Annotated in this window: 40 protein-coding genes and 1 pseudogene (2 of these 41 cut by a window edge); 12 read left to right on the top strand and 29 right to left on the bottom strand. The window is 71.2% G+C overall.

What is annotated here, in order from left to right:
* Nucleotides 1-749 carry the 5' portion of a dihydrolipoyl dehydrogenase gene (gene lpdA, locus QF032_RS32750; protein ID WP_307047443.1) on the bottom strand. It extends 664 nt beyond the left edge of the window, so the window shows 749 of its 1413 coding nt (coding positions 1-749); the start codon lies at nt 747-749; its stop codon lies off the left edge, out of view.
* A gap of 92 nt (nt 750-841) precedes the next feature.
* Here lpdA and QF032_RS32745 point away from each other — a divergent pair, with 92 nt between their 5' ends.
* Entirely contained in the window at nt 842-1165 is a 324-nt protein-coding gene (locus QF032_RS32745; protein ID WP_306947677.1) for a DUF6980 family protein, read from the top strand.
* Nucleotides 1166-1269: 104 nt separating this feature from the next.
* On the opposite strand, the gene QF032_RS32740 is transcribed toward QF032_RS32745, so the two are convergent.
* Nucleotides 1270-5214, bottom strand: a complete 3945-nt coding sequence (locus QF032_RS32740) for a glycoside hydrolase family 2 TIM barrel-domain containing protein (protein WP_307058860.1) — start codon at nt 5212-5214, stop codon at nt 1270-1272.
* Nucleotides 5215-5392: 178 nt separating this feature from the next.
* Nucleotides 5393-9589 carry a molybdopterin-dependent oxidoreductase gene (locus tag QF032_RS32735; protein ID WP_373430504.1) on the bottom strand — a complete coding sequence of 1399 codons (4197 nt, stop codon included), beginning with the start codon at nt 9587-9589 and terminating at the stop codon, nt 5393-5395.
* A 561-nt stretch (nt 9590-10150) separates the two neighbouring features.
* On the opposite strand from QF032_RS32735, the gene QF032_RS32730 reads away from it, so the two are divergent.
* Entirely contained in the window at nt 10151-12046 is a 1896-nt protein-coding gene (locus QF032_RS32730; RefSeq protein WP_307058856.1) for a M1 family aminopeptidase, read from the top strand.
* 165 nt (nt 12047-12211) lie between these two features.
* Here the strand turns inward: QF032_RS32730 and QF032_RS32725 are convergent, their stop codons facing one another.
* The 3 genes from QF032_RS32725 to QF032_RS32715 all read right to left on the bottom strand — a co-directional run bounded on the left by QF032_RS32725 (nt 12212) and on the right by QF032_RS32715 (nt 15407).
* A complete protein-coding gene (locus QF032_RS32725; RefSeq protein WP_307058854.1) occupies nt 12212-12721 on the bottom strand; it encodes an O-acetyl-ADP-ribose deacetylase in 510 nt (169 codons plus the stop codon).
* Nucleotides 12722-12755: 34 nt separating this feature from the next.
* On the bottom strand, nt 12756-14168 hold the full coding sequence (locus QF032_RS32720) for a phytoene desaturase family protein (protein ID WP_307047435.1): 1413 nt from the start codon (nt 14166-14168) through the stop codon (nt 12756-12758).
* 369 nt (nt 14169-14537) lie between these two features.
* Nucleotides 14538-15407 carry an IS5 family transposase gene (locus QF032_RS32715; protein ID WP_307038950.1) on the bottom strand — a complete coding sequence of 290 codons (870 nt, stop codon included), beginning with the start codon at nt 15405-15407 and terminating at the stop codon, nt 14538-14540.
* 359 nt (nt 15408-15766) lie between these two features.
* On the opposite strand from QF032_RS32715, the gene QF032_RS32710 reads away from it, so the two are divergent.
* Both QF032_RS32710 and QF032_RS32705 read left to right on the top strand, forming a co-directional pair.
* Nucleotides 15767-16183, top strand: a complete 417-nt coding sequence (locus QF032_RS32710; RefSeq protein WP_307058853.1) for a hypothetical protein — start codon at nt 15767-15769, stop codon at nt 16181-16183.
* A gap of 183 nt (nt 16184-16366) precedes the next feature.
* On the top strand, nt 16367-16918 hold the full coding sequence (locus QF032_RS32705) for a GNAT family N-acetyltransferase (RefSeq protein ID WP_307058852.1): 552 nt from the start codon (nt 16367-16369) through the stop codon (nt 16916-16918).
* A 307-nt stretch (nt 16919-17225) separates the two neighbouring features.
* Here QF032_RS32705 and QF032_RS32700 read toward each other — a convergent pair.
* The 3 genes and pseudogenes from QF032_RS32700 to QF032_RS32690 form a co-directional block, all read right to left on the bottom strand.
* Nucleotides 17226-18037: pseudogene (locus QF032_RS32700) on the bottom strand (IS5 family transposase); the annotation flags it as partial.
* Nucleotides 18038-18097: 60 nt separating this feature from the next.
* A complete protein-coding gene (locus QF032_RS32695; protein WP_307058849.1) occupies nt 18098-18526 on the bottom strand; it encodes a RacP protein in 429 nt (142 codons plus the stop codon).
* Nucleotides 18527-18529: 3 nt separating this feature from the next.
* The gene (locus QF032_RS32690) at nt 18530-19648 is read right to left on the bottom strand and encodes a DUF6192 family protein (protein ID WP_307058847.1); all 1119 of its coding nucleotides are present in this window, start codon (nt 19646-19648) and stop codon (nt 18530-18532) included.
* 766 nt (nt 19649-20414) lie between these two features.
* Between QF032_RS32690 and QF032_RS32685 the strand changes: the two genes are divergently transcribed.
* Nucleotides 20415-21284, top strand: coding sequence for an IS5 family transposase (locus QF032_RS32685; protein WP_307038950.1), 870 nt, complete (start codon nt 20415-20417; stop codon nt 21282-21284).
* Nucleotides 21285-21392: 108 nt separating this feature from the next.
* Here QF032_RS32685 and QF032_RS32680 read toward each other — a convergent pair whose 3' ends face one another.
* From QF032_RS32680 to QF032_RS32665, 4 genes are all read right to left on the bottom strand, one after another.
* Entirely contained in the window at nt 21393-22280 is an 888-nt protein-coding gene (locus tag QF032_RS32680; protein WP_307047433.1) for an inositol monophosphatase family protein, read from the bottom strand.
* A gap of 169 nt (nt 22281-22449) precedes the next feature.
* Nucleotides 22450-24279 carry a gamma-glutamyltransferase family protein gene (locus QF032_RS32675; RefSeq protein WP_307058845.1) on the bottom strand — a complete coding sequence of 610 codons (1830 nt, stop codon included), beginning with the start codon at nt 24277-24279 and terminating at the stop codon, nt 22450-22452.
* Between the two features lie 209 nt (nt 24280-24488).
* Nucleotides 24489-25496 carry a LacI family DNA-binding transcriptional regulator gene (locus QF032_RS32670; protein ID WP_307058843.1) on the bottom strand — a complete coding sequence of 336 codons (1008 nt, stop codon included), beginning with the start codon at nt 25494-25496 and terminating at the stop codon, nt 24489-24491.
* Between the two features lie 191 nt (nt 25497-25687).
* Nucleotides 25688-26731, bottom strand: a complete 1044-nt coding sequence (locus QF032_RS32665; RefSeq protein ID WP_307047426.1) for a LacI family DNA-binding transcriptional regulator — start codon at nt 26729-26731, stop codon at nt 25688-25690.
* A gap of 379 nt (nt 26732-27110) precedes the next feature.
* Here QF032_RS32665 and QF032_RS32660 point away from each other — a divergent pair, with 379 nt between their 5' ends.
* Nucleotides 27111-29663 (top strand): glycoside hydrolase family 32 protein, encoded by a 2553-nt coding sequence (locus tag QF032_RS32660; RefSeq protein ID WP_307058841.1) that lies wholly within the window; start codon nt 27111-27113, stop codon nt 29661-29663.
* A 242-nt stretch (nt 29664-29905) separates the two neighbouring features.
* Nucleotides 29906-30574, top strand: a complete 669-nt coding sequence (locus QF032_RS32655; protein WP_307058840.1) for a hypothetical protein — start codon at nt 29906-29908, stop codon at nt 30572-30574.
* 284 nt (nt 30575-30858) lie between these two features.
* Here the strand turns inward: QF032_RS32655 and QF032_RS32650 are convergent, their stop codons facing one another.
* The 9 genes from QF032_RS32650 to QF032_RS32610 form a co-directional block, all read right to left on the bottom strand.
* Nucleotides 30859-32388, bottom strand: a complete 1530-nt coding sequence (locus tag QF032_RS32650) for an NCS1 family nucleobase:cation symporter-1 (protein ID WP_307058838.1) — start codon at nt 32386-32388, stop codon at nt 30859-30861.
* Nucleotides 32389-32621: 233 nt separating this feature from the next.
* Nucleotides 32622-33641 carry a TIGR03842 family LLM class F420-dependent oxidoreductase gene (locus tag QF032_RS32645; RefSeq protein WP_307058836.1) on the bottom strand — a complete coding sequence of 340 codons (1020 nt, stop codon included), beginning with the start codon at nt 33639-33641 and terminating at the stop codon, nt 32622-32624.
* Between the two features lie 11 nt (nt 33642-33652).
* Entirely contained in the window at nt 33653-35056 is a 1404-nt protein-coding gene (hydA, locus tag QF032_RS32640; RefSeq protein WP_307058835.1) for a dihydropyrimidinase, read from the bottom strand.
* Nucleotides 35057-35167: 111 nt separating this feature from the next.
* The gene (locus QF032_RS32635; protein ID WP_306947697.1) at nt 35168-36010 is read right to left on the bottom strand and encodes a nitrilase-related carbon-nitrogen hydrolase; all 843 of its coding nucleotides are present in this window, start codon (nt 36008-36010) and stop codon (nt 35168-35170) included.
* 190 nt (nt 36011-36200) lie between these two features.
* Nucleotides 36201-37784 carry a PucR family transcriptional regulator gene (locus tag QF032_RS32630; RefSeq protein WP_307058833.1) on the bottom strand — a complete coding sequence of 528 codons (1584 nt, stop codon included), beginning with the start codon at nt 37782-37784 and terminating at the stop codon, nt 36201-36203.
* Nucleotides 37785-37814: 30 nt separating this feature from the next.
* Nucleotides 37815-39098, bottom strand: coding sequence for an aspartate aminotransferase family protein (locus QF032_RS32625; protein ID WP_307058832.1), 1284 nt, complete (start codon nt 39096-39098; stop codon nt 37815-37817).
* Nucleotides 39095-39937: a nitrilase-related carbon-nitrogen hydrolase gene (locus QF032_RS32620; protein ID WP_307047412.1), complete on the bottom strand. Its 843-nt coding sequence runs from the start codon at nt 39935-39937 to the stop codon at nt 39095-39097. Before QF032_RS32620 ends, QF032_RS32625 begins: the two co-directional genes overlap by 4 nt.
* A 181-nt stretch (nt 39938-40118) precedes the next feature.
* Nucleotides 40119-41708 carry a hypothetical protein gene (locus QF032_RS32615; RefSeq protein WP_307058830.1) on the bottom strand — a complete coding sequence of 530 codons (1590 nt, stop codon included), beginning with the start codon at nt 41706-41708 and terminating at the stop codon, nt 40119-40121.
* Between the two features lie 214 nt (nt 41709-41922).
* Nucleotides 41923-42183: a helix-turn-helix domain-containing protein gene (locus QF032_RS32610; protein WP_306947702.1), complete on the bottom strand. Its 261-nt coding sequence runs from the start codon at nt 42181-42183 to the stop codon at nt 41923-41925.
* Nucleotides 42184-42215: 32 nt separating this feature from the next.
* Between QF032_RS32610 and map the strand changes: the two genes are divergently transcribed.
* Together map and QF032_RS32600 are read left to right on the top strand one after the other, a co-directional pair.
* Complete coding sequence (gene map, locus QF032_RS32605) at nt 42216-42986, top strand: type I methionyl aminopeptidase (protein WP_306947703.1); 771 nt, start codon at nt 42216-42218, stop codon at nt 42984-42986.
* Nucleotides 42987-43332: 346 nt separating this feature from the next.
* Nucleotides 43333-45882, top strand: coding sequence for an ATP-dependent Clp protease ATP-binding subunit (locus tag QF032_RS32600; RefSeq protein WP_307047409.1), 2550 nt, complete (start codon nt 43333-43335; stop codon nt 45880-45882).
* 3 nt (nt 45883-45885) lie between these two features.
* On the opposite strand, the gene ggt is transcribed toward QF032_RS32600, so the two are convergent.
* Entirely contained in the window at nt 45886-47697 is a 1812-nt protein-coding gene (gene ggt, locus QF032_RS32595) for a gamma-glutamyltransferase (protein ID WP_307047407.1), read from the bottom strand.
* Nucleotides 47698-47840: 143 nt separating this feature from the next.
* Here ggt and QF032_RS32590 point away from each other — a divergent pair, with 143 nt between their 5' ends.
* Together QF032_RS32590 and QF032_RS32585 are read left to right on the top strand one after the other, a co-directional pair.
* The gene (locus tag QF032_RS32590; protein ID WP_307047404.1) at nt 47841-48587 is read left to right on the top strand and encodes a hypothetical protein; all 747 of its coding nucleotides are present in this window, start codon (nt 47841-47843) and stop codon (nt 48585-48587) included.
* Nucleotides 48588-48666: 79 nt separating this feature from the next.
* Nucleotides 48667-50235 (top strand): alpha/beta fold hydrolase, encoded by a 1569-nt coding sequence (locus QF032_RS32585; protein WP_307058829.1) that lies wholly within the window; start codon nt 48667-48669, stop codon nt 50233-50235.
* A gap of 51 nt (nt 50236-50286) precedes the next feature.
* On the opposite strand, the gene QF032_RS32580 is transcribed toward QF032_RS32585, so the two are convergent.
* The 6 genes from QF032_RS32580 to QF032_RS32555 form a co-directional block, all read right to left on the bottom strand.
* On the bottom strand, nt 50287-51030 hold the full coding sequence (locus QF032_RS32580; protein WP_306947708.1) for an amino acid ABC transporter ATP-binding protein: 744 nt from the start codon (nt 51028-51030) through the stop codon (nt 50287-50289).
* A gap of 140 nt (nt 51031-51170) precedes the next feature.
* On the bottom strand, nt 51171-51590 hold the full coding sequence (locus tag QF032_RS32575) for a DUF6278 family protein (RefSeq protein WP_306947709.1): 420 nt from the start codon (nt 51588-51590) through the stop codon (nt 51171-51173).
* Between the two features lie 77 nt (nt 51591-51667).
* Entirely contained in the window at nt 51668-52447 is a 780-nt protein-coding gene (locus tag QF032_RS32570; RefSeq protein ID WP_307047401.1) for an exodeoxyribonuclease III, read from the bottom strand.
* Between the two features lie 30 nt (nt 52448-52477).
* Nucleotides 52478-53113 carry an MBL fold metallo-hydrolase gene (locus QF032_RS32565; protein ID WP_306955863.1) on the bottom strand — a complete coding sequence of 212 codons (636 nt, stop codon included), beginning with the start codon at nt 53111-53113 and terminating at the stop codon, nt 52478-52480.
* A gap of 43 nt (nt 53114-53156) precedes the next feature.
* Nucleotides 53157-54476, bottom strand: coding sequence for a bifunctional 3-oxoadipate enol-lactonase/4-carboxymuconolactone decarboxylase PcaDC (gene pcaDC, locus QF032_RS32560; RefSeq protein WP_307058828.1), 1320 nt, complete (start codon nt 54474-54476; stop codon nt 53157-53159).
* Nucleotides 54477-54572: 96 nt separating this feature from the next.
* Nucleotides 54573-55790, bottom strand: coding sequence for a tyrosine-type recombinase/integrase (locus QF032_RS32555; RefSeq protein WP_307058826.1), 1218 nt, complete (start codon nt 55788-55790; stop codon nt 54573-54575).
* A gap of 939 nt (nt 55791-56729) precedes the next feature.
* Here QF032_RS32555 and QF032_RS32550 point away from each other — a divergent pair.
* Nucleotides 56730-57671, top strand: the 5' portion of a protein-coding gene (locus QF032_RS32550; protein ID WP_307058824.1) for an NAD(P)H-dependent glycerol-3-phosphate dehydrogenase. The gene runs 42 nt beyond the window's last position; the window shows 942 of its 984 coding nt (coding positions 1-942); the start codon lies at nt 56730-56732; the stop codon falls past the right edge of the window.

Here is a 57671-nt window from a genome sequence, read left to right as displayed (position 1 = left end):
CGGGGGCCGGACTCGTCGATGGAGTCGACACGGGTGGAGGTGAGCACGTCGATGCCCAGCTTGCGGTACTGGCGGGCGAGTTCGGCGGAGATCTCGGCGTCCTCCAGGGGCGCCATACGGTCCAGGAACTCGACGATCGTGACCTTCACGCCGTAGTTGTGCAGGACGTACGCGAACTCGATGCCGATCGCCCCGGCGCCCGCGACGACGATCGACCGCGGGAGGTCGTCGGCGAGGATCTGCTCCTCGTACGTGACCACGCGGGCGGTGCGCCTGGTGCCGGGGAGCAGTCTGGGCGTGGCTCCGGTGGCGATGATGCACGTGTCGAAACCGATGGTGCGGGTCTCGCCGTCGCCGCCGGTCACCGTGAGGGTGTGGTCGTCCACGAACGTGCCGCGGCCGTCGAACTCGGTGATCTTGTTCTTCTTCATCAGGTAGTGGACGCCCTTGACCCTGCCGTCGGCGACCTTGCGGCTGCGGCGGTAGGCCTCGCCGTAGTCGAAGGAGACCTGTCCGTCGACCTTGATGCCGAAGGTCTTCGCCTCGCGGGTGAAGATGTGGGCGAGTTCGGCGTTGCGCAGGAGGGCCTTGGTGGGGATGCAGCCCACGTTGAGACAGACGCCGCCCCAGTACTTCTCCTCGACTACGGCGACGCGCTTGCCCAGTTGGGCGGCGCGGACCGCGGCGACGTAGCCGCCGGGGCCGGCGCCGAGGACCACGACGTCGAAGCGTTCGTCCTGCTCGGCCATGGGAGGTTTCCTTTTCAATAAAGTGCGTGACGGGTGGTGCGTGGTGCGTCGTTCCGGTCCGATTCTTCCGTGTCGCCGGGGAGAATGCGTGAGTGATCGAACACTGTTGTGACGCGATGAACAGTCAGGTGAATCACCGGTGCGAGGTGCACCCCGACCCTTTCGCGTGTCCCGACGCGCTGGTGCGGTTCGTGCCCAGGTTCCGGGAGTACGGACTGATCATCCATGACGGGGGCACCGCGACCAGCGGGATCGCCCACTGCCCGTGGTGCGGGGCTCGGCTGCCCGCCTCGCAGCGGGACCGGTGGTTCGACGAGCTGGAGGCGCGGGGGATCGACCCGTGGGAGGACGAGGTTCCTCCGGAGTTCGAGGACGAACGGTGGCTGCGGGCGGGCGGCGGTGCCGCGGCAGGGTGAGCGGACGGGTGGGGGCACGGTCACCGCCGGGTGTGCGGTGACCGTGCCCCCACTGCCGCTCTGTCCGGCGGTGCTGAAAGCGCCGGTGGTGCTGAAACCGATGGCTACGACGTTGCCGTGGGCCGTCGCGAGGCCTTCGTCGCCTCGGTGACGTCCGTCAGCGGCCGCAGCCGGTAGGTGTACGCGTAGTCGCGGTCGGCGAACAGCTTGTACTCGTCGTGGGTGTGCGCACCCCAGCTGTTGTCCCCTCCGACGCCCATCTGCCGGTGCGCCAGGCGCAGGACGACCTCCTCGCGCGGGGTGAGCTGGTAGTCGTGCCGCGCCCCGACCGACAGGTCCTCGGGGGTGAAGTGCGAGGCGTTGACCTCCAGGAGCGGCTCGGCGGAGACGAGCAGGCCGTTGCCGTCGTCGTCGGTGAGGGCGATCCAGCGGACGTCCGTCCTGTTGCCGTTCTCCTGCGGTCGCAGATAGGAGGTCCCCTGCCCGGTGACGGTGCCGGAGTACAGGCCGACGTCGGTGGCGTCGTTGCGGTCCCAGTGGTTCTCCTCGGGACCGCGGCCGTAGTAGTGCAGGTTCTCCAGGCTGCCGGGCAGCAGGAGCAGCGTGCCGACCTCCGGGATGTAGGGCAGCGAGGCCGCGCCCGGGTGCAGGGTGTTGTCGACCTTGATCTCACCGTTTCCGAAAACGGTGTAGGTGGTGGTGTACGTCGACTCCGTCGTGGTGGGCAGGGTGCCGGCGACCTTGATCTCGACGGCCCGGTCGCGCAGTGCCCGCACGGTCACACCGGTCACCCGGCGGCGGGCGCCGGCGTCGCGCCAGGTCTGGTTGCGGGTGTGCTGGCCGTTGCCGCGGTCGTTGTCGGTGGGCGCCCGCCAGAAGTTGGGGGCCGGCCCGGAGGTCAGCAGCCGGACCCCGCCGGCCCGGTAGGAGCTGATCAGACCGGTCTTCTTGTCCACGACCACCGAGAAGCCGCGGCCCGTGACGGTGACCGACCCCGCGCCGTCCTGGTGGACCAGTGCCGGGACGGAGCCCAGCGGCACGGGGGTGACCGCGGGGCTGCCCGCGTCCACGGCGATCTGCGCGCGGGCCGCCTCGAACCCGGCCTTCGCCCACTTCGTGCTCCGGCTGGTGGTGAAAGACAGTTGCAGGAAGTACTCCGCGCCCGCCGCCGGCCGGGCCGGCAGCCGGAACGGCACGGTGATCTCCTTGCTCGACAGCGGCGCCACGTCCAGCTGGGCGCGGCTGAGCCGACCGTGCTGCACCACCTTGCCGTCCGCCACCAGCTCCCACCGGCCGTCGTACTCACGGAGGTTGGTGAAGAGGTTCTCATTGGTGAGGGTGACCGCCGCGCCCGGGGCGAGCCGGTCGCCGGTGGCGGGGGCCGCGCCGATCGTCTGGTAGATCCGCTTGACCTCGGCGGACTTGCCGGTGAGCCCGCGGTCGGCGGTGACGATCCCGTCGCCGGAGAACGCGCCGTCGTTGGGGTTGTCGCCCCAGTCGCCGCCGTAGGCGTAGAACGTCTTGTCGCGGGGTCGCCGCTCACCGAAGCCTACGGTGGCGGCGTCGAACCAGAACCGCACCCCGTCGTCGCCGGGCCCGCGGCTGTCGGAGGCCAGCTCGGCGGCGCTCAGCGCCCGGGCGTACACCCGGGCCCGCCGCACGGTGCCGCTGAACTCCCGGGTGGGGTTGTCGACGTCGGTGGCCAGGGAGAGCGGCGCGGTGTTGACGGCGGGGCGCACCGACGTGGTCCGGGTGGCCCGGACCGAGCCGTCGACGTACAGGGTCAGGGTGCCCGCCGCCGCGTCGAAGACGCCCGCGACGTGGTGTTCGACGCCCGTCCAGCCGGCCGGCAGCGCCCAGCTCGCGGCGGCCCACTGGCCGCTGCCGTAGATGAAGAACTCCAGCGTCCTGTCGGTCTGTTTCAGTGCGTAGTGGGTGTCGCCCTTGGCGAGGATCGGCTGGTGGTATCCGGTCACCTGCGGGGTCGCCCAGGCTTCCAGGGTGAGGGAGCCGGTGAGGTCGAGCCCTGTGTCGCGGGCGAAGACGGTGCCGCCGAAGACGCCCTTGTCGCGGCTGAAGCCCCCGCTGGGGGCGACGACCTCACCGTGCAGCGCGGCGGGGCCGGACTCGGTGAACAGCTTGCGGGCGGGGGTGGGCCAGGTCAGGGCCTGGTCGACGAAGTCCCAGATCCAGCCGCCCTGCAGCACGTCGTGGCGGCGCACGAGGTCCCAGTATTTCTTGAAGTTTCCGCTGGAGTTTCCCATCGCGTGGGAGTACTCGATCATCACGTACGGCCGGGTGTCGGCGGTGTCCTTCGCCCTCGCCTCGACGCGCGAGGGGCTGTCGTACATCTCGGAGCGGATGTCGCTGATCCCCGGCCGGTCGTCGCCCTCGTACTGGATGACGCGCGTGGTGTCGTAAGAGCGGATCCAGTCGTGCATGGCGTTGAACGTGGAGCCGCCGCCGGCCTCGTTGCCGAGCGACCAGATGACGACCGAGGCGTGGTTCTTGTCCCGGTGGACCATGTTCTGCGCGCGGGCCACACAGGCCGTCGTCCACTCGGCGTGGTTGCCGGGGTACTGGCCGCGGATGCCGTGGGTCTCGAGGTTGGTCTCGTCGACGAGGTACAGGCCGTACTCGTCGGCGAGTTCGAGCCACTGCGGGTTGTTGGGGTAGTGCGAGGTGCGGACGCTGTTGATGTTCAGCCGCTTGATGATCCGGATGTCCTCGACCATGTCGGCGCGGGTGAGAGCCGAGCCGTGCCGGGGGTGCATCTCGTGCCGGTTGGTGCCCCGGAACGAGACGGGCCGGCCGTTGATGCGCATGAGGCCGTCCCGGAGCTCGAACTCGCGGAAGCCGACACGGTGGGAAAGGGTTTCGGTCACCTTTCCGGCCGGGTCCCGCAGGCGGAGCACGGCCGTGTAGAGGTTCGGCTGTTCGGCCGACCACAGGCGCGGCGCGGGCACGGCCTTCGCGGCCCGGACGGTGCTCTCCTCCCCGGCGGCGAGGACGACGGCCTGGACCAGCGGTCTGGGCCACACCGGGTGGCCCTTCGCGTCGTACAGCTGGGTCTCGACGGCGTACCGGCCGGCGCCCTCGCCGCCGTAGTCCCGCACGCTCGCGGTGACCGACAGCTCGGCCGCCCGGTAGTCGTCGCTCAGCGGGGTGTCCAGCCGGAAGTCGCGCAGGTGGACGGCGGGCGTGGAGTAGAGGTAGACCGAGCGGAAGATGCCGCTCAGCCGGATCATGTCCTGGTCCTCCAGCCAGTCGCCGTCGGAGTAGCGGTAGACCTCCACGGCGATCTGGTTGACGCCCGCCTTGAGGTGCGCGGTGATGTCGTACTCGGCCGGATCGTAGGAGTCCTCGTGGTAGCCGACGAGCGTCCCGTTGATCCACACGTAGTGGGCGGACTTGACGCCCTCGAAGTGCAGGAAGGTCCGCCGCCCGGACCAGCCGCGCGGGACCGTGAAGGTGCGGCGGTACTGGCCGACGGGGTTGTAGCGGGTGGGCGCGGCGGGCGGCTGCGCCTCCTCGCCCAGGCCGTTGGGGCCCCACCAGGGGTAGGTGATGTTGACGTAGATCGGGCGGTCGTAGCCGTGCAGCTGCCAGGCCGAGGGCACGGGGAGGGTGTCCCAGCCGCGGTCGTCCAGGTCGGTCCGGTAGAAGTCGGCGTCGCGGTCGTCGGGGCGTTCGGCGTGGGCGAACTTCCAGACGCCGTCGAGACTCAGCCGGTACGGCGAGCGCGTACGGTCGGCCGCCAGGGCCTGGGTGAGGTCCGCGTACGGCATGAGCGTCGTGTGCGGGGCCTCGGCGCCCAGCCGGAAGACGTCGATGCGGCCGTTCCACTCGGGGGCGTCGGCCGCCCCCGTTCCCTCGGACGGCACGGCCGCGCGGGCTGCGGTGGGCGCGGACAGGGCGAGCGCACCGAGGACGGCGGCCGACCCCTCGAGCAGCCGGCGACGGCTGACGGCCGTCCGCGGGAGGTGGTCGGGCTCCGCCCACCGGGGGCGGTCCGGCCGGTCCATGGGTGACACGTGCGGGTGTGACATGACCACGACCTTCCTCGGAGCGATCCGTGCGGCTGTGCACGGACCGAGGTGTGTCAGATCGTGTCCACTCCTGTTGATAAAACGAACATAGGCGCGCCGCGATGGCCGAATTTCAACTCTCTTCGGCGCAACGTCACTTGGTGCACACGCGGCACACGCGCTCTTCTGGTGACTTGCGTCAATAGACGTCGCGCACGTACCGCTTGTCGGTGGCCAGCTGCTTCACATAGGCCGCCGCCTCCGGCTCGCTCAGCCCGCCGTGCACGACCGCGACGTCGCGCAACGCATGGTCGACGTCCTTGGCCATCCGGGAGGCGTCGCCGCAGACGTAGAAGTGCGCGCCGTCCCGGAGCCAGGACCACAGGTGGGAGCCGTGCTCGCGGATCCGGTCCTGGACGTAGACCTTGGCACGCTGGTCGCGGGAGAAGGCCGTGTCCAGCCGGGTGAGGACGCCGTCGGCCCGCAGGGCGGTCAGCTCCTCCTCGTAGTAGAAGTCCGTCGCCCGGTGCTGCTCGCCGAAGAAGAGCCAGTTGGGCGCCCGGTGGCCGCGCGCCCGGCGCTCCTCGAGGAAGCCGACGAAGGGCGCCACCCCCGTGCCCGGGCCGACCATCACCATCGGCGTCGAGGCGTCGGCGGGCGGCCGGAAGTGCGGCGAGCGCTGCACGTGGACGGGGACCTCGGCGCCGGGTGCGGCGTCGGCGAGGAACGGCGAGCAGACGCCCTGGCGGGGCCGGCCGGCCAGGTTCTCGTAGCGCACGACGGAGACGGTGAGCGAGACGAGGTGGGGGTCGGTCAGCGGGCTGGACGAGATGGAGTACAGGCGCGGTTGCAGCCGCCCGAGGACGTCCGTCCACTCCTGGGCGCCGGCGCGGACGCCGGACTCGGTCGCCAGGTCGACGGCCTGCCGGCCCCAGGACCACTTCGCCAGCTCGTCCTTGTTGTCCGGGCGCAGCAGTTTGCGCAGCTCGCGCGGGTCACGGGTGCGGTCGGCCGTGAAGCGCAGCAGGGCCGGGGTGATCCGGGTGATGTCGAGATGGCGCAGCAGGGCCTCGCCGAGCGCCGTCTCCCCGACCCCGTTCACCTGCACGCGCGCGTGCGCGTCGAGTCCGGTGACGGCCAGCCACTCCGCCACCAGGTCCGGGGAGTTGAGCGGCCGGACGCCGAGCGCGTCGCCGGCCTCGTAGACGAGCGGGGTCTCGCTGTCGCGCGTGTCGAAGGTGAAGCGCCGGACCTCCTTGCCGGAACCGGGCAGGCTCAGCAGCCGGTTGCCGGTGAGCCGGGCGGTGACGGGAGCAGGACGCCGGGAGCGGGCGGGCGCGGCGGACGGGGACGCGACGACGGACTGGGACGCGGGCCCCGCGGCGGTGGCGGGGGCAGCGTCCGGCGCGCCCGTGGGGGCGGGGAAGGGCGCGGGGGCGGGAGCCGGTGCGAGTGCCTGGCCGGGGGGCGCGGGCAGGAGTTCCGTGGCGTCCTTCAGGGCGGTGAGCACCTGGTCGAGCCAGAGCTCCGCCTCCGTCTCGTAGTCCGGTTCGCAGTCGGTGCGCGGGGTCAGCCGGACGGCGCCGAGCTCGTCCATACGACGGTCCAGGCGCCGGCCGTGCCCGCAGAAATCGTCGTAGGAGGAGTCCCCGAAGGCGAGGACGGCGTAGCGGCGGCCCTCCAGGCGCCCGGTGTCCAGCGCGTCCAGGCCGTCCCAGAAGCCGGCGCCGTTGTCGGGCGCGTCGCCGTCGCCGAAGGTGCTGGTGATCAGGAGCAGGTCGGCGTCGGAGGGCAGGGCGGCGGGGTCGGCCTCGTCCATGGCGAGCAGGGCGGCCGGGTGGCCGCCGGCGGAGAGCCGCGCGGCGGTGGCGGCGGCGAAGTCCTCGGCGGTGCCGGTCTGGGAGGCCCACAGGATCACGACCCGTCGCGCCGGGTCCGCGGGCGGGGCCGGCGCAGCGGTGGTGCGGGAGTACATGCCCGCGAGGGTGCCGTTGACCCACAGCGCGTGCTCGGGGCTGAAGGGGGCGTCCGGCGGCAGGACCGGCACCCCCGGGGCGCCGGCCGGGATGCCGGCGAGGAAACCGACCAGGTAACGCCTTTCCCGCTCGGTCAGCACCGGAGGCGGCGCGGGATCGAGGCCGAAGACGGCGGCCGCGGAGGGCTGGACCGCGGTGGGGACGAGAGCGGCGGGAGGGGCCGCCGGTGCCCCGGGCGCGGCGGCCGCGCCGAAGGCCGGGGGCGCGGCGGGATCGAGAGCGACGGATTCCGCCGGCCGGGCGGCCGGGGCCTCGGTCGCCGCAGAAAGCACGGTGACCGGGGTAGAGACCTTCGTCAGCGAGACCGCGCACACCTTGAGCTCGGGCTGGAAGGACAGCGGGTCGACGGCGTCGCTGGTGACGGCGTTGACGCTGAGGTATTCGCCGAACAGGTCGTTCCAGTGGAACGGGGCGAAACAGGATCCCGGCAGCACCCGATCGGTGACGACGGCCGGCAGCACCGCCCGCCCGCGCCGTGAGGCGACCTCCACGGAGTCGCCGTCGACGACGCCGAGCGCGGCCGCGTCCTCGGGGTGCACCTCGACGAACGGCCCCGGGTCGAGCTTGGTGAGCTTGGCCACCTTGGCGGTCTTCGTCAGGGTGTGCCACTGGTGCTGCAGACGGCCGGTGTTGAGGACGAACGGGTAGTCGTCGTCCGGCATCTCGGCGGGCGGGACGTGCGGGCGCGGATGGAAGACGGCACGGCCGGAGGCCGTGGGGAAGGTGAGCGTGCCGTCGTCGTTCACGTAGCGGATCGGGTTGCGGTCGGAGCCGTCGGCGGTGCCGGCGGGCCACTGGACCGGGGCGGCGCGCAGTCGCTCGTACGTCACTCCACGCAGGTCGTAACCGGTTACCGGGTTGTACGCCTGCTTGATCTCCTCGAAGACCTCCTCGGCGCTGTCGTACGAGAAGCCGCTTTCGTAGCCCATGGCACGGGCGACGGCCGCGATGAGGCGCCAGTCGGCCGTCGCCTCGCCGGGCGGGTCGGCGGCGGGGCGGGCGAGGGTGAGGTTGCGCTCGCTGTTGATGAGCACGCCCTCGGTCTCGGTCCACAGCGCGCCGGGCAGGACGACGTCGGCGTACGCGTTGGTCTCGGTGTCGGCGAAGACGTCCTGCGCGACGACGAACTCCGCCGCCTCCAGGCCTTCGATGACCGTCCTGCGGTTGGCCACGGAGGCGACGGGGTTGGTGCAGATGATCCAGCAGGCCTTGATCTCGCCGTCGGCCATCTTCCGGAACATCTCCACGGTGCCCTTGCCGACGCCGTCCGCCCGGACCGTGCCCGCCGGCAGACCCCACAGGTCCTCGACGAAGGCCCGGTCGGCGTCGACGAGGACGGAGCGCTGGCCGGGCAGCCCCGGCCCCATGTAGCCCATCTCGCGCCCGCCCATGGCGTTGGGCTGGCCGGTGAGGGAGAAGGGGCCGCTGCCCGGCCGGCAGATCGCGCCGGTGGCGAGGTGGAGGTTGATGAGCGCGTTGGTGTTCCAGGTGCCGTGCGTGGACTGGTTGAGGCCCATGGTCCAGCAGCTGGTCCACTCCCCCGCCTCGCCGATCGTCCGGGCCGCCTCGCGCAGGTCGGCCTCCGGGATGCCGGTGATCCGCGCGACGGTCGCGGGCGGGTAGTCGGCGAGGAACCGGGGCATCGCCTCCCAGCCCTCGGTGAACGCGGCGACGAACTCCGGGTCGGTGTGGCCGTTCTCGTGCAGCAGGTGCAGCAGTCCGTTGAGGAGGGCGAGGTCGGTGCCCGGCCTGACCTGGAGGAACAGGTCGGCCTTCGCGGCGGTGGCGGTGCGCCGCGGGTCGACGACGATCAGTTTCGCACCCGCTTTCACCCGTTCCATCATCCGCAGGAAGAGGATGGGGTGGCAGTCGGCCATGTTGGAGCCGATGACGAGGAAGACGTCCGCGCGGTCGAGGTCGTCGTAGGAGCCGGGCGGGCCGTCGGCGCCCAGAGACAACTTGTAACCGGTCCCGGCGCTTGCCATGCACAGCCGGGAGTTGGACTCGATCTGGTTGGTCCGCAGGAAACCCTTGGCGAGTTTGTTGGCCAGGTACTGCGCTTCGAGGCTCATCTGGCCGGACACGTAGAGGGCGACCGCGTCCGGACCGTGCTCGTCGACGATGGCCCGCAGCCGCCGTGCGGTCTCGGCGACCGCCGCGTCCACGGGGGCGGGCTCCGGCTCCTCGCCGCGGTCCTGTCGGACGAGGGCGGTGGTGAGCCGGCCGGGCGCGGCGAGCATGTCGGCGGTGGTCGCGCCCTTGGTGCACAGCCGTCCGGAGTTCGCCGGGTGCCGCTTGTCGCCGGAGGCCTTCAGCACCGTACGGCGTCCGTCCGGCCCGAAGCCGATGTCGAGGACCATGCCGCAGCCGACGCCGCAGTACGAGCAGACCGTGCGCACCTTCGTCTCGGTCGCGCTGTCGGTCCGCGGGTCCGGCACGGCCACGGGCGCCCCCTTCCTTCTGACGATCGGCCTGGCGAGAGCCTCTCCAAGCCTCTGCGACGGTACGAACCGTGCATTACGCAGGTGTCTCCCCGACCCGCCACCGGGAGTTAAGCCCGGCGCACAGCGCAGGGCGGACGGATGTGAGCGAACGGCGGAGCAGGGCGTGAGCGGACGGCGGACGGGAGCGCAAGCGGACGCCGGACGGAAGCGGGGGCGGGCGCCCAAGCGGATGGGTGAGTGGTGGGGCGGCGGTGTTCGCGCGGGCGGCGGGCCCGGGTCGGAGGGCATGGTCGCGGCCGAGGAGCGGGGGCGTGGCGTCCGTTTCCGGTACCGACCCTTTGCCCGCCACTAATGGCATGCCCGCGTCAGATCTGTCACGCTTCCGGCAACCGTCGCGCACCGCCCCCCGGCACACCCACGCCGCCGGGGACAGCCACCGAGCAGGCCGGAAACCCGGCCGTCGCAAAGGAGCAACGCGTGAGACCCACCCCCCGCAAGGCGCTCGCCGCAGGCGCCCTCGCCCTCGCCGCACTGGCGGCCGTCTCGCTCCCCGCCGCACCCCCGGCAGCCGCCGCACCGGACGGGGCCGCACCCGCGGGCGCCTTCGCCGACGGCGCGGCCTCGGCGGCCGCCGTCTGCACACCGGCCCAGGCCGTCGTCAACGGCGGCTTCGAGAGCGGCGCGTCCTCGTGGACCCAGTCCTCGACCAGCGTGATCACCAGCCGTACCGGGCAGACCGCCCACGGCGGCACCGCCTTCGCCTGGCTGGGCGGGGTCGGCAGCACGCACACCGACACCCTCGCGCAGAGCGTCGTCATCCCCTCCGGGTGCGCCTCCGCCACGCTGACGTTCTGGCTGCACGTCGACACGACCGAGACGACCTCGTCCACGGCGTACGACAAGCTGACCGCCAAGATCGGCACGACGACCCTGGCCACGTACTCCAACCTCGACAAGAACACCGGCTACGTCCAGAAGTCGTTCGACGTGTCGGCCTTCGCCGGGCAGACGGTGAGTCTCTCGTTCACCGGAACCGAGGACTCCAGCCTTCGGTCGAGTTTCGTCCTGGACGACATCGCGCTCGCCACCTCCGGCGACACCACACCGCCCGCCGACTCCGTCCGCACCCCGGCGGCCCCGTCGTACACCGTCAGCCTGACCAGCGACGCCGCCGGCACGGTGTGGACCGGACACGAGAGCGCGACCTTCACGAACGCCTCCGCGACCGCGCTCACCGAGGTGTACCTGCGGCTCTGGGACAACTACCACGGCACGTGCGCCGCGATGCCGATCACGGTCGGCAACGTCACCGGCGGCACCGCGGGCGCCCTCTCGGTCGGCTGCACGGCCCTCCAGATCACGCTGGCCGCACCCCTGGCCCAGGGGCAGAGCGCCACGATCGGCTTCGACCTCGGCATCACGGTGCCCAGCGGTGCCGACCGGTTCGGCCACGACGGGGCGTTCAGCTTCATCGGCAACGCGCTGCCCGTGCTGGCGGTGAAGGACGGGGCGGGCTGGCATCTGGACCCGTACACGAACAACGGCGAGTCGTTCTACTCCCTGGCCGCCGACTTCAGGGTGACCCTCGACCACCCGACGACGCTGCTCGTGCCGGCCAGCGGCACCTCCGTCGACACGGCGGGATCCAGCGGTCGCACCATCACCACGGCGACCGCCTCCCGGGTACGGGACTTCGCCTGGGCGGCCGGCCCGTTCAGCAAGATCTCCGGCACCTCGGCCGCCGGCACCCCGATCAACGTCTACTCCGTCTCCGGCATCAGCTCCGCCAACGCCCAGTCGATGCTCACCACCGCGAAGACCGCGGTGGACGCCCACTCCTCCCGCTTCGGCGCCTACCCCTACGGCGAGTTGGACGCCGTCATCGACAACAGCTTCTGGTTCGGCGGCATGGAGTACCCCGGCTTCGTCCTCGACCTGGTCAGCACCACGGCGCTGACCCACGAGATCGGCCACCAGTGGTGGTACGGGATCGTCGGCGACGACGAGTACACCAGCCCGTGGCTGGACGAGTCGTTCACCGACTACGCCACCGACCTGGCGCTGGGCAAGACCGGCAGCGGCTGCTGGAGCAGCGTGTCCTGGGCCTCGTCGGCGGAGAAGATCACCAACTCGATGGCCTACTGGGACGCCCACTCCTCGCGGTACTCCACCGTCGTCTACGGCTACGGCAAGTGCGCGCTGCACGACCTTCGGCGGCTCGTCGGCGACACCGCGATGGCCACGTTGCTGAAGGGCTACGCCGCTTCGCACTGGTACGGCGTCTCGACCACGGCCGAGTTCAAGGCGGCCGCCCAGGCCGCCACGACGACCGACCTGACGTCGTTCTGGACCACGCACCGCATCGACGGCTGAGTCGGCGGCCGGTACCGGCGGCCGGACTCGTACGGGCCCACGTGTGGCCGGTCGGGAGTCGGGCGCGCCGGGGTCCACGATCTGCGGAACGTGCGCCGCCCCCCGCCGCGCCGCGTGGCGGGGGGCGGGGCGGGGGCGGCACGGAGGCGGGGCGGGGGCGCGGCGTCAGCCGACCCGGGCGGCGAAGGCGGCGTACGCCCGCTCGTCGTAGAGCACGAACCTCACCTCGGCCACGGCTGTGCGCGCCGCCCGTACCGTCTCCACGGCGATACGGGCGGCGTCGTCCATGGGCCAGCCGTAGATGCCCGCGGAGACCGCCGGGAAGGCCACCGTGCGGGCGCCCAGCTCGTCCGCGACCCGCAGCGACTCCCGGTAGCAGGAGGCCAGCAGGTTCGAGCGGTCCTCGGTGTCGCTGTACACGGGGCCCACGGTGTGGATCACCCAGCGCGCGTCCAGTTCGCCCGCCGTGGTGGCGACCGCCTGGCCGGTGGGCAGGCCTTTGCCGTAGTGCGAGGCGCGCAGGCGGCGGCAGTCGGCGAGGATCTCGGGGCCGCCGCGGCGGTGGACGGCGCCGTCGACGCCGCCCCCGCCGAGCAGCGAGGAGTTGGCCGCGTTGACGACGGCGTCCACGGACTGCCGGGTGATGTCGCCCTGGACGAGCGTGATCGTGGTCATGCCGGTGTATATACCAACGCGGGCGGCCGTCCGCTCACCCGTTCTGCCGCAGCCTCCGCCAGACGGCCTTGGCCGCGTTGTGGCCCGACATGCCGTGCACGCCCGGGCCGGGCGGGGTGGCCGAGGAGCACAGGAAGACGGCCGGGTGCGGGGTGGCGTACGGGAACGCCGTCAGCTTGGGGCGCAGCAGGATCTGGAGCCCGGAGACGGCTCCGGCGGCGATGTCCCCGCCGACGTAGTTGGCGTTGCGGGCGGCGAGTTCGGCGGGGCCGGCGGTGACCCGGGCCAGGACCCGGTCGCGGAATCCGGGGGCGAAGCGCTCCAGCTGGCGTTCCATGGCGTCGGTGAGGTCGCCGGTCCAGCCGTTGGGCACATGGCCGTACGCCCAGAACACGTGCTTGCCCTCCGGGGCGCGGCTCGGGTCGACGACGCCGGGCTGCACGGTGATCAGGAAGGGCCGGTCGGGCGCACGGCCCTCCCGGGAGGGCGCTCGCAGCGCGGCGCCGATCTCCGCGCTGTCCGCGCCGATCTGCACGGTGCCGGCCTTCCGGGCCTCCTCCGCGGTCCAGGGGACGGGACCGTCGAGCGCGTAGTCGATCTTGAAGACGCCGGGGCCGTACTTGTACCCCGCGTAGTAGTCGCCGAAGCCGGCGATGCGGCCGAGGGCGGTGGGCGAGGTGTCGAAGACGTAGGCGCGGGCCGGCGGCAGGTCGTCGAGGCGCTTGACCTCGTAGTCCGTGTGGACGCTGCCGCCGAGATCCTCGAGGTACGCGGCGAGGGCGTCGGAGAGGGACTGGGAGCCGCCGCGGACCACCGGCCAGCCGCGGGCGTGCGCGGAGAGGGCGAAGACCAGGCCGACGGCGCCGGTGGCGAAACCGCTCAACGGGGCCATGACATGGGCGACGAGGCCGGCGAAGAGGGTCTTGGCCCGCTCGTCGTGGAAGCGGCGGGTGAGCCAGCTGGACGGGGGCAGGCCGACCAGGCCGAACCGGGCCAGGGTGAGCGGGTCGCGCGGGAGGGCGGTCAGCGGCAGCGACATGAAATCGCGGACCAGGGCGTCCCACTTGGGCAGGAAGGGCTCGACCAGGCGGCGGTAGGGGCCCGCGTCGCGCGCTCCGAAGGAGGCGGCCGTCTCCGCGACGGACCGCGACAGCACGGCGGCGCTGCCGTCGAGGAAGGGGTGGGCCATGGGCAGCTCGGGGTGCAGCCACTCCAGTCCGTAGCGCTCCAGGGGCAGGGCGCGGAAGGCGGGCGAGTTGATGCCGAGCGGGTGGGCGGCGGAGCACGGGTCGTGGCGGAAGCCCGGCAGGGTGAGCTCCTCGGTGCGGGCGCCCCCGCCCACGGTGTCCCGCGCCTCGAAGAGCGCCACGGAGAAGCCGCGCCTGGCCAGCTCCACCGCCGCGGTCAGCCCGTTGGGCCCCGCTCCCACCACGACCGCATCGAGCATCGACGGCACTTCGACCCCTTCGTCAACCGGTGGCCTCCGACATCGGTGGCCCCCGCAATCAGGATATGCCGGGGGTGATACGAGACCTGCGGCGCGGGGGCTCGAAACCGGCCGGAACGAAAGGCGCACGCCTGCGCGCGGAGCTGCCTGCGGCCGGGCAGGCCCGCGTCAGACGGGCCCGCCGGCGACCGCCGACCGCCCGGCCACCGCGCGACGCGGCCGGGACGCTGACGCAGAACTGCACGCCGCGCCGCCCGCCGCCCGGGAACCGCGTAAACCTGCCGGGCCGCCGGGCAGGGCGGTACCCCGCCGGCGCGAGGACGCCGAGCCGCCCGTGAACCGCGTAAGAGGTCGTTTTCTCCCGTTGTTTCATCCCGGAATCTGCTGTTTGGTCTGCGGTTCCGGGTCGCGCCAGGAGATGGTGTTCTCGCTGGTGAGGCGGCGGGCCATGAGGTCGGTCATGGCGATGTGGATCATGGCTTCGGATCGGTGCGGGTGGGTTTCGTAGTCGCGGGCCAGTCGGCGGTGGAGCATGAGCCAGCCGTAGGTCCGCTCGACCACCCACCGCTTCGAGATCGGGACGAACCCCTTGGTGCCGGGCTTGCGTTGAGTGATTTCCATGTCGATGCCGAGGGTGGCTGCGTGCTCGACGAGGTGCTGGCGGTAGCCGCCGTCGACCCACGCTTTGCGGATGCTGGGATGTGCGGCGGCGACCTGGTCCAGGAGCTGGGTGCCGGCGATGGAGTCCTGCACGCTTGCCGCGGTGACCAGCACGGCGAGCACAAGGCCGATGGTGTCGGTGACGATGCTCCGTTTCCGTCCGACGATCTTCTTGCCGGCATCGATGCCCTGGCTGGTGGCGAGCACGCTGGTGGAGGTTTTCACGCTCTGCGCGTCGATCACGCAGGCCGACGGTTCGGCCTCCCGGCCTTCCTTCTGTCGTAAGAGTTGCCTGAGCAGGCCGTTGAGCTGGGCGAATACGCCTTCCTGCTGCCACCTGGCGAAGTAGCCGTAGACCGTGTTCCAGTGCGGGAAGTCGTGCGGGAGGTAGCGCCACTGGACGCCGGTGCGGTCCACATACAAGATCGCGTCCATGATGTCGCGCAGGTCGTGTTCCGGCGGCCGGCCGAAGTCCAGGGCCCTGCCGCGGCGCTCGAAGCGCCAGGCCGCCAGGACCGGCTCGACCAACTCCCAGCGGGCATCGGACAGATCACTTGGATAAGGACGTCGGCTTGGCATGCCTCCGGCGTACCGCCGCTCAACGAGTGCGCCCAGGCGCACAGCAATGACGACGGAAGCACGCAGCCTGGGAAGCCGGGCATCCTGGGATGAGACAGGAACAAGCAGCACTCCGCCCCAACAGCCACACCTCAGGACTCATCGACCCCAGCCACACCGGCTGCCTCCTTCGCATCGCATCCTCACCCATCGGGAATCCGTCTATAAACAGGCAAGACAGATGAAAACGACCTCTAAGTACCTGTTTTTGAAGTCTCCCGGTGGAGTTCGCCCGGCGCGGATTCGAATAGGCACCCGTCGAGTTGGGTACTTGATGGCTTCTGTAGCCTGCCGTCAGCTGTGTGTCGGGGGGAGCTGGCGTGGTGAACATCCTGTCCGTGGCCATCGGGGCTGGTTTCGGCCTCATAGGGGCCGTGTTCGGGTCCTGGTTCACTGCGCGCCGACAGGACCGCATGTGGCTGCGCGAACAGAAGCTGAAAGCCGGAGTCGGCTTCAACACCGCCGTGGTCCAGCTCATCGACTACCTTCGGGAAACACGGCTGAGTGACGACGGCACCGGAGCTAACGAACTGGCGGGCCGGATGCAGGAAGCCCGGTCAGCCCTCTACCTACTGTGCGCCGACGGCACCGTCGATCTCGCCGATGCTCTCGCGCGTCGGGTCTGGAGTTCCCGGCCCAGCGAGGGCAGGGACGACCGCAGGGCCGAGCACAGGGAAACGGAGGATCTGCTTCGCCGCTTCACCCATCAGCTCCGGCAAGAGATCGCCAGGACGTAGTCTCAGTTGGTTCTTCGGTGGGAGGACGGGTGCACATGACGATTGATGTTGAGACTCTTTGGATCTCGCCAGTGATGCCCCTCCCTCCACTTGATTGAGCGTCGAAGGAAGTGGAGGGTGGCGAGCATGCACGCGTATGGCTTGCCCTTGAAGGCGACAGGCTGAAGTGGACATGATCGCCTCATGAATCAACGCTCGGTGACCCTGGACAAGATCACTTTGGAGGATTGGCCGGCCATTCACTCGTGGGCGTGTCTGGCGGAGGCTTGTCGCTATCAGACGTGGGGGCCGAACACAGAGGACGAGACGCGGGACTTCGTGGAAGGCGCGGTCAAGGCCTGGTCGGACAGCCCCCAACGCCGGTTTTCCTATGTGGCCCGCCTCGGGCGGGATGTGGTGGGCATGGGGGAACTGCGTGTTCGTAGTGACATCCAGCGTCAGGCCGAGGTCTCCTATGTCGTGCATCCGCGAGTCTGGGGCCAGGGCATCGGGACAGAGATTGGGCAGCAGCTTCTTGCCTGTGGCTTCGGCGAGTTGGGGCTCCATCGGATCTATGGAACCTGTGACCCGCGGAATCTCGGCTCTGCCCGGGTGCTGGCCAAGCTCGGCATGACGTATGAGGGACGTCTGCGTCACACGCAGCTGATTCGCGACGGCTGGCGAGACTCCTTGATCTTCAGCCTCCTCGAAGAGGAATGGCGGCCCGCCGCGCAGAGCATCGCTCCGGACGAGTGACCTGCTCTGCCGAACGACTCGGCTGGCCCGCCGACCGGCAGTCGGCGGGCTCTGGGCATCGAGACCGTTCAACTGGCACTGCTCGTGGAGTGAACGCCGTCCTTGAGGACGATTGAGTTGTACCGAGTTTCGCGACGGTCCCGGGACACCTGGCCTCGGCGTGCTGGTTGCCCAGATGGATCCGTCGGGGTGGTGCGACAATGAGGCTGGTTTGGGGGCCCGGTGGCCTCTTGGTGGGGCTGCTGACCGTCAGTGCCGAGTGGATCAGTCCCGTTGGGCCTCGCGGGAGGCCGGCTGTCCGCTCCTGCGGGAGTTTCGGCGAGTGATGCGCCTGGTCATGAGGGTGATCGCGGCCCAGGTGATGAGCGATTCCGAGTGCTGGATGAGCCGTTCGTAGTCGCGCGCGTGTCGACGGGCGTGCATGACCCAGGCGTGTGAGCGTTCGACGACCCAGCGCCGGGGCAGGACGACGAACCCGGAGGCGTCCTTCGGGCGGCTGACGGTCTTGATCGTCAGGTTCAGGTAAGTCTTCGCCCAGGTCACGAGCTGTCCCGCATAGGCGGAGTCGGCCCAGACGATGGTGATCTCGGGGTGCATCAGCCGCAGCCGGAACAGCACTTCCTTGGCCGCGTTGCGGTCGGTCATGTCGGCCGGGGTGACCATGACGAACAGCGGCAGGCCCTTGGTGTCCACGACCAGGTGCCGCTTGCGGCCGTTGATTTTCTTGCCGGCGTCGTAGCCGCGGGAGTCCTTGCCGACGGTCTCGGCGGCCTTGATCGACTGGGAGTCGATGACGGTGGCGACCGCTCCGGGCGCCTTGCCCATCTCGCGGCGGATTCGTTTGCGGAGCTGGTCACGGATCTGCCCGATGACGCCGGCGGCCGCCCAGCGGGCCATGAACCCGTAACACGTGCGCCAGGGCGGGAAGTCCTTGGGCAGGGCCCGCCACTTGCAGCCGGTGTCGACCACGTATCGGATCGCGTCCACGATCTGCCGGCGGGGGTGCTTCTCCGGCCGGCCTCCCGCCTTCGTCTCGCAGGCCGGTGTCGGCAACAGCGGTTCGATCAGGGCCCATTCGTCGTCCCAGGTGTCGGAGGGGTAGCAGCGTCGCCGCGGCAACGGGTTTCCCTCCCTTCCAGGACGGGGCGGGACCGGCCGCAAAGCGGCTGGCCCCGCCGGTCAGGCGTCGATGTAGTCGGCGATCACGTCGAGGGTGGACTCGACCGAGCTGAGCTGGGTGTTCAGGTGCTTGATCCAGCGGCCCTTCGGTTGGAGGACGGCGTGTGGGGCGACGACGCCGGTGATGAACCGGCGGATCTCGGTGAGCTTCTCCCGGATGATCGCGACCTCGTACGCCTGGAGCTCGGCCGGGTCCGAGCAGAACTTGTAGCCGTCCGGACGGGTCCAGATCAGGGGCGGCCAGCCGCGTTCGGCGATGGTGTCCCGCAGGCAGGCCAGGCCCGAGCGGGTCTGGTGGGGCGACAGCTCGCTGGATCTGACCAGCTGGTGGAAGGTCAGACCGGCCGGCCGGGCCTCGAAGAGTACGAACCGGACGGTGTCGGCGTGTCGCTGGGCAGCGGGTGATCTGCGCTCGGAAGCGCGGGGCATCGTTTACTCGCCTTGCAGCAGGCGGGCCAGCTCGCCGTCGACGTCCACCTTGCCGGTGTCCACCGCGGTCTCGATCCAGTCCAGGGTCGCCCTCACACGAGCGACGTTCTCGTGAACGATCGTGCGTTCGTCGTCGCCGAGCTGACGGTCGCGCAGGCCCGGGACGACGCGGCCGGACGCCGCGACGAACGCGTGGCAGGCGGTGACCAGGTCCAGGAACTCCACCGACCGGTCGATGTCGCGGATCGCCGGGGCGACGGGACTGGTCTCCTCGAAGTGCTCGCGGGCCTGACGGCCCCGCTCGACCTGAGCGTGGTTGACCTGGTGGCGGGCCGTGTCGTCCGACATCGCCTTGAAGGCGACGTCCGGCCTGCGCAGCAGGCCGGTGGTCACCTCGGCGGCGACGTGCTCGTCACGGGTCAGTTCCTCGACGACCTTCACCTTGTCCGCCGTGGCGACGCGGGCGACGACCTCGGGCCGGCGCAGGAAGTCCGGGGCGACGGCGGCGGCGACCTTGTCCTCGCGGGTCAGTTCCTCCACCGCCCGGACCTTGTCCTCGTCCTTGACCTGCGCGACGACCGCCGGACGCCGCAGCAGGTCACCGGTGACGGTGGCGGCGACCTCCTCGTCCTGGGCGAGGGTGTGGATCGCACTGACCTTCTCCTGCGGGGTGACGGGCTTGACGACCTGCCGGCCGACCCTCCGGTTCGCCTCGTCCGGCGTCCAGCGGGACTTGCCCTCGGGCGGGTTGAGGATGGTGGCGAACCGTTCCTCGTCGTCGGCGATCGACGCCAGGATCTGGTGGACCGTGAACGACACTCCCGCCACCCGCCGGTCCTTCGGCCACTTCGACGCGGTCCACCGGGCCTTGTCCACCATCGCGTAGGACAGCCCGATGTCCTCGGCCAGGCGGAACAGTGACTCCTTGACCGTGAACAGCGAGTCGCTCCGCTCCTGGCCACCGGACTCGCGCATCGGCTCGACTTCGAGCGCGTAGTCGCCGACCGTGAACTGGATCCGGCTGGCGGTCTCCACCAACTTCCGCAGCTCGGCCACGATCTCCGCATACCGGTTCGCGCTGACGCTGCCGATCTTGTCGGCGTCGTTGATCTCTTCGGGCATGGCATTCACCACCCACCACGGGCCGGTGCACGGCCAAACGGCCGTGGCGAAACCCGGCTCGCTTCCCGACCGAGAGTCAGACCGGAAATACGACGATCACAACGGGCGACCGTAATTGACCAGGTTCTGACCGGAATTGGAATCCTGATGCGTTCGCGATGCGGTCACTGTGACCGTTCGCCGAACGTTTCCTTCCGAGCCCTCCAGGCCCTCGTGACGCACCGCCGCGAGCAGTAGACCGCGTTCGAACGGCGATCCACCCCGGCCACCCAGGTCGCCCCGCACTCGGGGCACTCGGCCTGGCCGGCACCGCTCAATTCCGCGGCCACCCGCTTGCGCAACCGGCGGTCCCGGCGCCACTGCCTGGCACGACATGCTGCCGAGCAGTACACGGCAGCGGGCCGTGCGTCCGACCGCAGCCGTTCACCGCAGCCCCGGCACATCCGTTCCTCGGCCTCCCCGGCGCCCTCGGACACTCAGTCAGCCTAGAGCCCAAAGCTACTCAAAACCGGGGATCGAAAACAGGCACTAAGAGGTCGTTTTCATCTGTCTTGCCTGTTTATAGACGGATTCCCGATGGGTGAGGATGCGATGCGAAGGAGGCAGCCGGTGTGGCTGGGGTCGATGAGTCCTGAGGTGTGGCTGTTGGGGCGGAGTGCTGCTTGTTCCTGTCTCATCCCAGGATGCCCGGCTTCCCAGGCTGCGTGCTTCCGTCGTCATTGCTGTGCGCCTGGGCGCACTCGTTGAGCGGCGGTACGCCGGAGGCATGCCAAGCCGACGTCCTTATCCAAGTGATCTGTCCGATGCCCGCTGGGAGTTGGTCGAGCCGGTCCTGGCGGCCTGGCGCTTCGAGCGCCGCGGCAGGGCCCTGGACTTCGGCCGGCCGCCGGAACACGACCTGCGCGACATCATGGACGCGATCTTGTATGTGGACCGCACCGGCGTCCAGTGGCGCTACCTCCCGCACGACTTCCCGCACTGGAACACGGTCTACGGCTACTTCGCCAGGTGGCAGCAGGAAGGCGTATTCGCCCAGCTCAACGGCCTGCTCAGGCAACTCTTACGACAGAAGGAAGGCCGGGAGGCCGAACCGTCGGCCTGCGTGATCGACGCGCAGAGCGTGAAAACCTCCACCAGCGTGCTCGCCACCAGCCAGGGCATCGATGCCGGCAAGAAGATCGTCGGACGGAAACGGAGCATCGTCACCGACACCATCGGCCTTGTGCTCGCCGTGCTGGTCACCGCGGCAAGCGTGCAGGACTCCATCGCCGGCACCCAGCTCCTGGACCAGGTCGCCGCCGCACATCCCAGCATCCGCAAAGCGTGGGTCGACGGCGGCTACCGCCAGCACCTCGTCGAGCACGCAGCCACCCTCGGCATCGACATGGAAATCACTCAACGCAAGCCCGGCACCAAGGGGTTCGTCCCGATCTCGAAGCGGTGGGTGGTCGAGCGGACCTACGGCTGGCTCATGCTCCACCGCCGACTGGCCCGCGACTACGAAACCCACCCGCACCGATCCGAAGCCATGATCCACATCGCCATGACCGACCTCATGGCCCGCCGCCTCACCAGCGAGAACACCATCTCCTGGCGCGACCCGGAACCGCAGACCAAACAGCAGATTCCGGGATGAAACAACGGGAGAAAACGACCTCTAAACCGGCCGCCGCCATGCAAGGCGGCAGGCAGCAGGCCGGCCGTCCCGGCCGCGAGCGTCGGCCGGGACGGGACGCCCGCAGCGTCAGGCAGTGCGCCGGTGCGACTCTGCGCCGGACACATGACGCGATTCGCCACCCGCGAGCAGGGCCCCCACGCGGCGGGCCGTGGCCGCGTCCCGGGCTGCCGTGAACGGCAGGGAGTTGCCGCCCCTGACGCGGAACGGCTCGCCGGTGAGCGTGAGGTGGGCGCCGCCGGCCTCCTCGACCAGGAGCAGCCCGGCCGCATGGTCCCAGGCCGCCTCCCAGGAGAAGGCCGTGGCGTCCAACTCTCCCCGGGCGATGGCGAGATACTCGAGGCCGGCCGAGCCGCACGCGCGCGGGGCGACACCGTCCGTCCACAGCCCCAGCAGGGCACGCTTCTGTTCGTCGGTCGTGTAGTCGGGGTGCGAGGTGGCCACCGTCAGATCGCGGCCCGGCTCGGGCGGGCCGGCGAACAGCCGCTCGCCGTCGAGGAAGGCGCCGCCGCCGCGGACCGCCGTGGCCAGGAGGCCGCGGGCCGGAGCGTAGGTCCAGGAGGCGTGCAGGACGCCGTGGTGGACGAGTGCGACCAGGGTGCAGAAGCCGTCGTCCCCGTGCACGAACTGCCGTGTGCCGTCGACGGGGTCGACGATCCAGACCGGTGTCCCGCCCTGTATCGCCTCGTACGTCGCCGGGTCGGCGTGCACCGCTTCCTCGCCGACGACGACCGAACCCGGCAGAAGGGCGCCCAGCGCCTTCGTGAGGAACAGCTCGGCGTTGCGGTCGGCGTCCGTCACCAGGTCGTGGGGGCCGTTCTTCTCGTCGACCTCGTGCGCGGCGAGCTGCCGGAAGCGCGGCATGATCTCGGCTGCGGCGGCCCGGCGGACCGCCTCCTCCACGTCGGCCGAGTGGCGGGCGAGAAACTCGTCGATGGTTTCCGTGTGTTCGATCATGCCTCCATGAGAGCACGCCGCACTGACAATCCCCGCCCGCCCGGTGCATCACGGGTGGAATCGGGATGAAGAACGGGAGACCGCACGTCCGGCGCGGGGCGGGGCGGGGCGGGGCGGGCGCGGACGTCGCCGGACCGTGCGCGGCGCCGTCACCGACCAGGAGCGTTTCTCAGCGGCCCACCGCGTACCCCTGCATCCCGCGCGGGTTCGCGGCCGCCGACAGGATTCCGGTCGCCGGATCGCGGGCGACCGCGCAGAGCCGGCCCTCGGACCAGGCGTCGCCGACGGTCACGCGATGACCGCGTCGCCGCAGTTCCTCCACCACCGCAGCGGGCATCCGGGACTCCACGGTGAGGCTGCCCGGCCGCATGCCGCGCGGGAAGAAGGAGCCGGGGAAGCCGTCGGTGTGCCAGTTGGGCGCGTCGATCGCCCCCTGCAGGTCGAGTCCGCCGCGCACCCGCGCGCGCAGGGCGACCCCCAGGAGGAAGTGCAGCTGCCACTGGTCCTGCTGGTCGCCGCCGGGCGTGCCGAACGCCATGACCGGGACGCCGTCGCGCAGCGCGAGCGACGGCGTGAGGGTGGTGCGCGGGCGGCGCCCCGGCGTGAGGGAGTTCGGCAGGCCCTCCTCCAGCCAGGTCATCTGCAGCCGCGTGCCGAGCGGGAAGCCCAGCTCGGGCACGACCGGGTTGGACTGCAGCCAGCCTCCGCTGGGCGTCGCCGCGATCATGTTGCCCCAGCGGTCGACGACGTCGAGGTGGCAGGTGTCGCCGCGGACGGCGCCGTCCACCGCGACCTCCGGCTCGCCGGGAACGGGCGACGCCGGCCCTTTGGCGACGGTCGGCTCGCCGACGCCCAGAGGGCTGAAGGCGGGGTCGTCCGCGGCGATCACGCGCGCGTGCGCGCTCAGCCGCGGGGTGCGTCCGCCGGGGCTGCCGGGCCGCAGCTCGCACGATGCCTCGTCGCCGATCAGCCCTCGCCGCTCCGCGTTGTAGCCGGCGGCGAGCAACGCCTCCAGCGGGACCTCGGCCGCGTCGCCGTACCAGGCCTCGCGGTCGGCCATGGCGAGCTTGCAGCCCTCCACCAGGAGATGGACGTAGGCGGCCGAGCCGTACGCGGGCAGTTCGGGCGGGAGCAGCGCCAACTGCTGCAGGAGAGCCGGGCCCTGGCTCCACGGGCCGGCCTTGCACACGGTCCAGCCGTTCCAGTCGTACGTCGACGGCGTCTCGTAGGACGCGGACCAGCCGGCGAGGTCGGCGGCCGTGAGCGTGCCGGTGTGGCGCTCACCGCTGGTGTCCCGGGTGGGCCGGGCGGACTGCCGCACGAGCGCCTCGGCGACGAACCCGGACCGCCACACCTCCCGCGCGGCCTCGATCCGCGCCTCCCGGTCGCCCGCCGGGGCGGCCTCGGCGAGCAGCCGCTTCCAGGTTGCGGCGAGCGCCGGGTTGCGCAGCAGTTCACCGGTGCGCGGCGACCGCCCACCGGGCAGGTACACCTCCGCCGACGAGGTCCACTCCGTCTCGAACAGCTCCCGTACCGTCTCGACGGTCGCGCCGACGTTCTCCACGGGCGCGTGCCCGTGCTCGGCGTACCCGATCGCGTACTTCAGGACGTCGTCGAGGGACTTGGTGCCGTAGTCCCGCAGGAGGAGCAGCCAGGCGTCGAACGCGCCGGGGACCGCAGCGGCGAGGGGTCCCGTTCCGGGCACGAGGTCCAGGCCGAGACCGCGGTAGTGCGCGACCGTCGCCCCGGCCGGCGCCACGCCCTGCCCGCACAGCACGCGCACCTCGCCGCCGGCCGGGGCGAGCAGGATCGGGACCTCTCCGGCGGGCCCGTTGAGGTGCGGCTCGACGACGTGCAGCACGAACGCCCCGGCCACGGCCGCGTCATAGGCGTTGCCGCCGTCCTCCAGCACGGCCATCGCCGACTGCGAGGCCAGCCAGTGCGTCGAGGAGACCATGCCGAAGGTGCCCTGGAGGGTGGGGCGGGTGGTGAACTGCATCTCTCACCTCGGTGTCCGCGTGCGTGGGTCGAACACCCAACCTAAGGCGAGCCGTGGGGAGGAACCGGGGAGAACGAGCGCGAGGCCGGTTCCGCCACGTGGAGCCGTCGCCTCCCTCGCCCCGAACCCGCTGTCGCTGTCGATGTCGATGTCGCTGCCGTCGATGTCAGCTGTGGACGGTCGTTTCTGCGCTTCCCGGGGGCGCGGCGTCAGTTCGCGCTCGGCCCTGTCGTCGAGCCACGGATCACGAGGCTGGTGGGAACGACGCACGAGGGGGCCGCCTTCGGCGATCCGCGCACGTGGTCCAGGAGCAGACGCGCCGCCGCCTCACCCATCTCCCGCATCGGCTGTCGGACGGTGGTCAGTGCCGGATAGGTGTACGACGCCATCTCGACGTCGTCGAAACCCACGACGGCGACATCCTGCGGAACCCACAGGCCGGCCGCGTGCAGTGCGGCCAGCACACCGGCCGCCGAGGGGTCGTTGTGCGCGAAGACCGAGTCGAACTCCAGGCCGTCGGCGACGGCGCGCGCCACCGCGCTGCGGCAGCGTTCGAACTGGAAGTCGCCGCGGACGATGCTGCTCCGGTCGATCTCGATGCCGGCTTGCGCGTACACGCCGAGGAAGCCGTCCAGCCGTTCCCGGGTGCAGCCGAAGGTCTCGGGGCCGGCGACCACGAGGGGACGACGCCGCCCGATCTCCAGCAGATGCCGGGCGGCCTGTTCACCCCCCAGACGGTTGGTGGTGGCCACGTAGGGGAATCCCGGCCGCTGGAAGCGATCGTCGATCAGTACGACCGGCAGCCCCGCTTCGTGCAGTTCCGTGATGTACCCCATGGCGCCCTCGGGCTCCATCACCAGCAGACCGTCGAACGACCTGGCCGCGACCTGCAGACCGAGCCTGCGCAGTGACTCCTCACCGCGGTTCCAGGTCAGCATGCGCAGCCCGAAGCCCTCGGTCTCCAGGGTTTCGACGACCGCCTGCACGATGCCGGCCCAGGCCCAGGCCGTATCGGGGACCAGCATGCCGATCATCTGGGTGGTGCCGCGTGCGAGTCCGACCGCTCCGGCGCTCGGCACATAGCCGAGCTCCGATATCGCCGTGCGGACCCTCAGGACCGTGTTCTCGTTGATCTCGCCCTTGCCGTTCAGCACGCGTGAGACCGTCGTCTTGCTGACGCCGGCCCGTGAGGCCACGTCGGCGATGGTGACTCCCATGCCACCTCCTCTCACTCCGCGCGGTGCGGAGGACGTCCTCCGCACCGAAGGCCGATCGTACAGAGACCGGCGGAACCGGTACCAGTACCGGAAGCGCTACCGGAACCGGTTTCGGAACCGGTTCCGGCAGTGAATCGCCGAGAGGCGCAACCCGTCGGCACACCGGAAACGACTCGTTCACGGGGAAGTCGTCAGCCGTCTTCGGGAGCGGGCAGTTCGCCGGAGCCGCGGGCGAGGTAGCGGGTGGGCAGCACGCGGTGCCGGGCGGGGCCGTCCTCGCCGGCGAGTCGGTCGAACAGCAGGTGCGCGGCCTCCCGGCCGATGGCGGCGTGGTCCTGGGCGATCACCGAGATGCCGGGTTCGAGCAGGCCGGCGAGGGGCAGGTCGTCGAAGCCGACCAGCGCCACGCGGCGCTGCAGCCGAAGGTCCTGCAGGGTCCGGCGGGCCCCGACGGTGAGGAGGTTCTGCCCGGAGACGCACGCGGTGGGCGCGTGGGCGAGGGACAGGAGCTCGCGGGTGGCCGCCCGGGCGGCCTCCGCGCCGTGCAGGCCGCGCCTCACCAGAGAGGGGTGCAGGACGCACCCCACGTCGGCGAGCCCCTCGACGAAGCCGGCGTAGCGCTCTTCGGCGGTCCAGATCGAGCGGAGGTCCCCGAGGAAGGCGATGCGCCGGTGACCCGCCTCGTGCAGCCTCCTCACCGCCGCCCGCACGCCCGCCCGGTTGTCCACCGTCACGGTGTCCACCTGCGGCGCATCGGTGCGGCGGTCGACGCAGACGACGGGTGTGCCGGCGCGGTGGGCGGCCTCTAGGTCGGCGTCGTTCTGCCCGGTGGGCACCACGATGAGGCCGTCGACCCGGCGGGCGGTGAGGGTCTTCAGCAGGCCGCGTTCGCGGACCGGGTCCTCGTCGGTGGACCCCGCCAGGAGCAGCATGCCGCGCTCGGCGGCGGCGTCCTCCACCGCACGGTGCAGCGCGGCGGAGAAGGGGTTGGCCGCGTCCTCCAGGACCAGGCCGAGGGTGCTGGTGCGCCGGTCCGCCCGGCGCAGACTGCTGGCCGTCAGATCGTGGCGGTAGCCGAGCAGTTCGGAGGCACGCGTCACCCGTTCCGCCAGGTCAGGGGTTACGGGCTTGCCGTTGACGACCCGCGAGACGGTGGCGATCCCCACCCCGGCCATGGTCGCGACGTCGCGCATCGTCGCCGGTCGCCGGCCTGTGTCGTTCCGCTCGCTGGACAACGTTTCTCCCGGGGATCCATGGCACCGTGCAGCCGCCCTTCAGCGCCCTCATCCTCGCATTCGGGCGTTTTCCCGCACAGGGTCTGGACTTCGGCGACGGGTTGCCCGTACGTTCAGCGAAACGTTTCCAGCCATGGCGCTGGAGCCGCCCGGGCCGTGCTGCCCACAGCGGGTTCGACCGTGGCCTTGGACGAGGCCACGGCCCCGACCGCCGCCCGCAACCGACCCGCGTGCAGCGCCACCCTCACCCGTACCCGTACCCGTACCCGTACCCGTACCCGCACCCGCACCCGCACCCGCACCCGCACCCGCACCCGCACCCGCACCCGCCGGATCCTGCGACGGCTGAGCCGCTGTCCGCCCGCCCGCAAGGAGCGCCATGTCCAGAACCCTTCGTCCGCGCCGCAGACTCCTGGCCGCGCTGGCCGTCCTGTCCGGGCTCGGCCTGGTCGCCGCCTCCCCCGCCGTGGCCGACACGCTCTACCACGAGCCGTACCGCCCCCAGTTCCACTTCACCCCGGCACAGAACTGGATGAACGACCCCAACGGCCTCGTCTACTACAAGGGCGAGTACCACCTGTTCTTCCAGTACAACCCGTCCGGCAACAGCTGGGGCAACATGTCCTGGGGCCACGCGGTCAGCACCGACCTCGTGCACTGGAAGCAGCTCCCGGTGGCCATCCCCCAGGACGACCAGGAGATGGTCTTCTCCGGCAGCGTCGTCCTGGACGCGAGCAACGCCACCGGCTTCGGGACCAGGAAGAACCCCCCGCTCGTGGCCGTCTACACCAGCGCGCAGAAGGCCTCCGGCAGGCAGCAGCAGGCCCTTGCCTACAGCACCGACGGCGGCACCACCTGGACCAAGTACCACGGCAACCCGGTGCTCGACATCGGCTCGAACGACTTCCGCGACCCCAAGGTCTTCTGGTACGCCCCCACGCGGCGCTGGCTGATGGCCGTCTCCCTCGCCGACCAGCACAAGATCGCCTTCTACAGCTCGGCGGACCTCAAGCACTGGACCCACCAGAGCGACTTCGGCCCGGCCGGCGCCACCGGCGGGGTGTGGGAGTGCCCGGACCTGTTCCCGCTCCCGGTCGACGGCGACGCGAAGAAGACCAAGTGGGTCCTGGCCGTCAACCTCAACCCCGGCGGCATCGCGGGCGGCTCCGGCGCCCAGTACTTCGTCGGCGACTTCGACGGCAAGAAGTTCACGTCCGACGACGCCGGCACCGCGTACACCCCGCCGGGCGGCACCGTCACGCAGGACTTCGAGTCCGGCTCGTTCGGCGACTGGACGGCCGGCGGGAGCGCGTTCGGCGGCGCGCCGGCGACCGCTGCGCTGGACGGGCAGTCACCGGTCACCGGCTTCGAGGGCAAGGCCTTCGCCGACAGCTTCCACGGCGGAGACGCCTCCACCGGCACGCTGACCTCGCCCGAGTTCACGGTGAGCGGCAACTACATCAACTTCAAGGTCGGCGGCGGCATGCACCCGTACGACCCGGACGCCGTCCTGGGCGACCAGCCGGCGCCCACCGGTGCGACCCTGGCCGACTTCGAGGGCAGCACGTACAGCAGCCCCGTCGGCGACTGGACCACCACCGGCGAGGCGTTCGGCGCCGGACCGGCCCAGGGCGCCGTCGGCGACCAGCAGCAGGTCTCCGGCTACCTCGGCAACGGCCTGGCCAACAGCTTCCACGGCGGCGACGCCTCCACCGGCACCCTGACCTCGCCTGCCTTCACCATCGACAAGAAGTACCTGAACTTCCTCATCGGCGGCGGCTATCACCCCGCGAGCTCCGACGCCCCCACCGCGGTGGAACTCGTCGTGGACGGCCAAGTGGTGCGCTCGGCCACCGGATCCGACGACGAAGCCCTGAAACGGGCCTCCTGGGATCTGTCCGACCTGCAGGGCAGGCAGGCCCGGATCAAGGTCGTGGACGACAACACGAGCGGCTGGGGCCACCTCAACCTCGACCAGGTCGTCCTCTCCGACACCCAGGCCAAGCCCGCCTCCACCGAGACCGGGGTCAACCTGCTCGTCGACGGCAAGGTCGTGGACAGCGCGACCGGCGGCCAGAGCGAGAACCTGGACTGGGCGTCCTTCAACACCGTGGCCTACCGGGGCAAGAAGGCCCGGATCCAGATAGTGGACGCCAACTCCGGCGGCTGGGGACACGTCCTCGCCGACCAGTTCACCACAGCCGACAAGCCCGCCCTGAACACCACCCGGCGCGCCCACTGGCTCGACTACGGCGCGGACTTCTACGCCGCCAACACCTGGACCGACGCACCCGGCGGCCGCCGGGTCATGGTCGCCTGGATGAACAACTGGGACTACGGGCAGGCCATCCCCACCACGCCGTGGCGCAGCGCCGGCTCCTTCCCCCGCCGGCTCTCCCTGAAGACGGTGGACGGCAGGGTCCGGTTGGTCCAGCAGCCGGTCGGTGAACTGGCCTCCCTGCGTGGCGCCCGCACCCGCGTGCCGAGCACCCGCGTCGCGGACACCGCCGTCCCGCTCCCGGTGCACGGCGGCAGCCTGGAGATCCAGGCGGACCTCACCCCCGGCACCGCCGACCGCTCCGGTCTGGACGTCCGCACCGGCGGCGGGCAGCGCACCCGCATCGGCTACGACACCACCACCGGCGAGGTCTACATCGACCGCACCGCCTCCGGCGCGACCGACTTCGCCCCCTCCTTCTCCGGCGTCCAGCGTGCTCCCCTCGATCTCCACGGCGGCCGGCTGAGCCTGCACGTCCTCGTCGACGCCTCCTCCGTCGAGGTCTACGCCGAGAACACGCGCGGCGAACAGGTCACCCTCACCGACCAGGTCTTCCCCGACCCGTCCAGCAACGGCGTCGGCGCCTTCGCCGAAGGCGGCACCGCCACCCTCGACCGCACGCAGGCGTGGCAGCTGAAGTCCATCTGGCCGTGACAGGCACCGGGACCGTGCGCCGGACGCCATGAGCGGCGTCCGGCGCACACCCGCCGCCCCCGCATCGGCACTGCGCCCCCCATGCCTCGAAAGGGCGTGATGTCCCGGTAGATCCTGCCCCCTTCGTCATCGCGCGGCCACGGAGCGAGTTCACACTTCCGCCCCACAGGGAGTCATGTGACACTGGCGTCTGCTGTCCGCACTGCGGACCCCGTCCGCACCGTCCCCCACGAAAGTGCTCCGTGCGCTCTCTCCCACTGCCGCTCGCCCTCACCGCGCGTCTGACCCCGGTGGTCGTGCTCGCGTGTGCGGGCTGGGCGATGTCGTCCGGCCCGCTCGACGAACCGCAGGACACCGCGAGCAAGGACACGCAGAAGACCCAGTCCGACAAGGCGTCCGGGTCGTCCTCCACCGCCGTCTCCAAGACCTACGCCGCCGCGCCCGCCCCGTGCACCGGGGTGACCGTGAAGACGGTCGCCGCGCTCGTGCCGGGCGCGAAGGCGGCGGGCAAGGAGATCCCGTCCACGGACACCGCCCTGCGCCGCACCTGTTCCTGGAACGCGCTCAAGGGCTACGACTACCGCTGGCTCGACATCTCCTTCGAGATCGCGGATTCGGACGAGGCGGCGCAGAGCTCGTACAAGGAGCGCACCACGGAGAAGAGCGGCGGCGGGGCGGTTCCGGGGCTCGGCGACGAGGGCTACTCGGTGGTGAACCTCACCACCGAGGACAAGCAGCAGACCCGTGAGGGCGTCGTCATCGCGCGGGTGGCCAACGCGCTGGTGATCGTCAACTACAACGGCAGCGACTTCGAGACGAAGAAGGCGCCCGCCACCGACGAGATCAACAAGGGCGCGATCAAGGCCGCGAAGGAAGCGGTGGCCGCCCTGCAGAGCGGCAGCAAGACCTGAGCCGCGCGGTCCGTTCGTCCCGTCCGGGCCGCGACATCGCGCGTGCAGGGGACGGCGTCCGCGCGTCACGGGTGACGAGGCCCGGCCCTCACCGCGTCCGCGCGTCATCACTCACCACGCTTGCACCTCACCGCGTCCGCGCGCCACGGCACTTGGACGGCAGGGCGCCTGTGCGTCGCCGCGCCCGGGGCGACGCCGGACGTCCTGGCGTCACGCCGCCCGAACGGCGGACCAGCGCCCTGCGGCACGCGCGCGGGGATGCGCGCGTGCCGGGGACGCCCGTCTCAGACGGTGCTCTCCTCCCGTCGGCCGCGCGGCAGCATCAGGGCCAGGTACACCACGATCGAGGTGCCCAGACCGACGGCCCAGCCGTAGTCGGCGAGCGGTTCCAGCGCCGGGATCGGACGGCCGTCGAACAGCGGCTTGAAGCTGGCGCCGCCGATCGCGAGGACACCGCCCGTCACGAAGGCGGCCACGGCCCGCCAGTTCCAGCCGCCGTCGTACCAGTAGCGGCCGCCGGCCCGGTACAGGTCGGTCAGGTCGAGTCTGCCGCGGCGCAGGATCCAGTAGTCGGCGATGAGGATGCCGGCGACCGTGCCCAGCAGACCGCCGACGAGGCCGAGCCAGGTGAAGATGTAGCCCTGCGGATCGGAGTACAGCTTCCACGGGAAGATCAGCACGCCGAGCACGCAGGTGGCGAGTGCGCCGGTGCGGAAACTGACCTTGCGGGGTGCGACGTTGGAGAAGTCGAAGGCCGGGGACACCAGGTTGGCCGCGATGTTCACCGACAGGGTCGCCACCAGCACCGTCACCAGCGCGAAGAGCAGCCCGACGGCGTTGTCCGTCTTGGCGGCGAGCTGTACCGGGTCCCAGATCGTCTCGCCGTACACGGCCTGCGAGCCGGAGGTGACCATCACCGACAGCAGCGCGAACAACGTCATCGTCGTCGGGAGGCCGAGAGCCTGTCCCCAGGTCTGCGCCTTCTGCGACTTACCGTAGCGGGTGAAGTCGGGGATGTTCAGCGACAGTGTGGACCAGAAGCCGATCATGCCCATGAGGGATGGCCAGAAGAGCTTCCAGAAGTCGCCGCCCCAGCCGAGCTTGGAGGGCTGGTCCAGCAACGGGCCGAAACCGCCCGCTTTGTTGCTCATCCAGATCAGCATGACGAGCGCGCCGACGAGGACGAAGGGAGCCGCCCAGTTCTCGAAGCGGCGGATCGTCTCCATGCCCCGGTAGATGATCGCGACCTGGATCACCCAGAAGATCGCGAACGACAGCCACATGGTCCAGGCGTAGCCGCCGATCTTCCCGGCGTCGCTCCAGCCGCCGCCGATCAGCTTCCCGGCGAGGAAGTAGATCGCCTCACCGCCGATCCAGGTCTGGATGCCGAACCAGCCGCACGCCACCAACGCCCGTACCACGGCGGGGAGGTTGGCGCCGCGGATGCCGAAGGAGGCGCGGGCGAAGACCGGGAAGGGGATGCCGTACTTGGGTCCCGCGTGCCCGGTGAGCAGCATCGGCACCAGCACGATCACGTTGGCCAGGGCGATGGTGAGCACCGCCTGCTTCCAGTCCATGCCGACGGCGATCAGACCGGAGGCCAGCGTCCACGACGCCGTGTTGTGGGCCATGCCGACCCACAGAGCGGAGAAGTTGTACGTGGTCCAGGTGCGCTTCTCCACCGGGACCGGGAGCAGGTCCTCGTTGGCGTAAGGGCCGCTGGGCTGCGGCGAACCAGGGGCGATCTCCACCCGGCCGTCGGCGAGGGTGACTTGGGCGGTCGGCGGTATGGCCGTGGGAGCGGTGTCGGTCATGAGCAGGCCAATCAAACGAGGGGTGGATCCGGAAAGGCCGTGCGGGGTCTCCGGCCCCCTCCTCCCCGGACGGTGGAGGAGGGGAGAACTGGAGTGGGGGGATGGGGAGGGGAGCGGTGGGGAGGGGGGCGGTGGGAGGTGGAGCGGGGGGAAGGTGGGAGGTTGAGCGGTGGGAAGCCGGGAGGTTGAGCGGTGGGAAGCCGGGCGCGGGAGGGAACAGGGAGAGGGAAGGGTCAGCTGTTGACCGCCGGGATGACCGTCGCGCCGTAGGCGTCGATGACCTTCTCCTGCGCGTCGTGCATGTCGTAGACCGCGAACTGGTCGACGCCGAGGTCGCGCAGGGCGTTCAGCTTCTCGATGTGCTTCTCGACCGGTCCGACGAGGCAGAACCGGTCGACGATCTCGTCGGGCACGAACGCGGTGTCGGGGTTGTCGCTGCGTCCGTGGTGCGAGTAGTCGTAGCCCTGCCGGGCCTTGATGTAGTCGGTGAGCTCCTCGGGGACCTGGGCGGAGTGCTCGCCGTACTTCGACACCAGGTCGGCCACGTGGTTGCCGACCATGCCGCCGAACCACCGGCACTGCTCGCGGGCGTGGGCCAGTGCCTGCGGCGAGTCGTCGTCGGTGACGTACGCGGGGGCGGCCACGCAGATCTTGACCTCGCCCGGGTCGCGTCCGGCGGCGGTCGCCGCGTCCTTCACGGCCTTCACCATGTACTCGGTGAGGTACAGGTCGGCGAGCTGGAGGATGAAGCCGTCGGCCTCCTCGCCGGTCATCTTCAGCGCCTTCGGCCCGTACGCGGCCATCCAGACGGGGAGCCGGGCGTCGTCCTTGATCCAGGGGAACCGCACGACCGCCCCGCCGAGGTCCGCCTCCCCGCCCGAGCCGAGCGCCCGGATCACCTTCATGGCCTCGCTGATCCGGGCGAGGGTGTTGGGCGCGCGGCCGGCGACGCGCATCGCGGAGTCGCCGCGGCCGATGCCGCAGACGGTGCGGTTGCCGAACATGTCGTTGAGGGTGGCGAAGGTGGAGGCGGTGACCTCCCAGGTGCGGGTCCCCGGGTTGGTCACCATGGGGCCGACGGTCAGCCTCTCGGTGTTCGCCAGGATCTGGCTGTAGATCACGAACGGTTCCTGCCAGAGCACGGCCGAGTCGAAGGTCCAGCCGTGGGTGAAGCCGTTCCGTTCGGCGCGCTGCATCAGGCTGACGACCTTGGAGGCCGGCGGGTCGGTCTGCAGGACGAGTCCGAAGTCCATGGGCGCTGCTCCTAGTTGAGGTACTGGCAGGTGGAGCGCGGGGTGTAGACGCCGTGCCCGGCGTGTCCGGTGTACTCCCGCTCGGTGATGACGAGTTCGCCCCGGGACAGCACCGTCTCGACGCGGCCGGTGATCCGCCTGCCCTCGTAGGCCGAGTAGTCGACGTTCATGTGGTGGGTCTCGGCGGAGACGGTCTGCTCGGCCTGCGGGTCGTAGATCACGACGTCGGCGTCGGCGCCCGGGGCGATGGTGCCCTTCTTGGGGTACATGCCGAACATGCGGGCGGGGGTGGCGCAGGCGATCTCGATCCAGCGGCGGCGGCTGATGTGCCCGTCGACGACGGCCTGGTGGAGCAGGTCGATACGGTTCTCGACGCCCGGCAGCCCGTTGGGGATCTTCGAGAAGTCGCCCCGGCCGAGCTCCTTCTGGCCCTCGAAGCAGAAGGGGCAGTGGTCGGTGGAGACGACCTGGAGGTCGTTGGTCCGCAGGCCCTGCCACAGTTTGGCCTGGTGCTCCTTGGGCCGCAGCGGTGTGCTGCACACGTACTTCGAGCCCTCGAAGCCGGGTTCGGCGAGGTTGTCGGTCGACAGGAACAGGTACTGCGGACAGGTCTCGCCGAAGACGTTCAGCCCTTCGTCGCGTGCCCTGGCCAGTTCCGCAACCGCTTCCATCGCCGATACGTGCACCACGTACAGCGGCGCGCTCGCGACCTGTGCGAGCTTGATCGCGCGATGGGTGGCCTCGGCCTCCAGCAGGGCCTTGCGCACCTCGCCGTGGTAGCGCGGATCCGTCTCGCCGCGCGCCAGCGCCTGTTCGACCAGCACGTCGATGGCGATGCCGTTCTCCGCGTGCATCATGATCAGTCCGCCGTTCTCGGCGGAGCGCTGCATGGCGCGCAGGATCTGGCCGTCGTCGCTGTAGAAGACGCCGGGGTAGGCCATGAACTGCTTGAAGGAGGTGACGCCCTCCTCCACCAGATGGTCCATCTCCTTGAGCGTGTCCTGGTTCACGTCGGAGACGATCATGTGGAAGCCGTAGTCGATCGCGCAGTTGCCCTCGGCCTTCGCGTGCCAGGCGTCGAGGCCTTCGCGCAGGCTGTGCCCGACGCTCTGCACCGCGAAGTCGACGATGGTCGTCGTGCCGCCCCAGGCGGCGGCCCGGGTGCCGGTCTCGAAGGTGTCGGAGGCGAAGGTGCCGCCGAACGGCAGCTCCATGTGGGTGTGGACGTCCACCCCGCCCGGGATCACGTACTTCCCGGTGGCGTCGATGACCCTCTCGGCGGTCCAGGCCCCGGCGGCCGGGGTGCCGGAGGCGGCGAGGGCGGCGATGCGGCCGTCCTCGATCAGGACGTCGGCGTGGATCTCGTCGGACGCGGTGATGACGAGACCACCCCGGATGACGGTTCGGCTGCTCATTCTCCCTCTCCTGCCGTGTTCAACGCTGTCGTCGTGTCTGAGGGTGCCGCCGGTCCGGCCTCCGTGCACCGGACCGGCGGCGGTCCCGGCCTCGACCCGGGCCTCGGCCGGCTACGGCGCGGTCAGCGGGCCGTAGGCCTCCGGACGGCGGTCGCGGTAGAACTGCCAGCGGTCGCGGACCGCGCGCAGCTTCGCCATGTCGAGGTCGCGGACGACGAGTTCGGGCTCCTTGTCGCTGGCCACCTCCCCGACGAACTGGGCCTCCGGGTCCACGAAGTACGAGGTCCCGTAGAAGTCGTTGTCGCCGAGCTCCTCGACGCCGACCCGGTTGATCGCGCCGACGAAGTACTCGTTGGCGACGGCCGCCGCCGGCTGCTCCAGCTGCCACAGGTACGCGGACAGACCGCGGGAGGTCGCCGACGGGTTGAAGACGATCTCGGCGCCCTCGAGTCCCAGCGCGCGCCAGCCCTCGGGGAAGTGGCGGTCGTAGCAGATGTAGACGCCGATCTTCCCGACGGCCGTCTCGAAGACCGGCCAGCCGGCGTTCCCGGGGCGGAAGTAGAACTTCTCCCAGAAGCCCTTCACCTGCGGGATGTGGTGCTTGCGGTACTTGCCGAGGTAGGAACCGTCCGCGTCGATCACGGCCGCGGTGTTGTAGAGGACGCCGGGCTGCTCCTCCTCGTACATCGGCAGCACCAGGACGATGCCGTGCTCCCTGGCGAGCGCCTGGAAACGCTGGACGATCGGGCCGTCGGGGATCTGTTCGGCGTACTCGTAGAACTGCGGGTCCTGGACCTGGCAGAAGTAGGGTCCGTAGAACAGCTCCTGGAAACACAGCACCTGCGCACCCTGCGCGGCCGCGTCGCGGACCGCCTGCTCGTGCACCTGGATCATCGATTCCTTGTCGCCGGTCCAGGCCGTCTGGAAGACGGCGGCACGGATCACTCTGCTCATCGGGACCTCCGGTCGCTCGGTGTACGAGGAGCCTAGGAAGCCGACCGGCCCGCTTTGAGTTGCACGGTGTCACGCCTGCACGCGTCCGGCGTGTCACCGTGTCACGTCTTCCCGGACCCATGTTTCACCACCGTTTTCCCAGGTCGTTCCATGTTTCTCAGCTGTTTCACGTGCACCTGCGGTGCGGCGGTCAGCCCTGCTGCGCGTCGTGCGCGAGGAGCGCGATGTGCACCGAGGCGGCCTGCTCGAAGTCGTCGAGGTCCACGCCCAGCCGGCCCTCTATCGCCTCCAGCCGGCGGTACAGCGCCGGCCGGGAGACGTGGTGGAGCTGGGCGGTGCGGGACTTGTTGCGGCCGGTGGCCAGATACGTCCGCAGGACGGCGAGCAGGTCCTCCCCGGCCGCGCACAGCAGGCCGTCCAGCTCCCGCTCGGCGAACGACTGCACATGCGGGTCGTCCCGCAGCAGCCGGATCAGTCCGCGCAGGTGGACGTCCTTGAGGCGGACGACGAGCGGCAGGTCGAGGACGGCGGCCGAGTCGGCCACGGCGTCCGCCACGTGCTGGGCCTCGCGCAGCCCGGCGGGCACCTCGTCCCAGACGGTCCGCGGGTCGGCGGCCGCGACGACCGTGCGGGGCCGGCCCGACTCGGTGCGCAACCGGGTCGCGAAGTGGGCGGCGAGCGCCTCGGCGTCCTGGTCGCGGGCGAGGCTGAGCAGCACCGCCGTCGCCCCGTCCGCGAGTTCCGCGACCAGTCCCGGCAGCCCCAGCAACCGCAGCACGCGCTCGAGACGGTCGAGCGCGACGTCCCGCACGACGAGCGGCACGAAGGTGCGCCGGTTGACCGGGAGGCCCGCCGCCCGGGCCCGGGGCAGCAGATGGCGCGCCGGGACGACGCCGGAGACCAGGTCGGTGAGCAGGCTCTGCGCGGACTGTTCCTCCCAGGTGTGGGCGGAGGCGCCGCCGAGCATGCGGTGCAGCACCAGCGCCTCGGCGGCCCGGTCGGCGAGCAGCCGTCCGCCCGCGGTGTCGCCGCGGTGGCCGCAGAGCATGATCTGCCCCCAGCGTTCGCCGCGGCCGCCGAGTTCGGCGCGGATCCAGCCGTCTCCCTCGGTGCCGCCGGCCTGGCGGGCGATGCGTTCCCAGTCCCGCAGCACGTCGTCGACCGCCGGCCGCTCCCCCGCCGTGGCCAGCACCCGGTGGGCGAGGTTGGTGACGACGACGGGGCAGGCGGCGTGCTGGGCGATCTCGTCGAGCAGCAGTTGCAGCGGGGCTCCCGCGGTGATCAGCGCGGTGAGCGCGGTCCGCACGGCCTCCGAGAGGCTGACGGCGGCGAACTTGCGCCGCACCAGCCGGGACTGCACCTCCTCCGTCAACTCGGCGAAGGGGAAGGGGCGGTGGAGCACGATCATCGGCAGCCCGCACCGTTCGGCGGCCCGCCGCATCGCGTCGGGCGTGGTCGGGAACGCCCGTCCGAGGCCCAGCACCACGGCCGCGGCCTCGGCACGGTGCAGGGAGCGGACGTACTCGGTCTGCGCGCTCTCGTCGCCGGCGAGCAGCACCCCGGTGGTGAGGACCATCTCGCCGCCGGTCAGCATCACGCCGACGTCGGCGGCCTCGGCGACGTGCACCCAGCGCACCGGCCGGTCGAGCCGGTCGGCGCCCGCCACCACTTCGGGCTCGCCGGCCAGGACCCTTTCCAGGGACAGGACCTGACGGACCGACAGGGCGGGCTCCAGCGGCTCCACGGGCCCCCAGGGCTCCAGAGCAATGGTCATGGCGATGTGTTCCCTTGGCTCAGGCCTGCGCTATCGCGTGCTCCTCAGCGCGCTTTCGAGGATCGCGGCGCCCTCTTCGGCCTCCGCCACGGTCAGGGACAGCGGCGGGGCGACGCGCAGGGCGCTGGTGTCGTGGCCGCCGCCCTTGCCGATCAGCAGCCCGTCGGCGCGGGCCGCCTCCAGCACGGCGCACGCCCGGTCCGGGTCGGCCAGGCCGGTGCCCGGCCGGGTCAGCTCCACGCCGATCATGAGGCCGCGCCCGCGCACCTCCCGCACGCCCGGATCCTGGGCGGCGCCGGCCCGCAGCCGCTCGATGAGCAGGCCACCGACCCGCCGGGCGTTGCCCTGGAGGTCGTGTTCCAGCAGGTAGGAGAGGTTGGCGAGAGCGGCTGCCATGGTGATCTGGGTGCCGCCGAAGGTGGAGATGCTGTTGGCGTCCAGGCAGTTCATGATCTCGGCGCGGGCGATGACGCCGCCGACGGACATGCCGTTGCCGATGCCCTTGGCGAAGGTGACGATGTCCGGCGGACCGTTTCGGCCGTGCGCCTGCCAGCCCCAGAAGTGCTCGCCGGTGCGGCCCCAGCCGGTCTGCACCTCGTCGGCGATCCACAGGATGCCGCGTTCGTCCAGCACCTCGCGGAAGGCCGCGTACAGGCCGTCGGGCGGCGAGGTGAACCCGCCGACCCCCTGGATGGGCTCGGCGATCAGGGCGGCGGGCGGGCGGGTGTGGCCGAGCAGGTCCTTGAGGTCGGCGACGCAGGCGTCGATGAACGCGGCGTCGTCGAGGCCGGCGAACGGTCCTCGGCCGCGGACCCCGCCGTGCACGTACACCGTCTGCAACGGTGACAGCGAGGTCGGGGACCAGCCGCGGTTGCCGGTGATGCCGACCGCGCTGAAGGAACGGCCGTGGTAGCTGTTGCGCATCGCCAGCACGGTGTTGCTGCGCCGGTGGGCGGTGGCGAGCAGCAGCGCGGTGTCGTTGGCCTCGGTGCCCGAGGTGGTGAAGAAGACCCGGGCGTCGGGGATGCCGCTGACGTGGGCGATCCGCTCGGCGAGCTCGACCATGGGCCGGTTGAGGTAGAGCGTCGAGGAGTGGACGATCCGCCCGGCCTGCTCGGCGACCGCCTTGGTGACCTCGGGCAGCGCGTGCGCGGTCATGGTGGTGAGGATGCCGCCGAAGAAGTCGAGGTACTTGTTGCCCTCGGAGTCCCAGACGTGCCGGCCCTCGCCGTGGGTGATCTCCAGCGGCTCCTCGTAGTAGAGGGCGAGCCAGTCGGGCAGGACGCTCCGGTGCCGGGCGTGGAGGTCGCTCACGGCTGCACCAGCCCTTCGTAGGCGTCGGGGCGGCGGTCGCGGTAGAAGGCCCACTGCTGTCGGACCTCCTCGACGAGGTCGAAGTCGAGGTCGCGGACCACGAGTTCCTCGTCCTTGTCGCTCGCGACGTCGCCGACGAACTTGCCGCGCGGGTCGACGAAGTACGACGTCCCGTAGAAGTCGTTGTCGCCGTACTCCTCGACGCCGACCCGGTTGATCGCGGCGACGAAGTACTCGTTGGCGACGGCGGCCGCGGGCTGCTCCAGCTGCCACAGGTGGGCGGAGAGGCCGCGGTGGGTGGCGGACGGGTTGTAGACCAGCTGCGCGCCCTTGAGGCCCAGCTGCCGCCAGCCCTCGGGGAAGTGGCGGTCGTAGCAGATGTACACGCCGACCCGGCCGACGGCCGTGTCGAACACCGGCCAGCCGATGTTTCCCGGCCGGAAGTAGTACTTCTCCCAGAAGCCCTTCACCTGGGGGATGTGGTGCTTGCGGTACTTGCCGAGGTAGGAGCCGTCGGCGTCGATCACGGCGGCGGTGTTGTAGTAGAAGCCGGACTGCTCGACCTCGAAGACCGGCACGACGATCACCATGCCCGTCTCGCGGGCGAGGTCCCGCATGCGGCGCACGGTCGGCCCGTCCGGGACCGGCTCCGCCCAGCGGTAGTGCTCAGGCTCCTGGACCTGACAGAAGTAGGGAGCGTTGAACACCTCCTGGAACCCGATGATCTTCGCGCCCCGGCGGGCCGCCTCGCGGGCGTGCTCCTCGTGTTTCGCCACCATGGACTCGGTGTCGCCGGTCCAGGTGGCCTGGACCAGTGCGGCACGTACGACGTTGGCCATGAGCTGCTCCTTCGACGGGACGTCAGAGCCTCTACGCCCGTAGACGAAGGTCGTAGAGGGACGAACGTAAGCCTCCTGGACGGGCTTGCCAAGACCATCGTCGTCAACCCGCGGAGTCGATCGCGTTTCACACCCCTGTGGGTGAGTCGCGGTGCGTCCGGCGCAACGGGTGCGGCGCCGGTCAGGCGGTGAACCCCGCGACACGAAGGGCGTGCACCAGGTCCCAGTGGCGTTCCTCCGAGGCGTCCCGGGCGGCCTCGAGCAGCAGCGGGACGAGGGTCTGCGGGTCCGGGGCGGCGCTGCGGGCGGCCTCCTCGGGGGTGCGGACCCGGACGTAGGCGTCGAGCAGCGCGCGGGCCTCGCGCCGCCGTCCCTCCCGGACCAGGCCGAGGACGCCCTGCCCGATCTCCTCCGCCGGCCTGGCCACGCCCTGCCGCAGGATCTGCTCCCCGTCGGCCGTGCGCCCCACCGCGACCAGCGCGTCGGCCGCGGCGACCAGCCGGTCGGCGGGCAGGGAGGCGGCCTCCCAGAGCAGGGTGGTCCAGTCCGCGGTGAGCCCGGCGCGCTGGAGCTCCGCCGCGAGCAGCGGGATGCGCGCGGCGGGCAGCGCGGCGAGGTCGACGAGCAGGGCGTGCGCCTCCCCGCTGCGCCCTTCGGCGCGCAGGCGCACCAGATGCCGGACCGCCTCGACGGTCTCCCTGCGGGCCGTCGCGTCCAGCGCCTCGCGCCGCGGCTCGGAGGACCGCCCGCCCGGCGTCTCGGCCGCTCCGGCGAAGCGGGCGCCCCGCAGGGTGCGGCGAGCGGGCGCGGGTTCGACGGGCCCGGGGGCGGGGGCGGCGGCGGAGGTGGGCGGTACGGCGAGGGGGGCGACCTCGGTCTCCTCGGCCATGCCGGCGAACCGCGCGCTGCCTCGGCGGCGCTTGCGCTGCTTGGGCACGGCGGCCGGAGCGGCGGCGGGAGCGGAGTCCGGTTCGGGCGCCGGGTCGAAGGCAGGGCCGGGCGCCGGGTCGAAGGCAGGGTCGAAGGCAGGGTCGGATGCCGGGTCGGGCGTGGCTCGCGCCTCGGGCGCTCCGGCAGCGCGCGCGTCGTACGCCGTCCGCGTGTCGTATGCGATCCGTTCGTCGTGAGCGCTGCCCGTGTCGTGCCCGTGGCCCCTGTCGTGCCCGTGGCCCCTGTCGTGCGGGTGCGGTGCGTCGCGCGGGTGCCGTGGGTCGTGCGCGTCGACCGTGGGGCCGGTGCGGCCCGGGGGCGCGCCGGCTTCCGGGAGGCGGTCCGCCTCGGCCATCCGGCGACGGAGCTCGGCGCACCGGGCGGTGGCCCGTTCGTGATCGTCGTGGGCCCAGGCGAGGTCCAGACGGAAGGCGTCGGCCTGCTCCCGGGTGGTCGCCGAGGCGAGCCGACGCCCCAGGTCGGCCTGCCGTTCGGCGGCATAGCGCTGTTCGCGGAGCATGACGTCGAGCCGGTCCCCCAGGGCGTCACGGCCACCGGGACGGGCGTCGTGGGCGGCGAGCGCGGCGGCGTGCAGGGACCGGGCCCGCGGCGTCTCCTGCGCGGCGGCCGCGGCGCCGTAAGCGGCGGCGAGGTCCTGGAGCACCGCCTCCATGACGTCCCAGGGCGGCACCTCATGGCCGTCGAGGCAGGCCCGCATGCCGTCGGGGTCGCGCTGCCAGAAGACCGCGCACCAGCCGGCGCCCTGGTCGAGGCGCGCCAGCAGCGCGTTCAGGTAGCTCGCGAACTCCCGCACCCTGCCCGGGAGTTGTTCCACAGCCATCGTTTGTCTCCCGCCCGACCGGAACACTCCGGCTCGTAGAAAACACCAGCCGTGTTACAGCGCGGCTACGACCAGTTTTCCAAGCGGACGCGGCGGCGACATGGCGCAATCTTGACCCAGGGCCTCCCCGGGGGATCGGGTGGGTCCGCGACGGCCCCGCGGAGCACACGACCCCGCAGATCACACGGCCTCGCGGATCGCACGGTCCCCCGGATCACACGGATCCCACGGCCGCCGGCGAGCACAGCCCGGCCAGCTCGTCCATCGACAGGCCGAGCACGCGGGAGAGCGCGGCGACGGTGAAGAACGCCGGGGTGGGCGCGCGGCCGGTCTCGATCTTGCGGAGGGTCTCGGCGGAGATTCCCGCGCTCGCCGCGATCTCGGCCATGCTCCGGCCGCCACGCGCCTCGCGCAGCAGCCGGCCGAGCCGCTCGCCGCGCTCGTGCTCTTCAGGGGTGAGGGGGGTACGCACCATGCCGCCATTCTAATACCGGTATAGTAATTGGCATGGTGGAACTGAAGACGGACACATCGATCGACGCCATGCACGAGGCGGGCCAGGTGGTCGCCCGCGCCCTGACGACCGTGCGGGAGGCCGCCGGCGTCGGCGTCTCCCTGCTGGAGCTGGACGAGCTGGCCCACGACGTGCTGCGGGCGGCGGGCGCCACGTCGCCGTTCCTCGGCTACCGCCCGGAGTTCGCGCCCACGCCGTTCCCGGCGGTGCTCTGCGCGTCGGTGAACGAGGCGATCGTGCACGGCATCCCCACCCGCTACCGGCTGCGCGACGGCGACCTCGTCTCGCTCGACTTCGGCGCGCAACTGGGCGGCTGGGCGGGCGACTCGGCCGTCAGCTTCATCGTGGGCAGGGCCCGCCCGGCGGACGTCCGGCTGATCGAGACGGCCGAGCGGGCCCTGGCGGCCGGCATCGAGGCGGCGGTCGTCGGCAATCGCGTCGGCGACATCGCGCACGCCATCGGAACGGTGTGCCGGGCGGCGGGCTACGGCATCCCGGACGGCTTCGGGGGCCATGGCATCGGCCGCCACATGCACGAGGATCCGGCGGTCCCCAACGAGGGCCGCCCGGGCCGTGGTCTCCCGCTCCGCCACGGCATGGTCATCGCCATCGAGCCCATGCTGATCGCGGGCGGCACCGACGGCTACCACGCGGCCCCGGACGGCTGGACCCTGCGCACGAACGACGGCTCGCGCGCGGCCCACGCCGAGCACACGGTGGCGATCACGAACAGCGGGCCGAGGGTGCTGACCGAGCGCCGGTAACCGCACCGACGGGGGCAGGGCGGGGCAGGTCCCCGGTTCGGACGCGAGGTCACGACACGGCCGCCCCGCGGCTCGGACACGAGGGCACGAGGCCACGAGGCCACGAGGCCACGAGCCACGAGCCACGAGCCACGAGCCACGAGCCACGAGGCGGAACGACCCGCCCGGCCCCCGGCTCGTGGCTGGGTGCCGTGAGCGCACCGCGCGGGCCCCCGCCGGGCGGCAGCGGCCCCGATCCGGTTCGGTTTTCCTGCGCGTGCCCGCGGTGGGCGACCGTGCGAAGGTGGGGGTAAGCCCCAGCCGAGGGCACCCGGCACCGCATCGCACGTCGATCGAACGGAACGCCATGACCAGCGGCTTCAACGGCCCGGAGGGCTACGGCGACCCCTTCGGCGAGTTCCTGGCCCGCTTCTTCGGCGGGCCTCGCCCCGGCCCCCGCCAGATCAACATCGGCCAGCTCCTCAGCAGGCCCGCGCGCGAGCTCGTCCGCGGCGCCGCCCAGTACGCCGCGGAGCACGGCAGCCGCGACCTGGACACCGAGCACCTGCTGCGGGCGGCCCTTTCCGCAGAGCCCACGCGTTCGCTGCTCAGCCGGGCGGGCGCCGACCCCGACTCCCTGGCGACGGCGATAGACGAGCGGTCGGGACCGGTGCAGTATCCGCCGGGCGAGGCGCCGCCGCCCACCTCGCTGTCCCTGACGCCCGCCGCCAAACGGGCCCTGCTGGACGCGCACGATCTGGCACGCAGCCGCGGCGCGGGCCACATCGGCCCGGAGCACGTGCTCGGCGCCCTCGCCGCCAACCCGGACTCCGCGGCCGGACACATCCTCAACGCGGCCCGCTTCGCCGCCACGGGGCTGCCGTCCGAGGCCACGGACGCGGGCGGTCCGGCCCACGCCTCCGACGGGCAGCGGTCCACCGCCACGCCCACCCTGGACAAGTACGGCCGCGACCTGACCGAGCTGGCCCGCCAGGGGCGCATCGACCCGGTGATCGGCCGGGACGACGAGATCGAACAGACCATCGAGGTCCTCTCCCGGCGCGGCAAGAACAACCCGGTGCTGATCGGCGACGCCGGCGTCGGCAAGACCGCCGTCGTGGAGGGGCTCGCCCAGCGGATCGCCGAGGGGGACGTGCCGGACGTGCTCGTCTCCCGGCGCGTGGTCGCCCTCGACCTGACCGGCGTGGTCGCGGGCACCCGCTACCGCGGCGACTTCGAGGAACGGCTGAACACCGTCGTCGACGAGATCCGCGCGCACTCCGACCGGCTGATCGTGTTCATCGACGAGCTGCACACCGTCGTCGGCGCGGGCGGGGGCGGCGACAGCGGGGCGATGGACGCCGCGAACATCCTCAAGCCGCCGCTGGCCCGCGGCGAGCTGCACATCGTCGGCGCGACGACGCTGGAGGAGTTCCGGCGCATCGAGAAGGACGCGGCGCTCGCCCGCCGCTTCCAGCCGATCCTCGTCCCGGAGCCGTCCGTCGCGGACGCGCTGGAGATCCTGCGCGGGCTGCGCGACCGCTACGAGGCCCACCACCAGGTCCGTTACGCCGACGAGGCGCTGGTGGCGGCCGTGGAGCTGTCCGACCGCCACCTCACCGACCGTCGGCTCCCCGACAAGGCCATCGACCTCCTCGACCAGGCCGGCGCCCGGGTGCGGCTCGGCTCCCGCGCCAAGGGCACCGACGTGCGGGCGTTGGAGCGCGAGATCGAGGACCTCGCCCGCGACAAGGACCGGGCGGTCGCGGACGAACAGTACGAGGAGGCCACCCGCCTGCGGGACCGCATCGTCGAGCTGAAGCAGCGCGTCGCGGACACCGGCGGCGAGGACGCCTCCGACGACGGCCGGCATCTCGAGGTCACCGCGGAGGCCGTCGCCGAGGTCGTGTCCCGGCAGACCGGCATCCCCGTCGCCCGGCTCACCCAGGAGGAGAAGGACCGGCTGCTCACCCTCGAGGAGCATCTGCACGAACGGGTGGTCGGCCAGGAGGAGGCCGTACGGGTCGTCTCCGACGCGGTGCTGCGCTCCCGGGCCGGCCTCGCGAGCCCCGCCCGGCCGATCGGCAGCTTCCTGTTCCTCGGTCCGACCGGCGTCGGCAAGACGGAGCTGGCCCGGGCGCTCGCCGAGGCGCTGTTCGGCAGCGAGGAGCGGATGGTCCGGCTCGACATGAGCGAGTACCAGGAACGGCACACCGTCAGCCGGCTGGTGGGCGCCCCGCCCGGCTACGTCGGCCACGAGGAGGCCGGGCAGCTCACGGAGGTCGTGCGCCGGCACCCGTACTCGCTGCTGCTGCTCGACGAGGTGGAGAAGGCCCACCCGGACGTCTTCAACGTCCTGTTGCAGGTCCTCGACGACGGCCGCCTCACCGACTCCCAGGGCCGCAGGGTCGACTTCACCCACACCGTGATCGTGATGACCAGCAACCTGGGTTCGGAGGAGATCACCCGACGCGGCGCCGGCATCGGCTTCGGGCCGGGCGGCGGCGAGGCCGGCGACGAGGCGCGGCGGGAGCGGGTGCTGCGGCCGCTGCGCGAGCACTTCCGGCCGGAGTTCCTGAACCGGATCGACGAGGTGGTCGTCTTCCGTCGGCTCACCGACGGGCAACTGCGGCAGATCACCGACCTGCTGCTGGAGGGCACCCGCCGGCTGGCGCAGGCGCAGGGCGTCACGGTCGAGTTCGCCGACGGGGCCGTCGACTGGCTCGCCGAGCGCGGCTACCAGCCCGAGTACGGCGCCCGCCCGCTGCGCCGCACCATCCAGCGCGAGGTCGACAACCAGCTCTCGCGGCTGCTGCTCGACGGCCGGGTGGGGCAGGGCGACCGGGTGCGGGTGGAGGTCGAGGACGGACGGCTCGCGTTCCGCACCCCGCCGCCCGTCCCGGTCGCCGAGTTGTGACCCCTACCGTGCCGGGTGCACGACCTGCGCCGATCCGCCGCCGCGCCGTACGGTCTCGGCGGCGGCCAGCCACCTGCCGTCGGGCAGCCGCTGCACGGCCGTCGCCGCGCCGATCTCGGGGTTGCGCTTGAAGGAGTGGCCGATGGCCTCGAGCCGGGCCCGCAGGCCGCCCGGGGAGGTGTCGTCGTAGAGGGCGGGCTCCAGTTCCGTCTGGGCGGCGTTGCGCTGGCTGGCGCGCGGCGCGGCGATCGCGTCGACGAGCGGCAGCCGGCGGTCGAGGAACTCGGTCAGGGTCTGCAGCACGGTGGTGATGATGGTGGCGCCGCCGGGCGATCCCAGTGCCACGACCGGCCTGTCGTGCTTGTCCAGCACGATCGTCGGCGAGATCGACGAGCGCGGCCGCTTGCCGGGGCCGGGCAGGTTCGGGTCGTGCACGGCCGGGTCGGCCGGGGCGAAGGAGAAGTCGGTCAGCTCGTTGTTGAGGAGGAAGCCGCGGCCGGGGACGGTGATGCCGCTGCCGCCGGTCTGCTCGATGGTGAGCGTGTAGGAGACGACGTTGCCCCACTTGTCGGCGACGGTGAGGTGCGTGGTGTTCTCGCCCTCGTACGTCGTCGGGGCCGCCGTGCCGCCGGTGGCGCAGGCGGCCGGCCTGCGCGGGTCGCCGGGCGCGAGGGGGCTGGTGAGGACGGCGTCGTCCTTGATGAGGCAGGCGCGCGAGTCGGCGTACCGCTGCGACAGCAGCTGCCTTGTCGGGACGTCCTCGAAGGCGGGGTCGCCGACCCAGCGCCCGCGGTCCGCGAACGCGATCCTGCTGGCCTCGATGAAGTGGTGCAGGTACTGCGTCTCGCTCGCCTTCGACAGGTTCGTCCGCTCGAGGATGTTGAGGGCCTCGCCCACGGTCGTGCCGCCCGAGGAGGAGGGCGCGATGGAGTAGACGCCGAGGCCGCGGTACGACGTCCGGGTGGGCGCCTGGAGCTTGGCCCGGTAGGCGGCGAGGTCCTTGACGGTCAGGTCGCCGGGCCGCGCGTTCCAGCCCGAGGCCGGGTCCACGGGCGGATGGTTCACCGTGCTGACGATGTCCTTGCCGAGGTCGCCGCGGTAGATCGCGTCGACGCCCTTCTTCCCCAACTCCTGGTAGGTGCGGGCGAGATCGGGGTTCTTGAAGGTGGAGCCGACGACCGGCAGCCGGCCGCCGGGCAGGAACAGCTCGGCGGTGTCCGGGAAGTAGCGGAAGCGTGTCTCGTTGGCCGCGGTCTGGGAGCGGAAGGTGTCGTCGACGGTGAAGCCGTCGCGGGCCAGCCGCTCGGCGGGCTTGAGGACCGTGCCGAGCCGTTCGCTGCCCCAGCGGGACAGGGCGGTCGCCCAGGTGGCGGGTGTGCCCGGCGTGCCGACGCCGAGGCCGCTGCTGACGGCGTCGGCGAAGGCGAGCGGCTTGCCGTTCTCCAGGAAGAGGCCGGAGTCCGCGGTCAGCGGCGCCCTCTCGCGGCCGTCGATGGTGTGCACACTGCGGGACTTGGCGTCGTAGTAGACGAAGTAGCCGCCTCCGCCGACACCGGCCGAGTAGGGCTCGGTGACACCGAGGGCGGCGGCGGTGGCGACGGCCGCGTCGACGGCGTTGCCGCCCCCCCGCAGCACCTCGATGCCGGCCGCCGAGGCGTCCGCGTCGACGCTGGCGACGGCTCCGCCGTAGCCGACGGCGACCGGGACCTTGGCAACAGGGGCTCTCTGTGGGGCGGGTGGCGCGGCGGCCCCCACCGTGACCACGGCGGCCGAGACCGCCAGGACCGACAGCTTCCGCGCGACAGGGCGACGCATCCGTACCTCCAGTGCGGGACCGTCCGCGCAGCGTAACCACATTCGCCGGGCCTCGACAGGCACCTTCCGGGCACTGTCATACGACTGCCACACCTCGAACACGGGTACGCCTCAGGCGTGCTCGCCCGCTACCATGCGCGCCCATGAACGACGACGTGCGCAACATCGCCCTGGGCGTCATCGCGGCGGGCATCAGCGCCGCGCTCGGCTGGGTCACCCGGACCTACCTGTGGCGCCGCAGACTCCGGCGCAAGCAGGCGTTCTTCGGGCTGCCCGAGAACTCCGAGTGCCTGCTCGTCGTCAACCGCGACGCGGGCAGCGCCGACCTCGCGGTGCACCGGCACGACGTGTTCGCCCTCCTGGAGCTCGCCGCGCTGATCAAGGACTGCGGCGCGGGCGCCGAGGTGGTCACCCAGGACGCGGCCCGGCAGGGTTTCGGGGAGCGAACGGAGTTCTGCGTCGGCGGGCCGGGCTCGAACAGGCGTATGGCGGCGCACATCCAGGCCCTGCTGCCGGGGGTGCGGGTCAACACCGACCGGGAACCGGGCCCGGACCGGCTGGCGTTCCAGATCGGCGCGGAGCACTACCGGATGGAGTCGGGGGTCACCGAGTTCGTCCTGCTGGCGCGGCTCACCGCGGGGCGGCGGCGAGGGGCCCGGCCGGTGTTCCTGTTCTGCGGCCAACGGGCCATCAACAACCAGGCCGCCACCCGCTATCTCGTCCGCCGTCACGAGCGGCTGGCCCGCAAGTACGGGGACGGCTCCTTCGTGCTGCTGCTGAAGGTCGTCAACTCCCATGCGTACGGGCCCGACGTGGTCGAGCTGGTGGACGACGTGACGCGGCAGGCGCAGGCTCCCCTGCCGGAGGCGACAATCGTTACTGGCACGTAACTTACCGGCGGGTTACCTCCGGTAGGAGATGCGGTTACCGTCGGGTCACTTTGCAATGCGGCAAGTTGAGGAGTGAACCGTGGGACAGCATCGCAGGGCCCTGCGCACGACCGCCGTGGGCGCCGTCTCCGTTTCGCTGGTGGCCGGCACGGTGCTCGCCCTGGCCCCCTCGGCGCAGGCCGCCGCGGCCGCCGTCCGCTATGTCGACATCGCCGGGGACGGCGGAACCGTCCTCAAGGCGAACGTCGTCACCCCCGCCGTCGCGGACGGCACCCGCCGGTACCCGCTGATCGTGCTCCCCACGAGCTGGGGCTTCCCGCAGGTCGAGTACCTGGCCCAGGCACGGCGACTCGCCGACTCCGGTTACGTCGTGCTCAGTTACAACGTGCGGGGCTTCTGGCAGTCCGGCGGGGAGATCGACGTGGCGGGCCCGCGCGACGTCGCCGACGCCTCCGAGGTCATCGACTGGGCGCTCGCCAACACCCCGGCCGACGCCGCGCACATCGGCATGGCGGGCGTCTCCTACGGCGCCGGGATCAGCGTCCTGGCGGCAGCCCACGACCCGCGCGTCCGAGCCGTCGCCTCGCTGAGCGGCTGGGGCGACCTGATCGACTCGATCTACTCGGGGCGCACCCAGCACCTCCAGGCCGCCGCCGTGCTGGACACCGTGGGCACGGTCACCGGCCGGCAGAGCGCCGAGTCGCGGGAGGTCTTCTCCGCCTTCTACTCCGGCGACCTGTCGAAGGAGAAGGACCTCGTCGCCTGGGGGAAGAAACGTTCCCCCTCGACCTACGCCGACCAGCTCAACCGCAACGGCGCCGCGGTGATGCTGGCCGGCTCCTGGGGCGACACCATCTTCCCGCCCAACCAGTCCGCCGCCCTCTACGAGAAGCTGTCCGGCCCCAAGCGGATGGAGTTCCGGCCCGGCGACCACGCCACCGCCGAGCTCCCCGGCCTGTTCGGACTGCCCAACGACGTGTGGACCGACACCCGGCGCTGGTTCGACCACTACCTGCGGGGCGTGGACAACGGCGTCGACCGGGAACAGCCCGTGCGGCTCACGTCCCGTACGGGGGGCGGCTACGAGGGCTACCCGGACTGGAAGTCGGTGAACGCGACGCGCAGGAAGCTGGCGCTGGCCGGCTCGACCACGATCCACACCAACGTGGACTCCGGCGCGGACGGCGGCATCGTCTTCCTCTCCAGCATCCTCGACCAGGTCGCTCGGCTGCCCCCGGTCGCCTCGATACCCCTGCTCCCCCGCCGCTGGGCCGCCGTGTGGCAGTCGGAGAAGTACGCCACGGCGCAGCGGGTGCGCGGTACGGCCCTGCTGCACACCACGGTGACCCCGACCGCGGAGAGCGGCACCCTCGTCGCCTACCTGTACGACGTGGGGCCGCTCGGCCTCGCCAAGCTGGTCGGCAACGCGCCCTACACCTTCCACGCGCGCACACCCGGCAAGCCGTTCGGCCTCGATCTGGAGCTGGGCTCCACGGCCTACGACGTCCCGGCAGGACACCGGCTCGCCCTGGTCGTCGACACCGTCGACCCGCTCTACAAGGAGCACAACCCGTCCGGCGCACGGCTGACCTTCTCCTCGCCGGCGGACGACCCGTCGTACGTGTCGGTCCCGCTGCGCGAGCAGTGATCTCCGGCCGCTGCCGGGGTGGGTGTGCTCGGTGGCCGCCCTCGGCCGGACTCAGTGCTTGAGGATCTTGGAGAGGAAGTCCTTGGCGCGGTCGCTGCTCGGGGCGGTGAAGAACTCCTCCGGAGTGCGGTCCTCCACGATGCGGCCGTCCGCCATGAACACCACACGGTTGGCGGCCGAGCGCGCGAAACCCATCTCGTGGGTGACGACGACCATGGTCATCCCCTCCTGCGCCAGTTGCCGCATCACCTCGAGGACCTCGTTGATCATCTCGGGGTCGAGGGCGGAGGTGGGCTCGTCGAACAGGAGCGCCTTGGGGTCCATGGCCAGGGCGCGGGCGATGGCCACGCGCTGCTGCTGGCCGCCGGAGAGCTGCGCCGGGAACTTGTCGGCCTGGTCGGCGAGGCCCACGCGGTCGAGCAGTTCGCGCGAGCGCCGGTCGGCGTCGTCCTTCTTGCGGCGGCGGACCTTCACCTGCCCCAGCGAGATGTTCTGCAGGACCGTCTTGTGGGCGAAGAGGTTGAACGACTGGAAGACCATGCCGACCTCGGAACGCAGGCGGGCCAGCCCCTTGCCCTCCTCGGGCAGCGGCTGACCGTCGAGCATGATCGAGCCCGACTGGATGGGCTCCAGCCGGTTGATCGCGCGGCACAGTGTCGACTTCCCCGACCCCGAAGGGCCGATCACCACGACCACCTCCCCCCTGCCGACCGTGAGGTTGACGTCCTGCAGGACATGCAGCTCCCCGAAGTACTTGTTGACGTCACGCAGCTCGATCAACGGATCGACGGCCATGCGCAGCCCTACTCACTCTCAGCTGTGTCGTGGTCGCCGCAAACTATCCACAGAAGGGCGAGGGGAAGAAGCGACACGCACCTTCCGGGCATTAGCCGTATTTACATCGCCCGCTGCCCGTACGCGGCTCGCCGGCGCGGTCAGTTCTCGGCCACCTCGGCGTACAGCTGGGACAGCTCGGGCGTCCCGCTCACGGCCCACTCACGGCCGGCCGCGACCACGTCGACCTCCCGGCCCGACGACAGCCGGACGACCACCTCCCCGCCGGGCCGGATCGCCCAGGCGGCGCCGGGCACGGAGCGCACGACGACCGTCCCCAGGTAGAGCCCCGCGTCATGGCCGAACCAGGGCAGGTTCTCCTCGTCGTCGCGCCAGCGGGGCGGCAGCTGGTCGAGCGCCTCCAGCGAGCCCGCCGTGTCGTCCAGTCCGATCCCCTGCCGGGCCGCGTGCGAGCGCAACAGCTCGCACTCGGCGAGGAGTTCGGCGATCCCCTCGGGGTCCTCGGCCAGCACCGCCGCACGGTACTTCTTGCTCCTGTTGCCCAGGAAAGGGATGTTCATAGACCCAGCGTGACATTCGCACCGGCGTGCACACCACAGGGCGCGCTGGCCCGCGCGCCCCGGCGACCGGACAGGCCCTACACCTCCAGGTCGACCACGACGGGCGCGTGGTCCGAGGCGCCCTTGCCCTTGCGCTCCTCGCGGTCCACGTAGGAGTCCTTGACCGCCTTGGCGAACGGCTCGTTGCCGTACACCAGGTCGATGCGCATGCCGCGGTTCTTGGGGAAGGCGAGCTGACGGTAGTCCCAGTAGGTGTAGGGGTGCTCGTACTTCAGGGGGCGCGGGACGACGTCCGACAGCCCGGCCTCGCGCAGGGACGCGAGGGCCGCCCGCTCGGCCGGGGTGACATGCGTGAGGCCCTCGAAGGCGGCCAGGTCGTACACGTCGTCGTCGGTCGGCGCCACGTTGTAGTCGCCCAGCACCGCGAAGGGCCGGCTGCCCGCCGCGTCCCCGGCGACGGCCGCCTTGAGGGCCTCGAACCACTGGAGCTTGTAGGCGTAGTGCGGGTGGTCGACCTCGCGGCCGTTCGGCACGTACACCGACCACACGCGGACCGGACCGCAGGTCGCCGAGACCGCGCGCGGCTCCGGCGCGCCGTCGTAGCCGGGATCGCCGGGCAGGCCCTTCACGACGTCCGCCAGGCCGACGCGGGAGACGACCGCCACGCCGTTCCACCGGCCGGTGGCGTGGACCGCCGCCTCGTAGCCCAGTTCGCGCAGCTGCTCGATCGGGAACTGCTCCTCGGCGACCTTGGCCTCCTGGAGGCACAGCACGTCGGTGCCGCTGCTCTCCAGCCACGCCAGGAGCCTCGGCAGGCGGGCGGTGATCGAGTTCACGTTCCAGGTCGCGATACGCATGTCCCACAACCTACCGGGCGCCACCGACACTCACAGTGCCGCGCTCTCCCCCGGCGCCAGCCGCAGGTGCTCCGCGCCTCCGAGGGCGCCGATCTGCCGGTCGTAGATCGGCCGGGCGAGGTCGGTCAGCAGGGCGTCGTGGACGTCGTAGGCGCGCTGCGGGCGCACCTCGCGGACGTAGTCGATGACCTCGGAGATCTTGCTCCAGGGAGCCATCACGGGAAGCATCAGCGTCTGCACGGGATGGTCGGGGACGGTGAGGGCGTCGCCGGGGTGGAAGACCCGGCCGCCGTCGATCAGATAGCCGACGTTGGTGATGCGCGGGATGTCCGGGTGGATGACGGCGTGCAGCTCGCCGTGCACCTGGACGTCGAAGCCGGCCGCGGTGAACGTGTCGCCGTGGCCGACGGTGTGGACGCGGCCCGGGAAGGCCGCGGAGATCTTCTCGGCCACCGACCTCAGGGTCCAGATCCCGGCCGCCGGGTCGGCCTCCAGCGCGGCGCGCAGCCGTCCCTCGTCGAAGTGGTCGGGGTGCTCGTGGGTGACGAGGATCGCGTCCGCGCCGAGTGCGGCGTCCGTCTCGCTGAACCCGCCCGGGTCGACGACGAGCGTGCGCCCGTCCTTCTCCAGGCGCACGCACGCGTGCGACTTCTTCGTGAGCTTCAGTGCCGTCATGCGTCCCATCCTGCCCCCGCGCGGGCCGCCGGGCTCACTCGGTGGGGGTGGTCTCCTCACGGACGATCTGCTGCGCCACCCTGAACGCGCCGTTCGCCGCCGGCAGACCGCAGTAGACGGCCGCCTGGAGCAGCACCTCCCTGATCTCGTCCGGGGTGAGGCCGTTGCGCAGCGCGGCCCGGGTGTGCACGGCGAGCTCCTCGAGGTGACCGCCGGCGACCAGCGCGGTGAGCGTGACGCAGGAGCGGGTGCGGCGGTCGAGGCCCGGACGGTCCCAGACCTCGCCCCAGGCGTAGCGGGTGACGAACTCCTGGAAGTCCCCCGCGAAGTCGTCGGCCTGCGACAGCGTGCGGTCCACGTGGGCGTCGCCGAGGACCTCCCGGCGCACCTTCAGTCCGGCGTCGTACGGGTCGGGGCGGCCCATGACCTGCGGCGGCTGGAGAACCGGGGCGGGCGCGATCTCCGCGACGGCCACCGGCTGAAGGAACTGCTGGGGCTGCGGCGGCACGGTCGGCATCGCCCTGACCGGGATGCCCGGGACGGCCGTCTGCCCGGTGACCGAGTCGTAGGCGGGCTGCCACGCGGTGGAGAAATGGCGGACCAGCAGGTCGGTGACGGCGGCCGGCTGCTCCACCGGGACCAGGTGCGAGGCGCCCGGTACGACCGCGAGGCGGGCGTCCGGGATGCCGGCGACCAGTGTGCGGGCCTCGGCGGGTCCGGTGACCTGGTCGTCCGAGCCGGCGAGGACCAGCGTGGGGACGCCGACGAGACCGATCTCGGCGCGCACGTCGAACGCGGCGAGCGCCTCGCAGGCAGCTATGTAGCAACCGGGGTCGGTGGTGCGCACCATCTGCACGGCCCACTCGGTGATCGCCGGCTGCGCGGCCGCGAACCCACTGGTGAACCAGCGGTCGGGCGAGGTGCGGGCGATGGGGTCGAGGCCGTTGGTGCGCACGATCACGCCACGCTGGCGGAACTCGTCGGCCGTGCCGAACCGGGGCGACGCGGCGATCAGCGCGAGCGAGGCGACGCGCTCGGGGTGACGCAGGGCCAGCTCCACGCCCACCGCGCCGCCGAAGGCGCAGCCCGCGTAGCCGAAGCGCTGCACCCCCAGCCTGTCCAGCGTGACGAGCAGCCGTTCGGCGAGGTCCGAGACCGAGCCTGCCGGGTGGGCGGGTGCGCCGCCGTGACCCGGCAGATCGAAGCGGAACACCCGCCACTGCTGGGCCAGCTCGGGAACCTGACGGTCCCACATGTGCCATGTGGTACCCAGTGAGGGACCGAGGATCAGGACGGGAGCGTCTTCTGGCCCGTCAAAGCGGTATTGCAGGGTGTTCGGTGGTGTCTCGCTCACCCGTCCGAGCCTCTCATCTGTCACAAGATGTCACATCGCCGGGGTGAACCTAGCGGGCCTCGTCCCACTCTCGCCAAGTCACTCGGTTGGTAGTCCTCATGGGTCACGCCTTCTCCTCTCCTCCTCCGCAACCCCATGCAGGCCATCCCATGTGGTGGCGGCTCCGCGAAGATCCTCTACATCCGGCTTGACGTACCACCGCTTGGTTGTCTTTACGTTCGTATGCCCAGCCCATCGCGCGAGGATGTGGTCCGGGACACCGTTGTTGGCCAGGAAGGTAAAGCACGACGCGCGTGCATCGTAGAGCCTGACGCGACGGAGTCCGAGAAGCTCCATAAGCCGGTACGCGCGCCGACGAAGTTGCTTGATCGTGAAGGCATCCCCCGCTTCGTGCACCAACACATAGCCGGACACCACATACGCTTCCCCCAGAGCGAGCCTCTCTTCCACTTGGAGAGCCCTGAACGCCTTGAGAGCGGCTAGCACCAGAGCCGGCAGCGGCAGAACCCGCTCGCCCGCAAGAGACTTGGTGTCCTTCTCCACTACGTACCGATTGCCCATCATCGTGCGCGTGTTGGCAATGGCAATCGTGGCGTTTCCCAAGTCAACGTCCTCCCATCGAAGGCCGCAGACTTCAGCCGGACGGAGCCCCATCAGCGAAAGAAGAAGCGCAGCGTATAGACGCTCCCCCCTAATACCCTGGATGAACTTCTGAACCTCCTGGACATTCCAGGGCTGCACCTCCTCTTTACTTTTCCGCTCCTCTTTGCGCGCCCTACGGGGTATGGTCACGTGTGCAGCGACATTCACCTGCACCAACCGCCGGGTAACGGCCCTCCCTAGAGCTTCCTTCAGTCGGGCAAGGCTCATATCCACACTTGTGACTCCGAGTGGCGTCCCAGCCCTTTTGCCACGCACACGGCCATGCGTCAGCGCCCAGTCTCTCCACTCTTCCACATGCTCTTCGGTAAGATCCTGGAGGCGGATGTTGCCAAGTCTCCCCCGAACTCGGTCCAGGGTAATCCTATAGCTGTAGATGGTGGTTTCTTCGAGGTCATCGGCTTTCAGAGCCAACCACCGGTCGAGCCATTCGTTCACGGTGATCTTGTTGGGCGGCACGAACGAGCCCTCGTTCCGCCGGTTAGTTATGTTCGCGTACTCAGCCTTCGCTTCCTTCAATGAATCGAAGGTGCGCCTCAACTGCTTTCGCTTCCCGGTCTCGGGGTCGATCCCTACATCGACAACGAACCGATATCTCACCTTCCCCTTCGAGTTCGGCTGAAGCCTCTTGATCGGATCGGACAGAATACTCACTCTCCTTGACCTTAGGGGACGAAATGGCCGCGTTGCCCGCTGCGGCTCCACCGCCAAGCACAGCCGTGCGAACACCGTCAATGCTCTGCACGATCCCCGGTTTCGGTAACCGGGGATCATCTGCTATGTATCGCCCTGCGCGACGAGGGCCCGTCCCTCGCTGCCCCGATTCGGCTTCGGTCGAGCGGCCAGTCGCTAGGTCCCGACGAGTTACTGCTGCGAGGTGCACCGCGATGCGCGGGCAACGCAATGTCAGCGCTGTAGCAGATCCTCACCGAACAGCCCACTGGTGCAGACACTGACCACCGTGGACAGGGCTCTGCAGTTCCCCGTCCCCCGGGCGATCCACGCATTCATAGCTCCGAGCGCTAAGAGGACGGGGGCTGTGAAGCGGGCAGATCGGGCTGCGGGATTTGGCAGGTAGACCTTGGACCTCCTTGGGGTTGCGCTCAGTCATGGCACCGAGTAGCGGGCTGTGGACTGGGGAGGGCCGACCATCTGACGGCTCGACCCGGAGGCCCACATACCTTCACTGACCTGGGGTTTTCCAGGTCGTTGTACGTTGACATGATCCCGGTGGAGGTTCCAGTCCGTTGGGGCTGTTTCCCGTCTGCCGTGAGCTGAAGGTCTCCGGCAGGCACTCACTCGCTACTCGGGGCCTCGCTGCACATGTATGGACGCCTCAGTCGCGCCGCAGAAACGGGAAGCGGCAGTGCGCGAGCTGGTCTGGGTACAGAGGAAAGACGCTGCGCGAGGCGCACCGGGTGCTGCCCGCACTGCCGAGCCCTCGCACCGTCCTGCTGACCTTGCGGCGCCCCTCGACGTTCCGGCCGCGCCTGGCACGGCCGATAGAATGGCCAGGCCCGGCCGCCCCGGTGAGGGGCCCGTGTCCGGCGAGAGGACCCCGCAGCGAGCTAGCACCGTTCCGCCCGTGCGGCGGTGTTCTCGGCTGGCTCCTGGGGTACCGCAGTCGCCAAGATCCTGGCAGACGCCGGCACCGACGTCATCGTGCACGCGCGACGGGACGAGATCGCCGACGCGGTCAACACGGTTCACCGCAACCCTGGTTACTTCCCGGACGTCGAGCTGCCAGCCTCCCTGGCGGGCACGACCGACCCCTCCGCCGCGCTTCACGGCGCGGACTACCTCGTGCTGTCCATCCCCGCGCAGTCCCTGCGGACCAACCTCGCTCTGTGGACGCCGCACATTGGGCCCGACACCGTGATCGTGTCTCTGATGAAGGGCATCGAACTGTGCAGCGGGCAGCGGGCGAGCCAGGTCATCACCGAGGTGACCGGCGTCAGTGCGGACCGGGTCCCGGTGCTGTCGGGCCCGAACCTCGCCCGCGAGATCATGGACGGCGAGCCCGCCGCCGCCACCGTCGCCTGCCCCGACGAGGCGGCCGCCCGCCGCTTTCAGCAGGCGTGCCGCACCTCGTACTTCCGGCCCTACACCAGCACCGACATCATCGGCTGCGAGCTGGGTGGCGCGGTGAAGAACGTCATCGCCCTGGCGGTCGGCATCGCCTCGGGCATGGGCCTGGGCGACAACGCCTCGGCGATGCTCATCACTCGCGGGCTGGCGGAGACCACCCGGCTGGCTGTGGCCATGGGCGCTCAGCCAGCCACCCTCGCGGGGCTTGCCGGCCTCGGCGACCTCGTGGCCACCTGCTCCTCCCCGCTCTCCCGCAACCGCTCCTTCGGCACCCATCTCGGCCACGGCCTGAGCGTCGAACAGGCGACGGCCGCCACCCGGCAGACCACCGATGGCGTCAAATCCGCCGAGGCGATCCTCGCCCTGGCTCATATCCACGGCGTCGACATGCCGATCACCCAAGTGATCTCCGCCCTGCTGCACGAGAGGGCCACCCTCGACGAAGCC

It is taken from the genome of Streptomyces achromogenes, assembly GCF_030816715.1.
Classification (GTDB): domain Bacteria; phylum Actinomycetota; class Actinomycetes; order Streptomycetales; family Streptomycetaceae; genus Streptomyces; species Streptomyces achromogenes_A.
Note: the sequence above shows the minus strand (reverse complement) of the source record. Positions and strands in the feature narration are given on the sequence as shown.

What these genes read in the sequence shown, in the direction of transcription:
- QF032_RS32740 (WP_307058860.1), bottom strand. Translation starts at nt 5,214, where the DNA reads ATGTCACACCCGCACGTGTCACCCATGGACCGGCCGGACCGCCCCCGG.
- QF032_RS32735 (WP_373430504.1), bottom strand. Translation starts at nt 9,589, where the DNA reads ATGGTCCTCGACATCGGCTTCGGGCCGGACGGACGCCGTACGGTGCTG.
- QF032_RS32725 (WP_307058854.1), bottom strand. Translation starts at nt 12,721, where the DNA reads ATGACCACGATCACGCTCGTCCAGGGCGACATCACCCGGCAGTCCGTG.
- QF032_RS32720 (WP_307047435.1), bottom strand. Translation starts at nt 14,168, where the DNA reads ATGCTCGATGCGGTCGTGGTGGGAGCGGGGCCCAACGGGCTGACCGCG.
- QF032_RS32715 (WP_307038950.1), bottom strand. Translation starts at nt 15,407, where the DNA reads ATGCCAAGCCGACGTCCTTATCCAAGTGATCTGTCCGATGCCCGCTGG.
- QF032_RS32705 (WP_307058852.1), top strand. Translation starts at nt 16,367, where the DNA reads ATGAATCAACGCTCGGTGACCCTGGACAAGATCACTTTGGAGGATTGG.
- QF032_RS32695 (WP_307058849.1), bottom strand. Translation starts at nt 18,526, where the DNA reads ATGCCCCGCGCTTCCGAGCGCAGATCACCCGCTGCCCAGCGACACGCC.
- QF032_RS32690 (WP_307058847.1), bottom strand. Translation starts at nt 19,648, where the DNA reads ATGCCCGAAGAGATCAACGACGCCGACAAGATCGGCAGCGTCAGCGCG.
- QF032_RS32685 (WP_307038950.1), top strand. Translation starts at nt 20,415, where the DNA reads ATGCCAAGCCGACGTCCTTATCCAAGTGATCTGTCCGATGCCCGCTGG.
- QF032_RS32680 (WP_307047433.1), bottom strand. Translation starts at nt 22,280, where the DNA reads ATGATCGAACACACGGAAACCATCGACGAGTTTCTCGCCCGCCACTCG.
- QF032_RS32675 (WP_307058845.1), bottom strand. Translation starts at nt 24,279, where the DNA reads ATGCAGTTCACCACCCGCCCCACCCTCCAGGGCACCTTCGGCATGGTC.
- QF032_RS32670 (WP_307058843.1), bottom strand. Translation starts at nt 25,496, where the DNA reads ATGGGAGTCACCATCGCCGACGTGGCCTCACGGGCCGGCGTCAGCAAG.
- QF032_RS32660 (WP_307058841.1), top strand. Translation starts at nt 27,111, where the DNA reads ATGTCCAGAACCCTTCGTCCGCGCCGCAGACTCCTGGCCGCGCTGGCC.
- QF032_RS32650 (WP_307058838.1), bottom strand. Translation starts at nt 32,388, where the DNA reads ATGACCGACACCGCTCCCACGGCCATACCGCCGACCGCCCAAGTCACC.
- QF032_RS32645 (WP_307058836.1), bottom strand. Translation starts at nt 33,641, where the DNA reads ATGGACTTCGGACTCGTCCTGCAGACCGACCCGCCGGCCTCCAAGGTC.
- hydA (WP_307058835.1), bottom strand. Translation starts at nt 35,056, where the DNA reads ATGAGCAGCCGAACCGTCATCCGGGGTGGTCTCGTCATCACCGCGTCC.
- QF032_RS32635 (WP_306947697.1), bottom strand. Translation starts at nt 36,010, where the DNA reads ATGAGCAGAGTGATCCGTGCCGCCGTCTTCCAGACGGCCTGGACCGGC.
- QF032_RS32630 (WP_307058833.1), bottom strand. Translation starts at nt 37,784, where the DNA reads ATGACCATTGCTCTGGAGCCCTGGGGGCCCGTGGAGCCGCTGGAGCCC.
- QF032_RS32620 (WP_307047412.1), bottom strand. Translation starts at nt 39,937, where the DNA reads ATGGCCAACGTCGTACGTGCCGCACTGGTCCAGGCCACCTGGACCGGC.
- QF032_RS32615 (WP_307058830.1), bottom strand. Translation starts at nt 41,708, where the DNA reads ATGGCTGTGGAACAACTCCCGGGCAGGGTGCGGGAGTTCGCGAGCTAC.
- QF032_RS32610 (WP_306947702.1), bottom strand. Translation starts at nt 42,183, where the DNA reads ATGGTGCGTACCCCCCTCACCCCTGAAGAGCACGAGCGCGGCGAGCGG.
- map (WP_306947703.1), top strand. Translation starts at nt 42,216, where the DNA reads ATGGTGGAACTGAAGACGGACACATCGATCGACGCCATGCACGAGGCG.
- QF032_RS32600 (WP_307047409.1), top strand. Translation starts at nt 43,333, where the DNA reads ATGACCAGCGGCTTCAACGGCCCGGAGGGCTACGGCGACCCCTTCGGC.
- ggt (WP_307047407.1), bottom strand. Translation starts at nt 47,697, where the DNA reads ATGCGTCGCCCTGTCGCGCGGAAGCTGTCGGTCCTGGCGGTCTCGGCC.
- QF032_RS32590 (WP_307047404.1), top strand. Translation starts at nt 47,841, where the DNA reads ATGAACGACGACGTGCGCAACATCGCCCTGGGCGTCATCGCGGCGGGC.
- QF032_RS32580 (WP_306947708.1), bottom strand. Translation starts at nt 51,030, where the DNA reads ATGGCCGTCGATCCGTTGATCGAGCTGCGTGACGTCAACAAGTACTTC.
- QF032_RS32575 (WP_306947709.1), bottom strand. Translation starts at nt 51,590, where the DNA reads ATGAACATCCCTTTCCTGGGCAACAGGAGCAAGAAGTACCGTGCGGCG.
- QF032_RS32570 (WP_307047401.1), bottom strand. Translation starts at nt 52,447, where the DNA reads ATGCGTATCGCGACCTGGAACGTGAACTCGATCACCGCCCGCCTGCCG.